Raw genomic sequence first — 57,671 nt, forward strand, 5'->3', positions numbered from 1 at the left:
GACGAGGTCACCACGCTCAACCGAGGGATGAGCAGGGCCGCCGCGACGGGGACGGACTCGATCATCGCGGACCGGACCGACCCCGAGGCACTGCGCGCGGCTCTCGGAGATCGGGAGTGGGACGCGATCATCGACACCTGGAGCGGGGCGCCGCGCGTGGTCCGCGACGCGTGCGGGCTGCTGGCCGGTCGGGCCGGTCACTACGGATACGTGTCCAGCCGATCGGTTCACGAGTGGCCGATGCCGATCGGTGCCGACGAGCACGCCCCACTGGTCGACGGAGATCCGGACGGGGACGACGCCGAGGACTACGCCGCGGCCAAACGCGGCGGCGAGCTCGCCGCCCTGAGGGCGTTCGGTGACAGAGCCCTGCTCGCCCGCGCCGGACTGGTCCTGGGTCCCTACGAGAACATAGGGCGGCTGCCCTGGTGGTTGCGCCGCATCGAGCGCGGCGGCCGGGTCCTGGCGCCCGGCGAGCCCGCCCGTCCGCTCCAGTACATCGACGCGAGGGACCTGGCGGCGTGGATGCTCGTCGCCGCGGAGCGCGGTGTCGGGGGTGCGTTCAACACGGTCAGCCGCCTCGGGCACACCACCATGGGTGAACTGCTCGCCACGGCGGTGAAGACGGTCGGATCGGACGCCGAGCTGGTCTGGACCCCACCCGAAGTGATCGAGGAAGCGGGTATCGGTCCGTGGGTCGAGTTGCCGATCTGGTTGCCGGACAACGCCGAGTTCGGCGGTCTGGTCAGCGGAGACGTCTCCGCCGCCTACAACGCCGGGCTCACCTGCCGGCCGGTCCAGGAGACGGTCGCCGACACCTGGGCCTGGCTCCAGGCGGAGGGCGACCCACCCCTTCGAGCGGACAGGCCCCAGGTCGGGCTCGATCCCGCCAAGGAGAAGCAGGCGCTCGACAGGCTCACCTGAAGATTGTGACGAGTGAGAAGCGTCCTGAATTCCGCTTCGAGTGGACCGTGCGAGCTCCCTTCGGGTAGGTCGTACGGGTTCACGTTCGGGTGGGTCGTACGGGTTCGGGCGGGCGGTATGCGGATGAAGGGGTTCGCGACGTGCTCGGGGTGCTCGTCAAACAGGATCGGCTGCCGGACGTGGGCGGATGAGCTCGATGGAGCCGCCGATCCGGCGCGTGCCGAGGCCGCCGAGCAAGGAGTTGGAGCCCACGTTGGTGACGTCGGCCTCGGCGGCCACCTCGGTCGTCCCCCGCTCGTGCAGGACGGCGAACGCCTGCGCGAGCAGGACTGTGGCGAGGCCCCGGCGACGGTAGGGGCGTCCGACGGCGATCAGGCCGAGCCTCGGGCCGCCGGGGTCATTCCAGACCCGGACCAGTCCGGCATATCGGCCGGTTGATCGCTCGATGGCCACCAGGTAGGTGGCCGGATCGAAGGCGGGGGAGTCATAGGTCTGTTTGCGAAACCCCTGTGGCTGCCATGTCCATCCGTCGGCGCCCGGAACATCCTGCCGTAACTCGTCGTCCAGCTCCCGCAGCCGGTCCTCATCCACCTGGTCGGCGGTGACGATCTCGATCCCTGGCGGAACGGTCCTGTCGATCAATCCGGTGATCGCCGGATCGGTGGGGATGGCGTAGAGGTGCTCTCGCCGATGGACCGCGAAGCCCGATTCCGCAAGGTGCCGGTGCTTCTCATCATCGGATTCATCGATCTCGGTGTAGAGATCTCGCTGGAAGTGCCGCGCGACGGCCTGGACGAGCGGCTCGTAGGCGTCTGCTCGCCAGCAATCGAGGGAGGCGACGCATCGGTCGTCCGGTCGCACGAACGCGGCGGCCCTCCCGACGGCCAGCTCGCCGTGGTGGGCCGCCCATCCGTCGGGCGTCATGGTGATGACAATGCTCATGGTCTGGACCGTAGGCATGCCGGACGAGCCCGCGCCACTGCTTTTGTCCCGCCCCATGGAGGCCGCCCATCCTGCCGCGACCGATGCGCGGGGTCCTCGCGACGGTGCGCGGCGCCCTCACAGTGCGGCGCCGATCCAGCACGAACCGGGTGTCCGCGGTGCGCACCACCAGGGCCTCGCCGATGAGGGCGTCGTCGACGTCACCGGTGATGGCGAAGCTCTCCACGCGCCCGCCGGGGAACTCGACACCGTGCCGATCGGGTGGGGCCGCTCGGTGCAGGCAGCGTGAGCCGCACCGGAGCCGGCGTACGGGCTCCTGCTGCGGGACCGGGCGAAGCCGCGGCGCGTCGAGGCTGGGCGATGGCCGACGCCGCGGCAGCGCCGAGCAGCGAGCGTCGGGTCAGGCCAGGCTCAGGGGTCGTCTCGCGTTCAATATGGAAAAAATGTAAGGTCAGCCTTCCATTAAGTCAGGTTAGCTTGACTATATGGAATGGCTGCTTTACTTTCGTGTCATGGCGAAACAGCAGGACCAAGTGACGCTCGCGGCTCGCCGCGCTGTCCTCATCGATGGCCTACCCGTGGCCGTTCTGGGCCCGGTGGCCCTGGCGCTAGGCAGTGATCCCGACCAGAGCACCGCTCAGAAGGCCTGGTGGATCGCGGCTACCGCCGTGTTCGCTCTCGCCGTGGCCTGGGTCCTGCTGCGGGCGTTCCGGCGTGCAGACGAATACCTGCGCAAGATCCAGCTGGAAAGCATGGCCATCGCCTTCGCGGCAGTCCTCGTGGCGCTGCAAGTGGCCACCGTGCTCGACGCCGCGGGCGTCATCCAGCTCCATCAGCTCACGCAGCTGATCCTTCTCGGCGGGGTGGCTACCTGGCTTGTGATCGCCGACCTGCGCACCCGCCTGCACCGATGAAAAACCGACTACGCGAACTGCGAGCAGCCCGCCGGTGGAGCCAGGCCGCCCTGGCCGACCGGTGTCAAGTCTCCCGACAGGCCATCAACGCCATCGAGACCGAGCGGTACGACCCCAGCCTGCCCCTGGCGTTTACCATCGCCGACGTTTTCGGCCTGACCATCGAGGAGATCTTCCTGCCCGACAGGGCGGACACGACGGACGACCCGGCCCGATCCTGAGCGCCTCAGGCCGGCTTCCAGCCAGTCGGCGCGAGCGAGCGGGCGGGGACGGAGGCACCGTCTCCGTCGGCATGACCGGATCGTCCACCACACAGGTTCAGATCACAACCCGTTGTTGTCGTACCAAGGCATCCTCACGATGCGGTGCCCTCACAGGTGCCTCCACAATGGAGGCATGTCCTCACGCACGCCACGCTCGCCGCGGGCCCGCGCCACCTCGACGACGACCTGCCCCTGCGGGCTGCCCGCGGCCTATGACGACTGCTGCGGCCGGTTGCATCGCGGGGAGGCCCGGGCGACCACCCCGGAGCAGCTGATGCGTTCCCGCTTCAGCGCGTTCGCCGTCCATGACGAGGCATATCTGCTCCGCAGCTGGCACCCCAGGACGAGGCCGCCCGGCATCGACTTCGACCCGGCGACGCGCTGGCTGCGCCTGGACATCCTCGGCAGCACCGGCGGCAGCCCGCTCACCGGTGAGGGCACGGTCGAGTTCCGCGCCCATTACACCGAGCGCGGACACGCGGGCGAGCTCCATGAGAACAGTCGCTTCGTGCTTCACGACCGGGCCTGGGTCTACCTCGACGGCATCGTCGGCGACCAGCCGGGCTTCCCCGCGTAGCCCCATCTCCGTGCGACGCGGCTCCGCACGGTACGGCTCCGCGCGGCACGGCTCCGCGCGATACGTCCCTGTACGACGCGGCTCCGCACGGTACGGCTCCGTGCGACGCGGCTCCGTGCGGGCCTCGGTCTCGACCGGACCGCCGCCGGGGTCGCGCGGCGGGGTGGCACCGCCGGCGACCACCGCGACGGCGGTCTAGTTAAAGATCATCCGTACCCCCTGGAGTCAGACGGAGCCAGACGCAGGTATCCGATGGCAGCAGCCCGTCGACGACGGGACCGCTGGCCAGCAGGACGCCGTGGTGCGCGGGCAGCTCGATGGGAGCTTCGGAGAAGTTGACGACGCAGGCGAAGCCGTCGCCCCGGACGAAGGCGACCGTTCCGGGGCCGGCGTCGAGCCAGGAGACGGTTTCCGGCAGCCGGGTCAGATCGGTGCGCCGCAGGACCAGGGCGGCGCGGTAGAGCGACAGCATGGAGCTGGGCTCGCCCGTCTGAGCCTCGACGGTGGTGTCCTTCCAGGCCAGAGGCTGGGGAAGCCAGGGTTCGGTCGCGGCGTCCGGCGGTGAGAAACCGAACGGGGGATGCTCGCCGTTCCACGGGAGCGGGACGCGGCAGCCGTCACGGCCGCGGTCGGTGTGGCCGGAACGCTCCCAGGTGGGATCCTGGAGCAGATCGTCGGGGATGTCCTCGACTTCGGCCAGGCCCAGCTCGTCGCCCTGGTAGACGTAGACGCCGCCCGGGAGGGCGAGGGTGAGAAGGGCCGCGGCCCGGGCCCTGCGCAGCCCGAGGTCGAGGTCCGTCGGAGCGCCGTGGCGCTTGTTGCCCATGTCGAACCCGGTCTCCTGCCTGCCGTACCGGGTGACGTGACGGATCGTGTCGTGGTTGGAGAGCACCCAGGTGGGCGGCGCGCCGACGGGGGCGTGCGCGGCGAGGGTCTGCTCGATCACCTCGCGGATCGGGCCCGGCTCCCAGGCGCAGCACAGGAACTCGAAGTTGAACGCCGAGTGCAGCTCGTCGGGGCGCAGATAGCGGGCGAACTGGGAGGGGGTGGGCAGCCACACCTCCCCGACAAAAACGCGCTCGCCCTCGTAGGCGTCGATGATGGCGCGCCAGGAGCGGTAGATGGCGTGGACCCCGTCGGTGTCCTGGTACGGCAGGTCGGCGGGGTCGGGGTCGGGGCCGACGTCGGGCAGCCCGGGTTTTTTGGTCAGGCCGTGGGCCACGTCGATGCGGAAGCCGTCCACGCCCCGGTCCAGCCAGAATCGCAGGATGTCCTCGAACTCCTCCCGGACCTGGGGGTGTTCCCAGTTCAGGTCCGGTTGCTGCGGGGCGAACATGTGCAGGTACCAGGGGCCGGGAGAACCGTCGGCCTCCGTGACGCGGGTCCAGGCGGGACCGCCGAAGTAGGACTGCCAGTCGTTGGGCGGCAGCTCGCCGTGCTCGCCCCGGCCGGGGACGAACCAGAACCGCTCGCGGGCGGCCGAACCCGGCGCCGCCGCGAGAGCCTCCCGGAACCAGGGGTGGCGGTCGGAGCAGTGGTTGGGAACCAGGTCGACGATGAGCCGCAGGCCGTTCTCGTGGGCCTCGCCGATGAGGGCCTCGGCCTCGGCGAGGGTGCCGAAGATCGGGTCGATGTCCCGGTAGTCGGCGACGTCGTAGCCCGCGTCCGCCATCGGCGACACGTACCACGGGGTGAGCCAGAGTGCGTCGACGCCCAGGTCACGCAGGTACGGCAGGCGCTCGCGGATGCCGGCGACGTCGCCGATGCCGTCGCCGTTGCCGTCGGCGAAGCTGCGCACGTAGATCTGGTAGATCGAGGCGGTGCGCCACCAGGCGGCGGGGGAATGAGGCATGGACGGGTTCTCCTGACTGGATGCTGATGGACATGCGGTGGGCGTCCCGCGCTGTGCGGGACGCCCACGGTGGTACTCGTCGCGGCTACCAGCCGCTGTTGCCCGGACCGCGTACGAACGTGTAGCCGGTCAGGTTGTTCAGGCCGCCGGAGGCTGCTCCGGTGACCGTCACGTAGTTCGCCGTGGCGTTGCCCGCGGCGTTGGCCTCGATGGCGTAGCCGCCGGCGCCGGTGACCGCGATGTGGTCAAGGGTGAGGTTGGTGATCGTCTTCTGGTAGCTGAGCAGGATCGCCTGGTAGGTGCTGTCGACGACGGTGAGGTCCTTGACCAGCACCGGGGCGGTGATGTCGGCGGTGTCGGCGTAGATCCAGAGGGCTCCCAGCTGGGAGCCCCAGTTGGGTTCGAACCCCCCGGTGCGGCTCAGCGTGTTGCGCTGCACCGAGGTGGTGCCGCTGAACGGCACGGGGGAGAAACGGGTGCTGATCGCGATGCCGGAGGAGCCGGTGACCGTGTCCGACAGCAGGTTGTCCTCGACCCGGTTGCCGGTGCCGCCGTAGATGCCGACGGTGTTGGCCAGCAGCGGCAGGGACACGGTGTTGAAGGTGAAGGCGCTGTTCGTGACGGGGGAGCCCTGGGAGAACATGGCCAGTCCGTCGTCCCCGGTGTTGCGCACGGCGCTCTGGTCGAACCGGGTGTTCCTGACGTTTGCGTGGATGTTGACGCCGTCGGCGAAGGTGTCGCGGATCCGCACACCGGCGACGTACAGGCCGTCGGTCCCGGAGTCGATCCACATGCCGACCTTGACGTGTTCCATCCAGACGTTGTGCACCAGCGATCCGGAGCCGAAGTTTCCCTCGATGCCGGTGTCGAAGTTGGCGTCGTCGCGGTAGCGCACGTCACCGGCGATGGTCAGGTCGGCGACCTGGACACCGGAACCGGTGGCGAAGAAGCCGCCCTTGCCGGCGGTGCCGCGGACGGTGGTGTACCACTGACCGGCCCCGCGCACGCTGACGCCCGCGAGGTTGACGCGCGCGTTGATGATGAACGTTCCGGCCGGGATCCACACGCCTCTGCCCTGGGCGCGTGCCGCCGCGACGGCGTTGTTGATCGCGGCGGTGTCGTCGCCGGAGTCATTGGCGACCGCGCCGTAGCCGGTGATCGACAGGTGGTCGGCGGGAGCGGCGAGCGCGGGGGCGACCTGCTCGGTGTCGACGAGGTCGATCACGTAGTAGGCGGCTGTGGAGGAGGCGTCCTTCTGCAGCTTCAGCACGGTGCCCGCGGGCTGGGTGGGGAACTGGGCGCGCACCTCGTCGAAGAAGTGGTGCGGCTTGCCGCCCGCGGGGTCGTTGCCGTAGGGATACTCGCCGTAGACCCAGCTGTAGGTCGAGGAGAGGGACAGATCCTGCAGTTTCGCGCCACCCGCGTACAGCGCGAGCGGGGCGGTGATGCCGGTTCCGGCCGCGTTGTCGGGGATGGAGTAGCGCACGACGATCGAGTTGGCGGGCTTGGTCAGGGTGAACTGGACATACTTGCCGGTGGCGTCGAGGCGTACGGCACGGCGGCCCGACGCTTCGGAGGCGACGGTGAGATAGGTGCGGTCGGGGCCGACGGGGGTGGCGTTGGTCGAGCCGTTCTCCGCCTCGTACTCGGTGTAGGGCACGGTGGCGCCGCGGGCGTTCAGCGTGAGGTCGCCGGCGACGCTCAGGCCGTCGAGGGCGACGCCGCCGGTGTCGCCGGCGTCGTACTGGTAGCCGATCAGGTTGAGACCGGCGCGCAGCGACAGCGTCTGGGAGGCCGTGAGCCAGCCGCTGCCCGCGGGCAACGTGATCTGGCCGGTCCTGAGGCCGTTGACGTAGGTGCTCAGGGTCTTCGCGCCGCCGGTGGTGTTGCTGTAGCGCAGCGACGTGACGGCGTTGCCCGCGGCGGCCACGTTGACCGTGCGGATGGCGCGGGCGCCCACGGCGGTGAAGCCGCTCGCGTACCCGGTGCCGCTGAAGCCGCCGATCGAGGTGGCGACGGCGGCGCCGCCCGACAGGAAACCGGTCTCCATCTGGTAGGGCAGACCGACGGGATCGGTGGGGGGATCGGTGGGCGGGTCGGTCGGGGTGCTCGCGCCGGTGACGGCGATGTTGTCGAGGTTGACGTTGCCCAGGTCGGTGGTGTCGAAGCGGTAGGCGATGGTGTTGGAGCCCGCCCGAAGGGTGAGGGTCTCGGCCTTGGTCCCCCAGGTGTTCCAGTCGCCGGGGGAGGGGAGGGTGGTCTGCTGGACCTTGACGCCGTTGACGTAGATCGACAGGGACATGGTCGCGCCGGTGCCGTTGGCGTAACGCGCCGTGACCGTGGCCGCGCCCGTGCCTGTGACCGTGACGGTGAAGGTGGTGGCGGCGTTGCCCTTGTTGGCGTCGGTGTAGCCGCCGACGAATCCGCCGCCGGTGTAGCCGGGGTGCTCGGTGCTTGTGGACGTGCCGCCGGACAGCGCCGCCGACTCCGCCTCGTAGGTGCCCGCGGGCGGGGCGGTCACGTCGCCCACCGTGAGGCTGTCGAGGTTGACGTTGCCCAGGTCGGTGGTGTCGAAGCGGTAGGCGACGGTGTTGGAGCCCGCTCGCAGGGTGAGGGTCTCGGCCTTGGTCCCCCAGGTGTTCCAGTCACCGGCGGCGGGGAGAGTGGTCTGGCGGATCTTGGCGCCGTTGACGTAGATCGACAGGGACATGGTCGCGCCGGTGCCGTTGGCGTAGCGCAGGGAGAGGGTACGGGAGCCGGCGGGGGTGGCGTTCACCGTGAAGGCGGTGGCCGCGTTGCCCTTGTTGGCGTCGGTGTAGCCGCCGACGAATCCACTGCCGGTGTAACCGGTGTGGTCGGTGCCGACGGCCGCGCCGCCGGACAGTGCCGCCGACTCCGCCTGGTAGGTGGTGGTGGCCGCGATCGCCGGAGGGGCGGCCACGATCATGGCGCCCACCAGGGAGAGGGCGAGGGTGAGTAAGAGCGTGCGAGCTTTTCCGCGCATGGCGAGATGGACTCCTTGACTGGGTGGGGGGTGAGCGTGGCTGGAGTCGGAGAGGGAGCGCGGCCCGGCTGGAGAAGGCGGGGACGGACTCGGTCGAAGCGGGGGGTGGTCGCCGGGCGGCTCAGCCCTTGAGCGCGCCGGCGGAGAGGCCGTTGAGGATGCCGCGCTGGAAGATCATGAAAATGATGATCATGGGGAGGCTGGCGATGGCCAGGCCCGCGAACATCTCGTTCTGGGTCACGTAGCCGGTGAAGGAGAGCCTGCTCAGGGCCACGCTGATGGTCTGCGCCTCCGGATCCCGCAGCACCAGCAGCGGCCAGAGGAAGTCCTTCCACGCCCCGACGACCGCGAAGATCGACACCACGGAGAGGACCGGACGGGAGAGCGGCAGCACGACGCTCCACAGCGTCCGGAACCGTCCCGCCCCGTCGATGCTGGCCGCGTCGATCAGCTCGCCGGGGATCTGGTCGAAGAACCTCTTGAGCACGTAGATGTTGAACGCGTTGGCCGCGCCGGGGAGCCAGAGTGCCCAGGGCGTGTTGAGCAGGTTCACATGGAAGATCGGCACGTCGACGACAGTGAGGTAGCTGGGGACCAGCAGCGCCGCGGCCGGAAGCATCAGGCTGGCCAGCATCATGCCCAGCACCAGCTTGCCCAGGATCGGGCGCAGCTTGGACAGGGCGTAGGCGGCGGCGACGTCGACGACCAGCTGGATGAGCCAGCCTCCGACGGTGTAGAAGGCGGTGTTGAGGAGGAACCTGCCGATCTCCAGCTTCGTCCAGGCCTCGGCGTAGGTCTCCGGATGCCAGGTCTGCGGGATCAGCGTGGGGGTGGGCTGGGCCAGCTCGACGGGAGTCTTCACCGCGCCGGTGACCATCCAGTAGAGCGGGAAGATGAAGATCAGTGCGAACAGCACCGCCATCGTGACCAGGATGACCCGGTAGACGAGCCTTCCCCGCCCGCGGTTGAGGTCGGCGTCGGAGATCAGCGTGCGGGTGGCGGCCGTCCGCACGCCGGGGGGTCGGCGGCGTGCCGTACGGGGGGAGACGGCGGGCGGGGTGGGAACGGGAGCCTGGCCGCGGGCCGGGCTGGGGGTGGTGACGGTCATCGGGCCCTCCTCAGTCGGCGTTGCGGGTCAGCCGCAGGTAGACGGCGGAGAACGCGGCGAGCACCACGAACAGCAGCACGCTCATCGCGGCGGCGAGCCCGAAGTCGTTGTTGACGGTGAACGCGTACCGGTAGATCAGCACCATCACGGTGATGGTCTCCTCGTTGGTGGTGCCGGTGAGCTGGTACGGCTCGATGAAGACCTGCATCGTCGCGACGATCTGCAGGAGCAGCAGAGCCAGGAGCACGAACCGCATCTGCGGCAGCGTCACGTACCGCACGCGCTGCCACACGCTCGCGCCGTCAAGCTCGGCCGCCTCGTACAGCTCGCTGGGAATGGTGGACAGCCCGGCCAGATACATGATCGTGGCGCCGCCCATGTTCGACCAGGTCGACACCAGCACCAGCGAGATCATCGCCATCCGGGGCGACTGGGTCCAGTCGGAGGTGGGCAGGTGCAGGGCTCCCAGCACGGAGTTGAACAGGCCCGAGCCGGGATCGTAGAAGTACTGCCACAGCAGGACGCTGACGATGGGCGGCAGCATCACCGGAAGGTAGACCGCGATGCGGAAGTAGCCCTTGAGGTGCCGGAACTCGTTGATCACGATGGCGACCACGAACGGCACCGCATAGCCGAACACCAGTGCCAGCCCGGTGAACTCCAGCGTGTTGCGCCAGGCGGTGAAGAACAGCGGATCGGCGAACAGGGCGCGGAAGTTGTCCAGGCCCACCCAGTACGGCGGGACAACCAGGTTGTCCTGCTGGAAACTGAGGATGACGCCCTTGACCAGCGGATACCAGGAGAACAGGGCGAAACTGGCGAGGCCGGCCGCGAGGAACAGGTAGGCCTGGAGATTGTCGCCGATCCTGCGGCGCAGTCGGTTCGGCCCGCGGTGGGCGCGGCTCGCGGTGATGACCGCCATCAGATCTCTTCTTTCTTCCGAACGTGCGTTTCCGGACCGCCGGGGACCAGCCGCCGGGAGCCCGGAAACCACCTCACTTGACCGACGACAGGATCTGGTTGACCTGCTTCTCCGCGTCGGTGAGCAGCTCGCCGATGTCGGCGTTCGGGTCGGTCAGGACCTTCTGCATCACCGGGTCGAGCGCGGCGTAGACCTGCTGAGCGTTCGGCGGCTCCAGCTTCAACGGGATCGCGGCGGTGGCGGCGGCGAAGGGGGCGAAGTTCTCCGACGGGAGGTTGGCGTACTTCTTGGTCGCGTCGAGCAGCTTCTGCTCCGACGCGCCGGTCCACACGTTGGGCTCGGGCAGGCCGACCGGCAGGCCCTTGGCCGCGGCCTTCTCGTTGTCGGGCCCGATGCGGTCGGGGTTCTTCTTGAACGTCAGCCAGGTCAGACCGGCCTTGATCTTCTCCGGGCTCAGGCCGGCCTTGAACATGTAGCCGGAGCCGCCGCCCAGCGTGCCCTGGCCGTCGGGGATGGGGCCCAGGCCGTAGTCGGCGAAGGTGCCCTTGAACTGGTTGACGATGTTGGACATGTCGCCGGTCGAGCCGACGTAGAGGCCCAGCTTGTCGGTGGCCATCAGCTTGATCAGGTCGTCGTACTCCAGGAGCTGGCGCTTGCCCATGGTGTTGTCGGTGAAGCGCATGTCCTTGAGCTGCTGGAGAACCTGCCTGCCCTTGTCGTTGTTGAAGGCGGCCTTCCAGGTGTCGCCCTCCTTGACGGCGACGTCGCCGCCGATGGAGTAGACCTCGGCGGTGAAGTGCCAGCCCCCGGTGTTGGACTTGCTGTAGTCGCCGTAACCGACGATGTCCTTGCCGAGCGCGCTGATCTTCTTGGCGTGCTCGCGGACCTCGGCCCACGTGGCCGGGGGTTTGTTCACGTCGAGCCCGGCCTGCTTGTACAGCTTCCGGTTGTAGATCAGGCCGAGAGAGTAGTTCTCGTCGGGGAGGCCGTAGATCTTGCCGCCGGTGTCGGAGAACACCTTCATCAGGCCGGGCTTGTAGTCCTTGGTCACCGGGAAGTCGGCGAGCTGGGCGCTGACGTCGGAGACCTGCCGCTTGGCGATCAGGTTCTGCGCGTCGGTGAGATAGACATAGAAGACGTCCTCAAGCTGGCCGCCGGCGAGCTTGGCGGAGAACGTCTGAGGGTCCATGAGACCCTCCTTGGCGTCGATCTTGATGTTCGGGTACTTCGCCTCGAACGCCTTGACGTCGGCCTCGAAGTGCGCCCGGTTGAACTCGTCGGTCGCCGCCGGCAGGCCGTTGACCGTGATGGTCACCGGCCCGCCGGCCACGGGCTCGCTCTCCTGGCCGCCTCCGCACGCTGCCGTGGCCATGGTCACGCCGGCGGCGAGCGCCAGCCCGAGTGCCTTGCCGAGCTTGGCTCGGTTCATCAGATGCGATCCCTTCGTGTACGAACACACCTGGATCCGGGCAGCCCGCATCGCCGGCGGAACGTGAGTGCCGCCGTCTGTTAAGGGGTGGTTGCCGACATGTCGCGTCGAGGTTTCGAGCGCCGAGGTGTAGCCAGAACGGTAAAACCATCGAGGCTAGAAGTCCATGGGTCAACGCAAAAAACTGATAAGACCGACAGAAGAGAGTGCGTGAAGCTGCAATTTGCCGACAATGGGGGTTCGGCGTGGCCGGCCAGCGGCGATTCCCCTTACCGGCACATGCCCGTCGAGCCACGCACGATCAGCTCCGGATCGAATAACACCTCGTCAACGGGCACGGCACGGCCATCGATCTGCGACATCAGCGACGCGACCGCCGCGGTGCTCATCGCCTGGATCGGCTGGCGTACGGTCGTCAGCGGCGGATCCGTCACGTTCATCAGGCTGGAGTCGTCGAATCCCACCACCGACAGATCGCCCGGAACGCTCAGTCCCTGCTTGCGCGCGGTCCGGATCGCGCCCAGCGCCAGGGCGTCGCTGGCGCAGATCAGGGCGGTGACCCCCTCTTTCAGCAGGCGCGTCGCCGCGGTGCCTCCGCCCTCCATCGAAAAGATCGTGTGGGCGACGCGTCCTCGCCATTCCCGGTCGCCCCGAGCCTGCGCATAAGCCGCGTACGCTGCGAGTTTGCGGACCGAGGGCACGTGTCCCACGGGTCCGAGAACCAGTCCGATCCGCTCGTGTCCCAGTGCCGTCAGGTGGTCCAGCGCCTGGTCAACGGCGACACGGTCGTCCACGCAGACCCGCGGCACGTCGAGGTTCTCGTCCGCCGCGTTGATCAGGACGATCGGCAGCCGGCGTTCGCGCAGCGTACGAGAGTGTTCGGGACCGGCGTCGGCGTAACTGCTGCCGATGAAGACGATGCCGCCGACCTGCTGGGCCAGCAGCATCTCGATGTACTGTGCCTCGGACACCCCATCGGCTGTGCGCGTGCACAGAACCGGCAGCAGATTACGTCTGATCAGCGCCGACACCACCAGCTCCGCGAAGGCGGGGAAGATGGGATTCTGCAGGTCAGGCAGGACCAGGCCGATGAGCGGGCCTCGCTCGTTGCGCAACTTGGTCGGGCGTTCATACCCGAACACGTCGAGGGCCGTCAGCACCGAATCCTTGGTCGCCTGGGCGATGCCGGGCTTGTCATGCAGCACACGGCTCACCGTCGCGACGCTGACTCCGGCGAACTTGGCTACATCTGAAAGTCGTCTGGACACATCGCTACGTTACAACAGTTGGCGCAAAAATGAAGATCGACTGCGCAAGAAACTGACAACAGGTAAACCTCGCCATGCCGCCTCCGTTGTCCGCCGGGATGCCGGGATGCCGGGATGCCGGGACATCGGGATGCCGGGACATCGGGGCATTGAGGCGCCGGGGTGCCGGGGTGCCGGGGCACGGAAACGTCGAGACGCCGGCGTGGTGCTTCAGCGGTGGTCGCATCCCGGACGGAGGTGTCCCGGTTTGAGGATGATCCAGGCCGCGCTCCCCACCCCCGCGGTGAACGAGAGCGCCTATACGGCGGAGATCATCCGCGTCGGCATCGGCTCGGTCGAAGACGGGACTCGTCCGTGAGGTCGCCTGACCGGATCGCGGTCATGGACGAAGGAGAGCCCGATCGGGTCGCGGTCATGGACGAAGGAGGGTCCGACCGGGTCGTGATCATGGGCGAAGGAGAGTCCGACCGGATCGCGGTCATGGGCGAAGGAGAGATCGTCGAAGCGGCATCGCCCGCCCAGGTTTTCACCGCCCCGCGGCACGAACGCGGTCTCGCCGATCCGGAATCTCGTTCACGGGTTCGGCGCCGCCGTGCCGGAGCCGTCGGCCGGCGTCCTGACGCACGACCGCGGGCCGTCCTTCTCCCTCGGCTCCGACTCTCCGAGCGGCCTCGCATCGGGCAGGCGACCCGCGCGCACCCTGATGCCCGTCATGGTCACCGAGGGTGATCGACTGGCCTGGGTCACCGTCGCGATGAGAGGCAAGGCGCGGCCGCGGATCCACACCCGACCCGCGCGGCGGCGGAGCCACCGTCGTGACGGTGCGGTGAGCGCCGCAATGGTGTGGCGGGGGCGGTGAGTTTTTCTGCGATCCACTGGATCGGCCGGGCCGGACGCGGCCGATCCCGACGGATCACGAAAACAGGCCCGAGGGGTACGGCCGAGAGCGCCACTCCGTTGCACCTTTGATTCCGGTTTGGTGACGCGCGTCCGTGCCCTCCTGGACCGAAACGAGCCCTGACAGGGACTGTCATCGTCGCCGGACGCCGACGACGACTCACGCCACATGCGGGGACACGATCCGTTTCCATTCGCGCGATCCGGAGGGCCGGAAACTTTACAGCGGCCGGAAAAGCCATAACGGCTTCAGGCCGTTGCGCCGTAACAAGTCGAGCTTCTCGGGCCGTTGACGTGGCCGTAGCACGTATGTAACCTTTGGCCAAAGCAATGCAAAATTCTTGCAATGATCTATGTAGTTTCTTTCTATTCTCCGCAACTTCTGGCAGGAGTGCGCCGTAGTCGTGCGCCTGTCTCGCCCATCCACGGAGAGGCCCAGGTGATGGCGGTTTCGGCGTTGCGCGGCCGGTCGCCGCCCTGGTGGCCGCGGTTGCAGCACTGATTGTTCCCGCTTTGACGCGATCGGCAGGCCGTCACCCGGCCGAGATCACGACAGGCGATGTCAAGGTGGCAGCCGAACCGGGCCAAGGCGCCTGAAGTCGCCGTCACAGGCAGTTACAGGAGCGGTCCCGGACGCCGCCGTTCAGCGCCGTCCGAAATTCGACGTTCACGAACATCACCGGTTCCGCCGGTCACCTTCCAGCCCGGCGCGACACGGCGACCAGAACGCTCTCAGCGGCAAACGGAGCGAGGCCTGCGATGACCCTGACCGGATACACCGGTCGGCCCGCCTGCCGGACACCCAGAGCTCGAGGCCCACACCTCGTGAGCAAGGCAGTACCCGTCGGTAATCGAGTGCATCCCGCGGCGGAGGTAGCAGCCTCCCCGCCACCCCCTGTCGTTACAGACGAGAGTTAGAAGAAACGATGAGAAAGAAGTACGTAACAGCGTTACGGCTGATCGCGGCGACGGTCGCGACCAGCATGCTCGCGCTTGCCGGGTCGATCTCCCCGGCCGCGGCGGCCGGCCCCAACCTGGCGTCGGGTAAGACGGCCACGGTCAGTGGCGTCAGTGACGTCTACGGGGCCGGCAACCTCAACGACGGCAACGCCAACACCTACTGGGAGAGCACCAACAACGCCTTCCCGCAATGGGCCCAGATCGACCTCGGAACCGCCACCAGCGTCAACCAGGTCATTCTGAAGCTGCCGCCGGCGACGGCCTGGGCGACCAGGACGCAGACCCTGTCGGTGCTGACCGGCACGACCAATCCGCCCGCGACCACCACCGTTCCGTCGGCGGGGTATGCCTTCAACCCGGCGAGCGGTAACACGGTGACGATCAACTTCACCGCGACCAGCGCCCGGTACGTGCGGATCAACGTCACCGGCAACACCGGCTGGCCGGCCGCCCAGATCTCCGAGTTCGAGGTCTACGGCACGAGCGCCCCCGTCGACTCGACGGCGCCGTCCGCGCCGTCGAACCTGGCCTACACCCAGCCGGCCAGCGGTCAGATCCGGCTGACCTGGAGCGCCTCCACCGACAACACCGCGGTGACCGGGTATGACGTCTACGCCAACGGCGCGCTGCGCGGCAGTGTGGCGGGCAACGTGCTGACCTACACCGACACCCAGCCGGGCACCGCGACCGTGGCCTACTACGTGCGGGCCAAGGACGCCGCGGGCAACGCCTCGGGCAACAGCAACACGGTGACCCGCACCGGCACGCCGGGCGGGGACACCCAGAACCCGTCCGCGCCGTCGAATCTGGCCTACACCCAGCCGGCCAGCGGTCAGATCCGGCTGACCTGGAGTGCCTCCACCGACAACACCGCGGTGACCGGGTATGACGTCTACGCCAACAACGCGCTGCGCGGCAGCGTGGGCGCCGGCGTGCTGACCTACACCGACACCCAGCCCGACAGCGCCACGGTGGCCTACTTCGTGCGGGCGAAAGATGCCGCGGGCAACGTCTCGGCCAACAGCAACACGGTGACCCGTACCGGCACCGGTACCGGCGGTAGCAACCTGGCCATCGGCAAGACGCTGGTCGCGTCGTCGTCGATCTTCACCTTCGTGCCCGCGAACGCCAACGACAACAACGCGGCGACCTACTGGGAGGGCAACGGCCAGCCCAGCACGATCACCGCGCCGCTGGGCTCGAACGCCTCCGTCAGCTCGATCGTGCTGAAGCTGAACCCCGACAGCTCGTGGGGCACCCGTACGCAGACCATCCAGGTCCTGGGCCGCGAGCAGAGCGCCACCGGCTACACCAACCTGGTGTCGGCGACGCCCTATGTCTTCAACCCCGCCTCCGGCAACACCGTGACCATCCCGGTCAGCGCCACGGTCGCCGACGTCCAGCTCAGGTTCACCACGAACACCGGCGCACCCGGTGGTCAGATCGCGGAGTTCCAGGTCATCGGCGTCCCCGCCCCGAACCCCGACCTCACGATCACCAGCCTGACGTCGGCCCCCGCGTCCCCGATCGAGACCGACTCCATCACGCTGTCGGCCGCGGTCAGGAACCTCGGGACGGCTGCCTCCGGCGCGACCAACGTCAACTTCTACCTCGGCACCACCAAGGTCGGCACCGCCACGGTCGGCGCGCTGGCGGCCGGAGCGACCGTCACCGTCTCCGCCAACATCGGCCCGCGTGACGCGGCCACCTACCCGCTGAGCGCCAAGGTCGACGAGGCCAACAGCGTCATCGAGCAGAGCGAGTCCAACAACACCTTCACGAGCCCGTCCTCGCTCGTCGTCAGGCCCGTCGACAGCTCGGACCTCGTCCCGGTGACCAGCTGGACGCCGAGCAACCCGGCGACCGGCAACGTCGTCACCTTCTCCGTGCCGATCAGGAACCAGGGCAACGTGGCCTCCGCGGGCGGCGCCCACTCCATCACCCTGACGGTCGCCAACGAGGCGGGCACCGTCCTCCGTACGCTGACCGGCTCCTACACCGGCGCGATCGCCGCCGGCGCCACCACGGCCCCGGTCAACCTGGGCACGTGGACGGCCGCCAACGGCAAGTACACCGTCAAGACCGTGCTGGCCGACGACGCCAACGAGCTGCCGGTGAAGCGGACGAACAACACCAGCACGCAGTCGTTCTTCGTCGGACGCGGCGCCAACATGCCCTACGACATGTATGAGGCCGAGGACGCCGTCGTCGGCGGCGGCGCGGCCGTCGTCGGCCCGAGCCGGGACGTCGGCACCCTGGCGGGTGAGGCGTCCGGCCGCAAGGCGGTGACGCTGAACTCCAACGGCAGCTTCGTCGAGTTCACCACCAAGGCCAGCACGAACACCCTCGTCACCCGGTTCTCCATCCCGGACGCCGCGGGCGGCGACGGAATCAACTCCTCGCTCAACATCTACGTCAACGGCACCTTCCTCAAGGCCATCGACCTGACCTCGAAGTACGCGTGGCTGTACGGCAACGAGACGGGCCCGGGCAACTCGCCGGGCGCGGGCGGGGCGCGTCACATCTACGACGAGGCCAGCGTCATGCTCGGGACGACCGTCCCGGCAGGCAGCAAGATCAAGCTGCAGAAGGACCCTGCCAACACGACGACGTACGGGATCGACTTCATCAACCTCGAGCAGGTGTCGCCGATCGCGAACCCCGACCCCGCCAAGTACGCGGTTCCCACCGGCTTCGCCCACCAGGACGTGCAGAACGCCCTGGACCGGGTCCGGATGGACACCACGGGCAACCTGGTCGGCGTCTACCTGCCGCCGGGCACCTACCAGACGGCGAGCAAGTTCCAGGTGTACGGCAAGGCCGTCAAGGTGGTCGGCGCCGGCCCCTGGTACACCCAGTTCCAGGCCCCGTCGACGCAGTCCAACACCGACATCGGCTTCCGGGCGGAGGGATCGGCGGGAGGCTCCTCGTTCTCGAACTTCGCCTACTTCGGTAACTACACCTCACGTATCGACGGTCCGGGCAAGGTCTTCGACTTCGCCAACGTCGCCGACATCGTGATCGACAACATCTGGAACGAGCACATGGTCTGCCTGTACTGGGGCCTGAACACCGACCGGGTGACGATCAAGAACTCCAGGATCCGCAACATGTTCGCCGACGGCATCAACATGACGAACGGCAGCACGGACAACCACGTCGTCAACAACGAGGCCCGCGCCACGGGCGACGACAGCTTCGCGCTGTTCTCGGCCATCGACGGCGGTGGATCCGACATGCGGGGCAACGTCTACGAGAACCTGACCTCGATCCTGACCTGGCGCGCCGCCGGTGTCGCGGTCTACGGCGGGTACGACAACGTGTTCAGGAACATCTACATCGCGGACACGCTGGTCTACTCCGGCATCACGATCAGCTCGCTCGACTTCGGCTACCCGATGAACGGCTTCGGCGCCAGCCCGCCCACGAGGTTCGAGAACATCTCGATCGTCCGTGCGGGCGGACACTTCTGGGGCTCGCAGACCTTCCCGGCGATCTGGGTCTTCTCCGCCTCGAAGGTGTTCCAGGGCATCCGCGTCAGCGACGTGGACATCGTGGACCCGACCTACAGCGGCATCATGTTCCAGACGAACTACGTGGGAGGCCAGCCGCAGTTCCCGGTGAAGGACACGATCTTCACGAACGTCTCCATCTCGGGCGCGCAGAAGAGCGGCGACGCCTTCGACGCCAAGTCCGGGTTCGGCATCTGGGTCAACGAGATGCCGGAGGCCGGTCAGGGTCCGGCGGTCGGTTCGGTGACGTTCAACAACCTGAGGCTGACCAACAACGCCACGAACATCAAGAACACGACCTCGACCTTCACCATCATCAACAACCCGTAAGAAAAACCAGAATCGATAACCCGTAAGAAAACCAGAACCAGTCGACAGCGCCGATAACGCCGATAAGTCGGTGATGTCGACGACAGGGTGCCGCCGGAGGTCCGACCTCCGGCGGCATCTCTGTGTCCGGGGCGACGTGATCCGCCGTCGCCGGTTCGGCCCCACGGCCGGAGCCGGCACTCGTCCAGACCTGGGCACCGGCTGTCTACGCGTTACGGGCGGTACGCGATGGAGATGATGATTTACTCGGGTCTGCGCAACGCGGATGGGCGGTTGCTGCGCGGTGTGTCCGAGAGGACGGGAGGGTTCCGACGTCCTGGCGCTCCCGGAGACTTCGCCGGGGGGCACCCGCCACCGTCCCACCGGCCCCCGTCCCCACTGCCCGTACGGGAGGCCGGACGTCCGCGAGGTGAGGGCACGGCCGCTGTAAGGAGATCCATATGCGTTCACTGGGCATCGACGGTGCGTGGGTGTTCGAACCCAAGGTGTTCCCGGACGACCGGGGCAGCTTTCACGAGTGGTTCCGCGGAGACGCCTTCCGCGAGGCCACGGGCCAGGATCTGAATCTCTCCCAGGCGAACCACTCGATCTCCCGTGCGGGGACGCTGCGAGGTGTTCACTTCGCCGACGTGCCCCCCAGCCAGGCCAAGTACGTGAAGTGCGTCCGGGGCGCGGTCCTCGACGTGGTCGTCGACATCCGCGTCGGCTCGCCGACCTTCGGGCGCTGGGAGCCGGTGCGCCTGGACGATGAGGACCACCGCGCCGTCTACGTCTCCGAGGGGCTCGGCCACGCCTTCATGGCCCTGACCGACGACGCGACCGTGGTGTATCTCTGCTCCGAGGGATACGCGCCTGGGCGCGAGCACGGGATCAACCCGCTCGACCCCGAGCTCGGGATCGAGTGGCCGGCCGGCGTGACGCCGCTGCTCTCGGAGAAGGACGCCGCGGCTCCGACCCTCAACGAGGCCAGGGAGCGGGGGCTGCTTCCCGACTATGAGGAGTGCCGCCGGTTCTACGCCAAGCTCCGCGCCGGAAACCCGGCGCCGAACTCCGCACCCGAGGCTTGAGGCCAGGCTTCGTGCCTGAGGCTGGGATTCGCGTCCGAGCTTTGACGCCGGGCTTCGTGCCCGAAGCCGAGCTCCGTGCCCGAGGCTTGGTGCCGGGTTCCGTACCGAGGCCCGACGCCTGTTCAATGCCCGCATCGCTCAGAACGGCCACCGCGTCCACTGCCGCAGCGTGGGGCTGATCGATTCCTCCTCGAAGTCGAGGTGTTCGAGCAGGTGCGCGCTCACCTCGTCGAGAGCGAGGACCAGCCGCTTGCGGTTGTCGGGGGTGTCCTCGCTGCCGAGCAGATCCGCGAGGGCGGCGACCTGGTCGAGGAGATCGGAGATCCGCCGGTGGTCGGCCTCCAGGCGCTTGACGATCGGTACCAGCGCGGGATTCGAGCGGCGCAGCGCCGGGAAGAGGTGGGCGTCCTCCCCGCCGTGGTGCCCGTGGACAAACCGGCAGTACTGCAGGCAGTTGACGCGTAGCTGCCACAGCGGGCTCCGGGTCTGCAGGGAGCTGATCTTGGCCTGGACCAGCACGGCCGAGCCGCCCGAACTGATCTGGCCGGCGACCTCCCGCAGGACCCGCAGGTCTCGGCGGAGCATCCCGTGGACCCATTTCAGCTCGTTCACCAGGTGCTCGCCGGGCGCGCCGGCTGAGGCTGATTTCTGCGTCATGTTGTTGACGGTAGCAGATGATTGAAACGCCTCAACGATTAAGATCTGCCGACTATCGACCTCCTGTTACGATGCCGGTATGGCAGCGGAGGACACTCGGACGGCGGCGGAGGGGCTGGACCGCATCGGCTTCCTGCTGGCCCGGCACGGCGCGATCACCGACGGCCGCATCCGCCAGGCGCTCGGCGTCGCCGGCCTCACGACGAGGCAGAGCATGACCCTCATGCACCTCGCCAAGGCGGGACGGATGAGCCAGCAGGCGCTCATCGAGGCCCTGGGCGTCGACCCCAGCGTCCTCGTCGCGGTCCTCAACGACCTCGAACGGGACGGGTTCGCGGTGCGCCACCGTGACCCGGCCGACCGGCGCCGCCACATCGTCGAGATCACCACCGACGGGAGCGAGGCGCTGACCAGAGTGGAGCGCGCACTCGCCGCCGTGGAGCGGGAGCTGTTCGCCGACCTCGACGACGACGAGATCGCTCGTCTGCGGGAGCTCCTCGCCCGGGTCAGGACCGCGCCCGACGACCCGATGTGCGCCGGGCACTGAATCCGCCGATCACGCCACGCCACGCCGCACGTTCAGGCCGGTCCGCGATTCGGCGTGCGGTGGTTGCAGGATGGAGACATGGCACAGAAAATGTCGAAGGATCAGTGGCAGGCGTTCGTCTCGGAGGGGACCCGCACCGGCAAGCTGTCCACCGTACGGGTCGACGGGAGCCCTCACATCGCACCCGTGTGGTTCCTGCTCGACGGTGACGACCTGATCTTCATGACCGGTCAGGACACCGTCAAGGGGCGCAACCTGGCGCGAGACTGCCGGGTCGCGATCTGCGTCGACGATGAGCGGCCGCCCTTCGACTTCGTCACGCTGCAGGGGCGCGCCGAACTCAGCGACGACCTGGACACGCTCCGCGTCTGGGCGACCCGGATCGCCGCGCGCTACATGGGAGCGGATCGGGCGCAGGAGTACGGCGATCGCAACGGCGTCCCCGGCGAGGTGCTGGTCAGGGTCCGCATCGAAAAGGCCGTCGCCCTCGCCGACATCGCCGACTGATCCCCTTCGCTCCGGTATGCGAACGGGGCCCCTTCTGCCTGCTCCTGGTCGACCTGGCACAGTCTCCTGTGATTCGACGTTCTCCAGAAGGGCCCACTCATGACGCACATCGAGTTCAGCACTCCCTCGACGCTGCCGGCGACCAACGGGTACAGCCATGTCGCCGCCATCGCGCCGGGCAGCCGGCTCGTCTGGACCTCGGGTCAGGTCCCGATCACTACGGAGGGCACGCCGGCCGCCGCCGGCGACTGGGAGGCCCAGACACGCCTGGTCATGCGGAACGTCGAGGCCGCGCTCAAGGCCGGGGGCGCGACCTGGAACGACGTGTTCAAGCTCACGATCTTTGTTGTCGACACCTCGGCGCTGTCCGTCGTCCGGGCCGTGCGGGACGAGTTCATCAACCTGGAGCGGCCGCCCACAAGCTCGCTCGTGCAGGTCGCGGGCCTCTTCCGGCCGGACATCCTGATCGAGATCGAGGCGGTCGCCGCGGTTCCCGCAACCTGACGACCGGCGCCCCCGTCCTTGCGGGCCAGGCTTCCGTCCTTTGTGATCATGGCTGGGGTGCCGACCGGCGAGCCGGTGCCGGACGCGCACCCGGACCCGCGAGGGCGGCACGTGGGCCCGGATTCGAACCTGCGACCTGTTCCTCTCGAACGCCGGAGCGGTCTCGCGCGAGGTGCCGAACGGTACCGAACAGCGCCGGCACCTGCGATCTGCTCTATCTCGCGGTGCTCACATCGAGGACTCCGAGGACGCTGGTTGCGGGGACCATGCCGCCACCTGCCCTGCCGCTATAGCTACGCGAGTCGAGGGAGACGTCTCGATTGTCGCCCTGGACCCAGATGTGCCCTTCGGGTACGACGACCGGCTCGAACTCCAGGTGTGAGGCCCGCTCATTGGCCACGTAGGGCTCGTCCAGCGGTTTGCCGTCAATGATCATTCGATGATCCGCGTCGCAGCAGCTGACAGCGCTCCCGGGAACGCCGATGACTCGCTTGATCATGTAACCGCCGCTTCCACCCCATGACTTCGGCGGCAGGAAGGCGATGACGTCACCCGCCTTGGGTGCGTACGTCCCGTCGGTCATCTTGCCCGTGACCACGTCGCCCGTCTTGAGCGTGGGCATCATCGCCTCGCTCGGTTCGTGGTAGGACTCGCGTCCGGTCAGCTTGGAGACGAGCGGCTCGGGCAGGCCCGAACACGCCGATGCCATTGCCACCACAAAAGGAATAATCAGAATATGTGATCTGAAAAGTGACATGAGGGTACTATTTGGCCTAAATCTCATATGGGTGGCTTACGACTCACCATGATCTCATCGTGGGTCACGTCGCCGCGACTCTCGATATCCCCTCGGGGGACCCTCTCGTCTCACCCGAAGGAACGGCGAACCGGCGATGAAGGCCGGGTCCGTCTTCGTGTGGGCCCCGAGCCGGTGATCTTCTTCATCCGTGAGGTGTCAACGAGCACGGACGGGCTTGATGCGGAGGAGTTGGTCCGCCGGGCCTGCCTGGGACGCGGCGGATGGGAATGTGATGCCGGCGTACCTCGCCGGGCTTCACGGCGTGCGGAGCCGTGAGATGCCGATGCGGGAGCGGACGAGCACGGCCGAGGGGCAGCGCCGGTGCCCGCGGGTATCCCGAACAACTCGGAGCACCAAAAAGTCCCAGATCATCGGCTGCCGCCGCGACCTGGGACTCTGTCTCCCATGTGACCAGGTCGGACCTGGCCCACCATGGAGCGTGGTGGACGATACAGGGATTGAACCTGTGACCTCTTCCGTGTCAGGGAAGCGCTCTCCCGCTGAGCTAATCGTCCTCGCTGAAAACCAGAGGTGGAGACGGGATTTGAACCCGTGTACACGGCTTTGCAGGCCGTTGCCTCGCCTCTCGGCCACTCCACCGAGTGGGGGGCACGAGCCCCTTTTCCGAGCGGAAGACGGGATTCGAACCCGCGACCCTCACCTTGGCAAGGTGATGCTCTACCACTGAGCCACTTCCGCGTGTGCCTGCCAGGATCGGCTCGGCGTCACTGAGGGAACTCTAGCGAATACCCGGCGACTCCCCAAACCGAATGCGACCGGTATGTTGTGATGTAAGGAGCCAGTATCGGGTTCACCAGTTACCAATGCTTACTATGCGAGAGAGTGACGCCATGCGCGACAACGTGGTCGTGAACATCGGTCCGGAGCCGTTGAGCTTCGAAGAGGTCGTCCAGGTAGCCCGGTACGGCGCCACCGTACGCCTCACCGACGACGCCGTGGCGGCCATGGCCGCCGCCCGCACCCGCGTGGACGAGCTCGCCGAGAGCCCCACCCCCGCCTACGGGGTGTCGACCGGGTTCGGCGCCCTCGCCACCCGGCACATCGACCCCTCGCTCCGCGCTCAGCTGCAGCGCTCCCTGGTCCGCTCGCACGCCGCGGGCTCCGGCCCCGAGGTGGAGATCGAGGTCACCCGGGCACTGATGTTGCTGCGCCTGCACACCCTGGCCACCGGCCACACCGGTGTGCGCCCGAAGACCGCCAAGGTGCTGGAGAGCCTGCTCAACGCGCGGATCACCCCGGTCGTGCACGAGTACGGAAGTCTCGGCTGCTCCGGCGACCTCGCGCCGCTCTCCCACGTGGCTCTCACGATCATGGGCGAGGGCGTCGTCCGCGACGCCGCGGGCGAGCGCGGGGACGCCGCCGAGGTGCTGAAGCAGGCGGGCATCGAGCCCGTCGAGCTGGCCGCCAAGGAAGGCCTGGCGCTCATCAACGGCACCGACGGCATGCTCGGCATGCTGATCCTGGCCATGGACGACCTCACCCGCCTGTTCAAGACCGCCGACATCGGCGCCGCCATGAGCGTGGAGGCGCTGCTCGGCACCGACCGCGTCTTCGCCGCCGAATTGCAGGCCCTGCGCCCGCACCCGGGGCAGGCCGCCAGCGCCGCCAACCTCAGGGCGATGCTCAAGGACTCCGAGATCATGGAATCCCACCGGGACGGCACCTGCACCCGGGTCCAGGACGCCTACTCGCTGCGGTGCGCCCCGCAGGTCGCCGGAGCCGCCCGCGACACCCTCGCGCACGCCGCCTCGGTCGCCATGCGCGAGCTCGCCTCCGCGATCGACAACCCGGTGGTCCTGGCCGACGGCCGGGTGGAGTCCAACGGCAACTTCCACGGCGCCCCGGTCGGCTACGTGCTCGACTTCCTCGCCATCGCGGTCGCGGACATGGCGAGCATCTCCGAGCGCCGTACCGACCGCATGCTGGACGTGACCCGCAGCCACGGCCTGCCCGCCTTCCTCGCCGACGACCCCGGTGTGGACTCCGGTCACATGATCGCCCAGTACACCCAGGCCGCGATCGTCTCCGAGCTCAAGCGCCTGGCCGTGCCCGCGAGCGTGGACTCCATCCCGAGCTCCGCCATGCAGGAGGACCACGTCTCCATGGGCTGGTCGGCCGCGCGCAAGCTGCGCCGTTCGGTGGACGGCCTCACCAGGGTCCTCGCGGTGGAGATCCTCACCGCGGCCCGGGCACTCGACCTGCGGGCGCCGCTCCGGCCCGCCCCCGCGACCGGGGCCGTGGTGGCCGCCCTACGTGAGACCGTCCCCGGCCCCGGTCCCGACCGGTTCCTGGCCCCGGAGATCGAGTCGGTGGTCCAGTTCGTCGCCGACAACGCGGTCGTCGCCGCCGCGGAGTCTGTCACCGGCCCACTGGCATAGTCACTCGCGTCACCGGGCCCGCGAGTACGGTCACCGGCCCGCGAGTAGGGTCGCCGGCGTCATCGGGCGGTGGGGGTGGTCACCGGGTAGCGGGCAGGGCGGCGATCACCTCCACCTCGATCATCAGCCCCGGCTGGAACAGCCGTGACACTTCCACGGTCGTGCTGGCCGGGGGCTCGCCGGTGATGTGTCGCTGCCGTACGGCCCCGTACTCCGCCAGCAGCGACATGTCGGTGAGGTGCGTCCGGATGTGGGTCACGTCGTCGAACGTGCAGCCCTGGTCGGCGAGGATGCGTTCCAGCAGGTCCATCACGTACTCCGACTGGCGCGTCATGTCCCCCTCGCCGACCACCTTGCCCGCGGGGTCCAGCGCCACCTGCCCGGAGACGAACAGCAAGCCGGCGGCCTTGGTGGCGTGGGAGTAGTAGCCGTTGGTCGCCGGGACCGACGTCGGATTCAGCTTCTTCACGCGGGGAACGCGGGCCGTCGCGGCGTGTCCGAAGACGGCGGTCACGTCCGCTCCGCCCAGCCCGGCCGCCGTGGCGTCCAGCAGCCTGTCCCTGGCCGCCGCGGCGAGTGTCTGCGTCTCGTGGGAGGCCAGCACCAGGTCCTTGGCCGCGAGCGCGAGGCCGTAGCGGGTCTCGGGCGGGCCGTTCTCGATCGCCGGGCGGACCCGTTCGACGAGCGCTCCCAGGAATGTGCCGCCGAGCACGTCCAGCAGCGTCCCGACGTCCACGCCGGACGCCTCGCCGTACGCGACGGTCTCGGCGAGCAGGACCTGCGCGGGTACCATGGCGCTCATCACGGCCAGCTTCATCGCCGCCCCCGAGCCCGGCCCGCCGATCTCGCGAACCTGGCCGAAAACCCCCAATATCTCCCGGCAGCGCTCCAGGTCGCCCGGCAGCCCCCCGGCCAGCACCGTCAGCGTGCCGTCCCTCGCGGGCTGAACGCTGCCCAGCACCGGCGCGTCGACCAGTCCCACCTGCGAGGGGAGCCGGTCGCGGAGCTCGGCCACCGCCTCGGGCCCGATCGTGGACATCTCCACGATCACCGCTCCCGGCCGCAGACCGGGTGCCGCGTCCGCGAGCACCCGTTTCACCGCCGCCGGGTCGCTGAGCATCGTGATGACCAGCTCCGCCTCCGCCACGGCCTCGGCGGGAGACGGCGCGGTGACGGCTCCCTCGACGGTGCGGGGAGTGCGGTTCCACACCGTCACCTTGTGCCCGGCCTCCACGAGTCGCCGGGCCATGGGGGCGCCCATGTGCCCCAGACCAAGGAAAGAAATCATGTCCTCCACGGTAGAGAACGCCGGAGGCATTCCGCCAACGACTAGATTGCATCAAAGCCATGCGAGGGAGGAATGTGTTCGACACCGACGCACTACGCCTGCTGGACGCGGTGGCCCTCGCGGGGTCGTTCACCGGAGCGGCGGCCAGGCTCAACTACACCCAGTCGGCGGTCTCCCGGCGCATCGCCTCCCTCGAACAGCAGGCGGGCGGCCCGCTGTTCGAGCGCCTGCCCCGGGGAGTACGGCTGACGCCCGCCGGTGAGGCGCTCCACCGGCACGCCCAGGTCGTCCTGAACCGGCTGGTCAGAGCCGAGGAGGAGCTGGCCGGCATCCACGGCGGCTACCGGGGACGGCTGCGCGTCGGCGCGTTCGCCACCGCCAACGTCTCGCTGGTGCCGAGCGCCCTGCGCTCCTTCCGGCAGGAGTTCCCCGAGGTCGAGCTCATCCCGATCGAGGGGCCCAGCCGCCGTCTGCTGAGCCGGATGCGTGAGGGCGGCCTGGACGTCGCGGTGATCAGCGACTATCCGTCGGGGCTGCCCTACGACGGCGAGGTGGAGACGGTCGAGCTGGTCGACGACGAGCTGCTCGTCGCGCTGCCTCGCGGTCACCGGCTGGCGGTGGGGGAGAGCGTCGACCTGCGCGAACTGCGGGAGGAGACCTGGATCGAGGCGCCCCCGCCCGCCGGGACCACCATGCTCGGCGCGGCCTGTGCCCGCGCGGGGTTCGCGCCCCGCACCACCGTCAGGATCGCCGAGTGGACGGGCAAGTTCGGGTTCGTCGCGGCGGGGCTCGGCATCACTCTGGTGCCCTCCATCGCGGCGAGGGCCGTACCGCCCGATCTTGTGCTCCGCTCCCTCGGCGACCTCGCCCCGCGCAGGATCGTTTCCGCGGCCCTGCCGGGCACACCCCTGCCCGCGGCCCGTGCGCTGGTGCGGTTCCTCGCGAAGGTGGCGGGACAATAGGGGCGTGCACAGTTCATTTGCGCATGTCACTGGATATCTGGCCACTCGGCTCCGCGACGTCACCACCGACCTGGCGGCGCTCGACGGCGAGGGCTGGTGGGCCGTCGTGGTCGACTACGAGGGCAAGGTGACGTGTGCCAGGTTCGACGATGTCCGGCCGGCGCCGCTGCCCACGCCGCGCGGCCCCTGGCGGGGCCCCCGCCCGTCGTCGTGGCGCAGCTCGCTGGACCGGGCCGCCTACGAGGACGGCGTACGCCGCATCCGCGATCACATCGAGCGGGGCGACGTCTACCAGGCCAACCTGTGCCGGGTGCTGAGCGCGCCCCTGCCCGCGAACGCGGACCCGCTGGCGCTGGCCGTACGGCTGGCGGAGGGAAACCCCGCGCCCTACGCCGCCACGGTGAGCCTGCCGGAGCTGAGCGTCGTGTCCGCCTCCCCGGAGCTCTACCTGTCCAGGGACGGCGACGTGATCGAGTCCAGGCCGATCAAGGGGACCGGGGTCACGGCGGAGGACCTGCTGGAGAAGGACTACGCGGAGAACGTGATGATCGTCGATCTGGTCCGCAACGACCTGGGCAGGGTCGCCGAGGTCGGTTCGGTGAGCGTGCCCGCGCTGTGCGAGGTGGAGGAGCATCCGGGGCTCGTGCACCTGGTCTCCACGGTCCGGGCTCGGCTCGCGCCGGAGTGCGGCTGGCCCGAGCTGTTCTCCGCGACGTTTCCCCCGGGCTCCGTGACCGGGGCTCCGAAATCCTCCGCCCTGAGGATCATCAATGAGCTCGAACCAGAGCGGCGCGGGCCGTACTGTGGAACGGTGGGCTGGGTCGACGCCGACCGGCACCGGGCGTCACTGGCCGTGGGAATCCGCACGTTCTGGCTCTCCTCCGACGAAATTCACTTCGGTACGGGCGCGGGCATAACGTGGGGTAGTGATCCGCGACGCGAGTGGGACGAGACCGAGTTGAAGGCCTCCCGGCTCATCGCGCTGGCTTCCACATCAGCTTAGAAGGAGTCGCATGAACGTACCCGTATGGGTTAACGGGGCCCTTATCCCTCCGGATCAGGCCATCGTCTCGGTCTTCGATCACGGCCTGATGGTCGGTGACGGGGTGTTCGAGACGATCAAGTGCATGAACGGCGCCTCGTTCGCCCTCACCCGCCACCTGGACCGGCTCCGGCTGTCGGCCCAGCGCATGGATCTGCCCGAGCCCGACGTGGACGCGATCGCCGACGGCATCCGCGCCTGCCTGGCCGAGGCGCCGCCGTGGCCGCTCGGCCGGATCCGCGTCACCTACACCAGCGGCCCCGGGCCGCTCGGCTCCGATCGCGGTGACCAGGGCTGCACCGCCGTGGTGATCGTCGGCGAGCAGTCGCCGTTCCCCGCGACCGCGGACGTCACCGTCGTGCCCTGGCCGCGCAACGAGCGCGGCGCGCTCGCGGGCGTCAAGAGCACCTCCTACGGCGACAACGCCAAGGCCCTGCTCTACGCCAAGACGAGGGGCGGCGCGGAGGCGATCTTCGAGAACCTTGTGGGCAACCTCTGCGAGGGCACCGGCAGCAACATCTTCATCGTGCGCGACGGCCGGCTGATCACTCCCACGCTCGCCTCCGGCTGCCTGGCCGGGGTCACCCGCGCGCTGACGCTGGAATGGTGCGGAGGCGCGGAGGAGGACGTCCCGCTGTCGGCCCTCTACGAGGCCGACGAGGCCTTCCTGACCTCCACCACCCGCGACATCCAGCCGATCCGCATGGTCGACCAGACCGTGCTGCCGGCCGCGCCCGGCCCGGTCACCACCAAGGCGATGAAGATCTTCGCCGAGCGCGGCGCCGCCGACCTCGATCCGTGACGATCCGGCTCCGGGTTCGCGAGAGCCGTACGGAACCCGGAGCCGACCGCGATCCACGGCGATGCGCTGTCGGTTTTGTCCCCTGAGGAAACGCCCTTCGCCGGGCTTCCCCCGAATTGATCGCCAAGGGCTGCGAGGCGGTGCGGATCCGTTACGGCGGAGGGACCCCGAGCGGACCGGGGGATACCGGACCGCCGGCCGCCCGGGGGAGGAGTGGTCCACCTGACGGAGCCCGGTGACCGGGTCGCCGTCAAAATGGTGCACGGACGCCTGGCGGACGGCCCTTCCATCGCCCGGGAGCTCACCGCTACGGAAGGGCGCCGCCCTCGCCGTACGCGATGAGGACTCCGGGCGGGTCGTTCAGTAGGAGGCCTGGGTCTGGGCGTTCAGCTCCTTCAGCGTGACCTTCTTGGCCGGATCGGTCAGCGGGTCGTCGATCCGGAGCACGTCCAGGCCCCTGGTGATGTCGCTGGAGTAGATGTAGCCGTTGTAGTAGTAGGCCGACCAGGAGCCGCCGAGCCCCTCGATCGGGCCGCGCTCGAAGAAGCCGATCTCGCGGGGCTGGGACTCGCCGGTGAAGTCCCAGATCGACACCCCGCCCTGATACCAGGACTGGACCATGATGTCCCTGCCGGGCACCGGGATCAGGGCCCCGTTGTGCGCGACGCAGTTCTCCTCGGGCTGCTGCTCCCGGGGAATCTTGAAATAGCCGCGCAGCTTGAGCGTGCGGTCCGGGGCGAGGTCGTACACGGCGTTCGCCCCCTTGGTCTTCGGGGTGTCGGCGTCACAGGTCGCGCTCCCGCCACCACCCAGCTCGTCACCGAAGACGACCTTGGTGGCGGAGTTGTTGAACGTCGCCGAATGCCAGATCGAGAAGTTCTCCTCGTCGCTCACGTGCTGGAGAACCTTGGGCCTGACCCGGTCGGAGATGTCCAGCAGGAACCCGTCGCCGAAGCAGGCGGCGGCGGCCAGGTCCTTCTCCGGGTAGACCGTGATGTCGTGACATCCGCCGGGGAGCTCCTCCTGGCTGATCTGCCCGGAGAGCTTCGGTTGCGACACCACCTTGGCGGTGGCCGGGGCCTTGACGGGCACCTCGACCACGGAGATGTTGTTGTGCGGGGCCGGGCAGGTCGCCGACTGCTCGGGGCCGGGGGAGGAGACGTAGAGGTAGACCTTGTCCGCGTCCTTGCCGGGGACGAGCGTGTGGGTGTGGGAGCCGCATTCCGTGCGGACCGCCGACACGAACACGGGATGGGCCTTGTCCGTGATGTCGAAGATCCGGATGCCCTCCCAGCCGGTGCCCCGCTCCTCTGCGCTGTCGCACTCCGGCCCGACGCGTGCCGCGTCGATCGACAGGAACAGCAGGTTCCCGCTCACGGAGATGTCGTTCTGCTCGCCGGGGCAGAGCACCCGGCTGACCGCCGTGGGTTTGGTGGGGTCGGAGATGTCGAACACGCTGAAGCCGTCGAAGTTGCCGACGAACGCGTGATCGCCCTGGAAGGCGAGATCGGTGCCCCAGGACTGGGGCCCGTCGAGCGGCGCCTGGGGCGGCACGTTGGCCACCTGCGTGACGTTGGCGCTGTGGGTGACGTCGTCCGAGGCCGGCGGGGATCCCGAGGGCGAGGGCTCCTGAGAGGTCGCCGCGGTCGTCGCGCCCGCCGAAGCGGCGGCGCCCGGGGGCGCGGGATTCCCGGCACATCCGGCCACCAGGAGTAACGCGGCAAGGCCGGATGCCACAGTCGATCGCACAGTGCCCCCATCGAGTCAGCTCTTTTGCCCCATTATTAAAACTATGTGGAGGTTGCGTCTGCCGGATCGGATTATTGTTGCGATCTTGATTGCGTCGAGCCTCACGGGCTGCACGACGGCCGAACCGGAGCCGCGGACCCCCCTGGTCGCGGGAACCGGAGCGCCGGTGATCATTCCGGGCGGCCCCGGTGACGCGGGCCGTACGGCGCGGCCGGGCGAGAATCTCGGCGACTCCGAGGCAAGGGTCACGGCGGCCGACGTGAGGTTCGCCGAGGGCATGATCCCGCACCACCGGCAGGCGCTGGAGATGGCCGCGCTGGTCCGTCCCAGATCGTCCTCGCCGGTCCTGCGGAGACTCGCCGAGAGGATCACCGCCGCACAGCGGCCCGAGATCGCGGCCATGACGTCCTGGCTGAGGTCGGCCGGCCGGGCTCCGACCGGGCATGACGAGGGCGGCCCCCCCGGAGGCCACGGGGACTACGGCGGTCACGCCGTCACACAGGAGCAGGAAAATCGGCTCAGAACGGCCAGGGGAACGGATTTCGACAGGCTCTTCCTGAGCCTCATGATCGTTCACCACGAGGCGGCGGTGACGATGGCCAAGCAGCAGATCGAGGACGGCACGGATCGGATCATGCTGGCGATGGCCGCGGACGTGGTCTCCGGCCAGGCCATCGAGATCACCCGGATGCGGAGGGAACTGCTCAGGCTCGAAGGCTAGACATAAGGCCGCTCGCGTATGGGGTCCGCGAGATCCACGGCGGCTCGGAGGTCAGATGCTCCGGAAACCGGACACGCGGCGGTTCACCGGCCGACATCCCGGATACGCGGTGGTTCACCGGCCGACATCCCGGATACGCGGTGGTTCACCGGCCGACATCCCGGATACGCGGTGGTTCACCGGCCGACATCCCGGATACGCGGTGGTTCACCGGCCGACATCCCGGATACGCGGTGGTTCACCGGCCGACATCCCGGATACGCGGTGGTTCACCGGCCGACATCCCGGATACGCGGTGGTTCACCGGCCGACATCCCGGATACGCGGCGGTTCGACGGCCGGCATCCCGAATACGGGATGTGTGGCGGCCGGAGACCGGGCCCACGGGTCTCGGGCCGGCGGGCGTGGGGGCCGCACATCTCGGGCCGGCGGGCATGAGGGGCCCGCAAGGAGCCGGCAGGAGGGCCGCACGGAACCAGGCGTGCCCCCGGCTGCGGTGAGGCAGCCGGGGACACACGGGGCAGCCGGGGAGGCGGCGGCTGCGGGACGGTCAGGAACTCCAGAGCATGTTGCTGAGCTCGGCGTCGAGATCCATGAAATCGGTCTCGCGACCCGCCGGGACCAGCTCGTACGTCCGGTGCAGGAACTCCGTGAGCGGAGCCAGCGGCACCTCGAACAGGGCCTGTCCGAACGGCGACGTGAGGCTGATGTGCAGGGTGCGCTCGCCGTCGGCACGCGCCGGCCACACCTGGACGTCTCCGTCACCCACGCGCCGCACGATGCCGACTGTCAGCAACTCACGGGCAAAGATCCACTCGACCGGTTCGTCGTTCCCCACGTGGAAGGCCATCCTGATCGCGTAAGGATCGTCGGCCGTGTAGCTGAGTCCGGCTAGCAGGGGGACGGTGGTACGGTCGGGGACCACAAGCCGAAGGCCCAGCTCGGCAGAGACGGTGGAGCTGTTCATCGTCAGCCAAACCTTTTCGTCGTCGGTCCCCTCTTCGGGGCTTTTGATGCTCTGACGGACTTCGTCCCGAGCTATGCACGCGGAACAAAGAAACCTGTAGGAAAGATTCCGCCTCCACGCCCTTCTGTAACACACATCACAGCGCGACATTTGGGCATCTACCTGGCTAAACATCACCAACAGGGCCGTATTTACAAGGGTTTTGCGTCTCGTTTTGGTCACCGTCGACTTCCCGTTAGGGCGTCTCGGGCGATAGAGGTCTAGCTCGGGTTGTTCGGTGCTTCTGTGGATCAGGACGATGCTATGACACCGTAGCCCCCTGCCGGATGCATCCCCAGACCTTTGCCTCACGGATCGTGCCACCTCCAAGATCATCTTGGTGGTCGGGACCGCTTCGCGAGCGGTGCCGGAGTGCGGTATGGTTTTTCACGTCGGCACCGAGAGGCCGCCGACGGGGCGGGCGATTAGCTCAGCGGGAGAGCGCTTCGTTCACACCGAAGAGGTCACTGGTTCGATCCCAGTATCGCCCACAGTAGTAAGACGCAGGTAGGAACCCGACGGACTACATGGTCCGTCGGGTTTTTCCATGCCCGGGGATGTCTCTGGAAGAACCCAGGGAAACCAAGATCATTGCAAACGCCCTCCGATGAGAGATTTTTTAACGCCGGGATGTGGGTGGGCGGAGGCCGGGTGTGGCGGGATCGGGCCCCGGTTCGCCGAGTCGGCCGGGTCGTCCTCCGGGGAAATCTCCACGCGGATCACCATGGGGCGGGCCGGCCGGATGGCCGGGACATTTCTCGCGCGTAAGTCGTCGGCGAATCGTGGTCGAGCGCGCCCGCTCGCGGATTCCAATGAGCGCCATTCCATCACTCTTGTCGGGTTGCGTAACTGAAATCCCTTTCTTACCTTGAGCGCCCTGATGGTGTTTTCAATCATCTCTCGTCGCAATCATCACTGTTGTCCTTGATTGACCTGAGTCGCGTCACCAGCGCGTCCACCGGTTCGGTCATCTCAGAGGTTTTCTGTAAACGTCGCCCTCATTTCCGGGCGGCCGCCCGCCCTCTGGCGACGGATGGCTCATCACCCGCGTGCCGCGCCCGCGGCGCCTGCACCCGCGCCCGCGGTACCCGCATCTGCGGCCCGCCGCACCCGCCGCACCCGCCGCACCCGTCCGGCCCCGAGGTGGAGGTCGCGGTCCCGTATAACCGGCCGGTCTCGGATCGCCGTGTGACCTACCAGTCGGTTGGTCGACCTCTAGACTGATCGAAAAAACTAGAATGAGGTTCGGTAGCGATGCGATTTGGACTGCTCATCAACGAGTCCAGGGGACCGGACGCGCTGGTCAAAATGCGGGATCGGGTTGCCCGCGGAGCCGACGACGGCTTCTCCTCGGCCTGGGTGTCCAACATCTTCGGCCTGGACGCGCTGACCGCGCTCGCGGTGATCGGCAGTCAGGTCCCCGGGATCGAGCTCGGCACCGGTGTCGTGCCGACCTACCCTCGTCACCCGGCGGTTCTCGCCCAGCAGGCGCTCACGGTCAACACCGCCGTGGACGGACGGCTCGCGCTCGGCATCGGCCTCTCGCACCAGATGGTGATCGAGGGCATGTACGGCTACAGCTTCGACAAGCCCGCCCGGCACATGCGCGAGTACCTGTCCGTCCTGGTGCCGCTCGTCCGCGGGGAGAAGGTGTCCTTCAAGGGCGAGACCCTCACGGCGAATCTCGGGCTGTCGACACCGGGCACGGGGGACATGCCCGTGCTCATCGCCGCCCTGGCTCCGCGCATGCTCAAGCTGGCCGGTGAGGTGGCCGACGGCACCGTGCTGTGGATGACCGGTCCCAAGACCGTGGCCGAACACGTCGTGCCCGCCATCACCGAGGCCGCTCAGGCGGCCGGGCGGCCCGCGCCCAGGATCGTGTGCACGCTGCCCATCTGCGTCACCGACGACGTCGAGGCGGCCAGGGCGGATGCCTCGGCGAAGTTCGAGATCTACGGTCAGCTGCCGTCCTACCGGGCGATGCTCGACAGGGAGGGTGTCGAGGGCCCGGGCGGGGTGGCGATCGTCGGCGACGAGGACGCCGTGTCGGCCCAGATCGAGGAGCTCGCCAGGATCGGGGTCACCGACTTCGTCGCCGCCGAGTACAGCCGCGACGGGCGGACGCGGGAGTTCCTCAAGACCCTGCTCTGAGGGCGCTGCCATCTCCCGGGACCGAGGAGCCGAGGGCGGCCCCGAGGTCCCTCCAGAGCCTGATCAGTGGCAGAGAGGGCGGCCAGGGTCCCGTCGGCCCCCGTCAGAGGCCGAAGCCGCTCAGGACCGCCCAGGCCGTACCGGCGCCGGTGAGGGCCCCGGCGACGACCTGGGCCGGGGTGTGGTGGGCGAGCCGTACCCGGGCCCAGCAGACCGTCGCCACGATCAGCGCGCCCACGCCGAGGGTCGGTACGGCGGGCAGCACCTGGGCGAGTACCAGGACGGTGCCCGCCGACACGGCCGCGTGGAAGGAGATCTTCCATCTGAGGGTGATCGGGATCGTCACCGCGAGCGCGGCCAGCATCGCGGTCACCGTGGCGACCAGCAGCCGGGGCGCGCCCAGGAAGATCAGCAGTAACAGCGCGACGAGCACCGCGGCCACCGCCACCAGCAGCGGCTTCGTCCGGCTCGCGCGGTCCACGAGGTGATGGGAGTCCAGCCGCCCCGAACGGACCCCGGCCAGGATCACCCCGGCGGGGACGCCGCCGCACAGGGCCGAGGCCACCAGCCCCCAGGCCGCCCCCGGCCAGCCGTCCGCCAGCAGCCCGACGATCGGCGGCAGCCCGATGACCAGAACCTGTGGGGCGAACAGCCCGGTGACCCATCGGGCGGCCACCGTCGTGGCCCTCGTGTCGCTCGCCGTTCCCTGAGCGGTCATGCGGCTCCCATCGCTGTCGAGGTCAGTGGGTCAACCCTGTCAGGTGGGCGGCCGGGAGTGAAGATCGTCGGGTGGGCGCTCCGGGAGCGAGCCTCGGGAAGCCGTTGACGGCGGGCGAGGCCCGGGGCGGGGGCGGCTCGGCGAACCGCTCCCGCCCCGGACCGTATGACCATGCGGCCGAAAATCCCGCGGGTCAGCCGTTGGCGTGCAGGATGCTGTTGAGCTCTGGGCCGGTGCCCTTGCGGGGGACGACCTCGACGGCGCCGGAGGTGGAGTTGCGGCGGAACAGCAGGCCGGAGGCGCCGGAGAACTCGGAGGCCTTGGCCACCCGGCCGTCGGGGAGGGTCACCTTGGTCCCGGCGGTGACGTAGAGGCCGGCCTCCACGACGCAGTCGTCGCCGAGGGAGATGCCGACGCCGCTGTTGGCGCCCAGCAGGCAGCGCTGCCCGACGGAGATGACCTGCTTGCCGCCGCCGGACAGGGTGCCCATGATCGAGGCGCCACCGCCGACGTCGGAGCCGTCGCCCACGACGACGCCCGCCGAGATGCGGCCCTCGACCATGGAGGTGCCCAGGGTCCCGGCGTTGAAGTTGACGAAGCCCTCGTGCATCACCGTCGTGCCGACGGCCAGGTGCGCGCCGAGGCGGACCCGGTCGGCCTCGGCGATCCGGACGCCGCCGGGCACCACGTAGTCGACCATCCGGGGGAACTTGTCGATGCCGTAGACGGTCACCTGGCCGCGAGCGCGCAGGCGCAGCCGCACTTCCTCGAAGCCCTCGACCGCGCAGGGGCCGTGGTTGGTCCACACGACGTTGCTCAGCAGGCCGAACAGCCCGTCCAGGTTCTGGCCGTGGGGCTGGACGAGGCGGGCCGACAGCAGGTGGAGACGGAGATAGGCGTCGTGTGCGTCAGCGGGGGCCTCCGACAGCTTGGTGATCCCGGTGTACACCGCGACCACCTCGACGCCGCGGTCGGCGTCGGGGCCGAGCAACGCGGTGACCCCGGAGCCGAGCGCCTCGACGGCCTCGGCGGCGCTCAGCCGCCTGGTGCCGGGCGAGGACGGCTCGCCCAGCTGAGGGGAGGGGAACCAGGTGTCGAGCACGGTTCCGTCGGAAGTTATGGTCGCGATGCCGGCGCCGTGGGCGCCGGAGGTCTGGGCTGCTGCGTTCACGCCACCCAAGCCTAGTCAAAGTCGGCGCAATGGCCGTACGCCGAGGGAGCGTTGGGCGTGTGCGGGGGACGCCCGCTGGTTAGCGTGGCGACATGTTGAACGGCATCGATGTGTCGAACTGGCAGGGCGTCGTCGACTGGGGGCGCCATGCCAAGGCCGGGGTCTCCTTCGCCTTCGCCAAGGCGACCGAGGGCGTCACCTTCACCGACCCGTGGTTCGGGAGGAACTGGACGGGCATGCGGGAGAGCTGGATCGTCTGCGGGGCCTACCATTTCGCGCGCCCGGCGGGCAATCCCGAGGCTCAGGTGGGGCACTTCCTTCGGGCCGTGGGGCAGGCGGGCGGGCTGCACCGCGGTGACCTGCTCGCGCTCGACCTGGAGACCAACGACCACCTGCCCGCCCCCAGGGTGGCCCGTTTCGCCCGGCGCTGGTGCGACGCGGTCATCGCGCAGGCCGGGGTGAGGCCGGTGGTCTACACGTTCCTGTCGTTCGCGCGCAACGGCAACTGCGCGGGGCTGGAGAACTACCCGCTCTGGATCGCCGCGCCCGACCACCCGCGGGGCAGGCCGGAGGTGCCGGTGCCGTGGAGCAACTGGGCGATCCACCAGCACTCCAACAAACCGGTGGATCGCAACGTCTTCCGCGGCACCAGGGCCGACCTCACCTCACTGGGTTACCGCCCGCGCCGGAGCGAGGATGCCTGAGATTTCGCGTTGCGAGCACCGGTAGCATCGAGGTTCAAACCAACCTCCGAATGTTTTTCAGGGAGTAACAGTGTCCGCCGTGCCAGAACTTCGTATCACCCTCGCCGGAGCCGAGCGTGTGGTGGCGGGGGGCACGACGTACGGCGACGCGCTCGAGGCCGACGGCCGCTCCGTGATCGCCGCCCGTGCCAACGGTGAGTTGAAGGACCTCGCGGCCGTCGTGTCCGAGGGCGATGTGATCGAGCCGGTCCCCGTGGGCAGCGCCGACGGCAGGGCCATCGTGCGCCACTCCACCGCCCATGTCATGGCCCAGGCCGTCCAGGAGATCTTCCCCGAGGCCAGGCTGGGCATCGGCCCGCCGGTCGAGAACGGCTTCTACTACGACTTCGACGTCAAGAGCCCGTTCACCCCCGACGACCTCAAGCGCGTCGAGAAGCGCATGCGCGAGATCGTCAAGCAGGGGCAGCTCTTCTCACGCCGGGCCGTCTCCGACGACGACGCGCGCGCCGAGCTCGCCGCGGAGCCGTACAAGCTGGAGCTGATCGGCCTCAAGGGCGGCGCGGGTTCGGATGACGGGGCGGACGTCGAGGTGGGCGGCGCGGAGCTGACCATCTACGACAACCTCGACCCGAAGACCGGAGAGCTGTGCTGGAAGGACCTGTGCCGCGGCCCGCACGTGCCGACCACCCGGTCCATCCCGGCGTTCAAGCTGATGCGCTCGGGCGGCGCCTACTGGCGGGGCAGCGAGAAGAACCCGCAGCTCCAGCGGATCTACGGCACCGCCTGGGAGTCGCGCGAGAGGCAGGACGAATACCTCCACCTGCTGGAGGAGGCCGAGAAGCGCGACCACCGCAAGCTGGGCGCCGAGCTCGACCTGTTCTCCTTCCCCGACGAGCTGGGCTCGGGCCTGCCGGTCTTCCACCCCAAGGGCGGTGTGATCCGCCGGGTCATGGAGGACTACTCGCGGCGCAGGCACGAGGAGGGGGGTTACTCCTTCGTCAACACCCCGCACATCACCAAGGGCCACCTCTACGAGACCTCCGGCCACCTCCACTGGTACAAGGACGGGATGTTCCCGGCCATGGAGCTGGAGGGCGCCGAGTACTACCTCAAGCCGATGAACTGCCCGATGCACAACCTGATCTTCAAGTCGCGCGGGCGTTCCTACCGTGAGCTGCCGCAGCGGTTCTTCGAGTTCGGCTCGGTCTACCGCTACGAGAAGTCCGGCGTCATCCACGGCCTCACCCGCGTGCGCGGCATGACCCAGGACGACGCCCACATCTACTGCACCCGCGAGCAGATGCAGGACGAGCTGAAGTCGCTCCTGAACTTCGTGCTCCAGCTGCTCAAGGACTACGGGCTCGACGACTTCTACCTGGAGCTGTCCACCCGCGACGACTCCGACAAGTTCATCGGCACCGCCGAGAACTGGGAGACGGCCACCGAGGCGCTCCGTCAGGCGGCCATCTCCAGCGGTCTGGAGCTCGTGCCCGACCCGGGCGGCGCGGCCTTCTACGGACCGAAGATCTCGGTGCAGGCCAAGGACGCCATCGGCCGTTCCTGGCAGCTGTCCACCATTCAGGTGGACTTCAACCTGCCCGAGCGCTTCGAGCTGGAGTATCAGGCGGCCGACGGCTCGCGCCAGCGGCCCATCATGATCCACCGGGCGCTGTTCGGCTCGATCGAGCGTTTCTTCGGCGTCCTGGTCGAGCACTACGCGGGGGCGTTCCCCCCGTGGCTCGCCCCGGTGCAGGTCGTCGGCATCCCGATCGCCGAGGCCCACGCGCCCTACCTGCACGATCTGGCCAAGAAGGCGCGCGAGCGGGGTATTCGCATCGAGGTGGACGCCTCGGACGACCGGATGCAGAAGAAGATCCGCAACGCGCAGAAGTCCAAGGTGCCGTTCATGCTCCTGGCCGGTGACGAGGACATCGCCAACGGCGCGGTCTCGTTCCGTTTCCGTAACGGTGAGCAGCGGAACGGCGTCCCGATCGAGGAAGCGATCGACGAGATCGTCAACGCGATCGAGCGGCGCGTCCAGGTCTGACCCGGCCGTCGTACGACCCGTCCCGGACGGCCCGTGTCTCCCCGGAGATCACGGGCCGTCCGGCTTCTCACTCATGATCGGGGCCTCCGGGACGCGCCGGCACGATCACGCGGGCCGTACGGGGGTCAGGACTCTTCCGAGCCGTCGGCAGGGGGCGCGGGGACGCGCTCGCCGGGCAGGCGGACGTCGTCCACGGTGACGTTGACCTCGATGACCTGCATGCCCAGCATCCGGCTGACCGTGTGGGACACATTGGTCTTGACCGCGTTGGCCACCTCCATGACCACGTGCCCGTACTCCACCACGATCGTCACGTCCACCGCGACCACCGCGATCGTGCGGTCCTGGACGACCTGGGCGCTCACGCCCTGGGTGCCGTTCCTGGTCCCGATCCCGATGCGCTCGCGGACCGACTCCATCGCGCGGGCGAAATCGCCTCCCAGGTCGGCGACTCCCGCCACCTCAAGGGTGGCGAGGGCCGCGACCTTCTCCACGACCTCGTCGGCGACCTTGATCCGGCCCTTGACCGGCGATTCGGCGGCGGCCGGCTCCGACAGCCCCGACAGATCGGAGGGCGCGGAGGGGTCCGGGGAATGCGGACCGTCGGCGGTGCCCGCCTCGGCGGGAGATTCGGTCTTCTCGGTGAGGTCCTCAACGGAGACGTCGGTCATGGGGGGTGCTCCTCGGGTGTCGATGGTCACGCTCGCTGGGATTCTGCCGGAGATTCGCCCAATTTGTCCGCCAATGCTGGGTGGATGGCATCCGAACTCTCCCGATGACCCTTCTCGCGGCTTCCAGCGGGGAGGTGCCAGACCGTACGAATCCGCTTGGCAATATGCTGATCGCCATGAGCGAAGAGCCAGAGGAGCAGCACGGGGCAGGGACGCCGGACGCGTTCGAAAGGCTCTGGACTCCTCACCGGATGGCTTACATCAAGGGAGCCAACAAGCCGACCGGCTCGGGCCCGGAGGACGGCTGCCCGTTCTGCGAGATCCCCAAGATGAGCGACGAGGACGGCCTGATCATCGCCCGGGGCGACTCGGTCTTCGCGCTGCTCAACCTCTACCCGTACAACTCGGGCCACCTGATGGTCTGCCCCTACCGGCACGTGCCGGACTACGCGGACCTGGACGTGGCGGAGACCGCCGAACTCGCCGACTTCACCAAGCGGGCGCTGGTCGCCCTGCGCAAGACGAGCGGCGCGCAGGGCTTCAACGTGGGCATGAACCTCGGCACCGTGGCGGGCGCGGGCATCGCCGCCCACCTGCACCAGCACGTGGTGCCCCGCTGGGGCGGGGACACCAACTTCATGCCCGTGGTCGGCCAGACCAGGGTGCTGCCTCAGTTGCTCCGTGAGACCAGGGAACTGCTCGCCGGATCCTGGCCCGTCCTGTAAGGCGGCGCGTCACCCTCGGGGGCGGCGCCCGCCCGGTGCGGCGTGCCGTCGTCCGGGTTCTCGATCTCGGCCTCGCCGGGCTCCGTGCCGCCGCCCAGGGCACTGATGCCCACCGACAGCGTCAGCGGCACGCCGAGCGCCAGTGCCATGGACAGCACGGCCGCGCCGGAGTCGTTGACCAGCATGCCGACCACCCCGCTGATCAGGGTGCCGATCAGGCCTGCCTTCAGCGCGGGGGAGTGTTCGAACGCGGCGGGAAGGATCCCGGCGCTGGCCGCCTCCGGCCGCAGCAGCGCGTAGATCAGGAAGGCGAACGCGGCGATCACGATCGGCATCAGGTTGGGGCTGAGCAGCGTGCTCAGCATCGCGCCGAGCTTGCGGAAGATCACATCCAGCGCCTCACCGGTGAACACCTGGCCGACGAATCGGCCCAGGTGCGTCTGGGAGGCCGGCGGACGCATGTAGTCGAGATAGGCGATGATCATCACGGTGACGCCGCCCACCAGGCAGAACGCACCCAGTTTGACGATCGAGACCCTCTGGCCCCCGATCAGCAGCGCGGTCACCGCGATACCGGGCACAAACGCGATCACACCGCCGAAGTCGCTGCCCACGCCGGGCCAGCCGCCCAGGATCATCGCCGTGCACCCCAGCACGACCACCACGGCGACCGCCGCGCGCCTGAGGTTCCGGCGGGTCAGCCGGTGCGCGATCGTGGCCGCCAGCAGCAGCACCGAGGTGGCGAAGAGCGCGAACGGGATGTTGCCCAGGCCGTAGTAGCGGGCCCCGACCACGGCGGTATAGCCCATCACGCTGTTGAGCTGCAGGGTCGTCCCGGTCAGCAGGTCACCGCCGAGCACCGCCGCCGTCACCCCCGTCACGACGGCCAGCGGCCCGAGCGGCCTGCGCCGCCAGGGACCCGCCAGCGCCACCGCGGCCAGCAGGAGCGCGAACCCCACGATCCCGCCGACCAGGGCGAGCATCGGCGCCCCCGTGTGGTGCCAGGAGGTGAGGTTGACCAGATATGTCGCCACGGGCACGGACGCGAGCGCCACCGCGGCCACGCGGACCCCGGGCAGGCCGCGCCTGCGGCGCAGCAGCAGGAACGCGACGACGTAGAAGGCGACCTGGAGCACGGCGACGGTGGTGAAGAAGATCCCGCCCATCTCCCTGATCTTCTGACCGGCCACGTCGGCGTTCTTCAGCTCGACCCGCGCCGCCTCGACGCCGCCGGTACGGCTCTCGCCCGCCTGCCAGGGCACCCCGACGACGGTCGCCGGCACCGGGATGCCGGTCATCGAGAGCATCGTGGCGGTGATGTCCGGCAGGATCGTGATGTCCTCGCGGTGGGTGGAGGCCGCGCCCAGGAAGCGGCCGGAGACGTCTCCCTGGCGCATGACGGCCACCCGCAGGTGCGGTGTGCTCCCATGGTCGGACAGGCCCGCCAGCAGCACGCTGGCGTCCTTGGGGAGCACACTCAGCAGCGCCCCCGCCTTGGCGTCGGCCAGCCGCAGCGCCGTCGTCCGCTGCGCGGGAGCGAGCTGCTCCTCGGCCGCGGGGAGCCGTCCGCCGGCCACGTAGGGTCTGATCAGATCGTCCACGTCCATGGCGATGACCCGGCATTTGGTGAGGTCCTCGGCGCGGACCTGCCCGGGGGAGGAGGCGTAGACGTCCACCTTGCCCGCGCGGTCGGCCAGCGCCAGCGCCGCCCCCGGGCCGATCGCCGCCGTGCACTGCCCGGCGGCGTGAACGGCCTCGCCGAGCGTCCCGGCGTTCTTCTGCCCGGCGACCTCGTGCAGATATCGGTAGTCGGGGATGACCGCGCCGGCCTGGCCGGGGTCGGGCACCGGCGGGAGCCCGCAGCCGTAGCCGACCGCCGACCTCGTCCCCGCCGACACCGTCAGCCACCCGTCGTAGGGACACGTCACCCGGCCCACCGTGCGGACGGACAGCGAGCCCGCGGCGCCCTGCCCGGCCAGCCGCCACAGGTTCGGGGTGACCTCGGCGCTGAGGTCACTCCATTGCAGACCGGGAACCCCGATCAGCACCACCCGTCCGTCCGCCTGCGTGGCAGCCTGTGCGGCCCCTGGCCACAGCACGCTCAAGACCAACGCAAACGCGACAAGCGTCCGCCTCACGAGTGACCTCCCCATACTTTTGACCAAATGCTGGCACCGTAGGGGAGAACCGGGCCACGGGTCCAGCCGACTCGTGGATCGACGTCAGGCCAGGGCGGGGTTGGCGGGCGCGCTCTCGTTGCCCAGACGATCCAGGGCGGTGACGAGGTAGGCGCCGCCCGCCGCGGCGGCGAAGGTCTGGCGGGCGCCTCCCACCGCGGGAACGACCGCGACCAGGTTGCGGGCATCGGCGGTGGCGCACTTTCCAGGCTTGCCCGAGGGGACCCGGTAGACCGCGTAGGAACGGGCGTTCGCGGAGGTCTTCCAGGTGAGAGCCTTGCCCTGGAGTCTCACCTCGGCGGGCGTGGCGGGGGCCTGACCGCCGAGCCCCTTTATCAGGGGCAGCAGTGCCGGGCGGGAGTAAGCGCTCTTGACGATCCGGTCGAGCGCGCCGAGCGGATTGGTGAGGAGCTGTTTGGCGCTGAAGTAGACGTCGCCCTTGACCTCCCCGTACTTGCGGTTCGCCGTGAGATGCGAGGCCAGCTCGCCGGGGTTGGTCCAGGCGCCGCCGGTGCCGACCTGGTAGAGGGCCTGGCCGATGTAGAGATCCACCCCCGTGCCCTTGACCTCCTTCGCCCACCACGGCATCAGCGTGTTGTAGTCGGCGACCTTGAACCCGCGCGGCCAGTAGAGCTGCGGTATGACGTAGTCGACCGTGCCCTGGCGGATCCAGTGGCGGGAGTCGGCGTAGATGGAGTCGTAGGCGGACATCCCGGCGGTGGCGGAGCCGGTGGGGTCGTCGGACTTGTTGCGCCAGATCCCGAACGGGCTGATGCCGAACTTCACGTACTTCTTGGTCTCGTGCACGGTCTTGTCGACCTGGGCGATCAGCTTGTCGACGTTCGAGCGGCGCCAGGCGGCCAGCTTCGTGCCCTTGCCGTACTTCTTGAAGGCGGCGCCGTCGGCGAACGTCGCCCCGCTGACCGGATAGGGATAGAAGTAGTCGTCGAAGTGGACCCCGTCCACGTCGTAGCGGCTCACCACGTCCTTGACGATCGAGGTGACGTGGTCGCGGACCTGTGGCAGGCCGGGGTTGTAGTAGGCCTGGCCCCCGTACCTGACGATCCAGTCGGGGTGGATCCGGGCCGGGTGGTTCACCGGAAGCCTGCCCAGGTCGGTGCCGTAGGAGGCGCGGTAGGGGTTGAACCAGGCGTGGAACTCCAGCCCACGCTTGTGCGCCTCGGCGACCAGGAAGGGCAGCGGGTCCCAGCCGGGGTGCTTGCCGGCCTTACCGGTCAGATACTCCGACCAGGGCTCCACCGCCGAGGCGTAGAGGGCGTCGGAGGCCGGACGGACCTGCACGAACACCGCGTTGAACCGGCGCTTGACCGCGCTGTCGAGAATCCTGACGTATTCCGCCTGCTGCCGGGCGACCGGCAGGCCGGTCCGCGAGGGCCAGTCGATGTTCTTGGTGGTGGCGATCCAGATCCCGCGCAGCTGCCGCTTGGGATACCTCGCGTCGACCGGGCACGCCGCCGTGGCGGAGACCTCGCCCGCCGCGCCGACGGTGGGTGCCGCGGCGGCTGTGGCGGCCGCGGCACCCACCGGCTCGGCGTTCGGGCCGAAGGTGTAGGCGGCGCCGGTGGTGACGACGGCAAGCGTGGCAGCGGCAAGCAAAGGGCGTCCTGTTCGCATAGTTCATCAGTTTGGCACCAGGACCGAGATGCTTTGACCGGAAAAACGAAATGAGTTTGTGATACTACCGTGACTTGAGTACATTTTTGGGAGGCGTGCGCCGGATGGTGCGCGCCTCCCAATGCCTTTCCGCGAGCGAAGCGCCCCGAACGGCGCACGCCTCCCCGAGTCCTTTCCGTGAGCGAATCGTGTCTGCCCGATTTCTCTCCGCGAGCGATGCGTCCAAGGACTCGCCCAAGGACTCCGTGGACGGCACGCGCCCTCAGGGACTCTCAGCGGACGGTGGCACGCCTCCGCCGGTCAGCCGGCGACTTTGTCCACCAGGTGGGACGGGAGCGGTTCGTACCGCAGGAAGACGCGCTGGAACGTCCCGGTGCCGTGCGACATCGACCTCAGGTCGATGGAGTAACGGGTGATCTCCAGTTCGGGCACCTCCGCCCGGACCAGCGTGCGCCCGATGCCGACCGGTTCGGTGCCGAGGACCCGGCCCCTGCGGGAGGACAGGTCGGACATCACCGAGCCGACGTGGTCGTCGGCCACCAGCACGGACACCTCGTCCACCGGTTCGAGCAGCAGCATCGGCACCTTGGCCGCCGCCTCCTTGAGCGCGAGCGCCCCGGCGATCTGGAAGGCCATGTCGGAGGAGTCGACCGAGTGGGCCTTGCCGTCGTACAGCGTCACCCGGACGTCCACCATGGGATATCCGGCCAGCACCCCGCGCTGCATCTGGGTGCGCACCCCCTTCTCCACCGAGGGGATGAACTGGCGCGGCACCACACCGCCGACGATCTTGTCCACGAACTCGAAGCCGCCGCCCGAGGGCAGAGGCTCGATCTCCAGGTGGCAGACGGCGAACTGACCGTGACCGCCGGTCTGCTTGACGTTGCGGCCCAGGGCCTGGCAACTGCCGCCGAAGGTCTCCCTGAGCGGCACCCGGAGGTCGATCTTCTCCACCTCCACGCTGTGCCGCTTGCTCAGCCGTTCGAGCAGCACGTCGGCGTGGGCCTCGCCCATGCACCACAGCACGAGCTGCCGGGTCTCGGCGTTGTTCTCCAGCCGGAGCGTCGGGTCCTCGGCCACCAGCCGCTGCAGCGCCTGGCCGAGTTTGTCGTCGTCGGCCTTGGACTTGGCCTGGATCGCCACCGGCAGCAGCGGTTCGGGCATCGTCCACGAGGTCATCAGCAGCGGCCGCTCCTTGTCCGACAGGGTGTCGCCGGTCTCCGCCCGCGACAGCTTGGCCACCGCGACGATGTCACCGGCCACGCATTTGGCGGCCGTCCGCTGAAGCTTGCCCAGGGGCGAGGAGAGCGCGCCGATGCGCTCGTCCACGTCGTGGTCCTCGTGACCGCGATCGGCCAGGCCGTGCCCCGAGACGTGCACGGTCATGTCCGGGCGCAGCGTCCCGGAGAACACCCGGACCAGGCTGATCCGGCCCACGTAGGGGTCGCTGGTGGTTTTGACGATCTCAGCCACGAGCGGCCCGTCGGGATCGCAGGCGATGGCCGGGACCGGGGTGCCGTCAAGGGAGGTGATCTCCGGCATCGGGTGCTCGAGCGGGGAGGGGAATCCCTGGGTGATGAGTTCCAGCACCTCCAGCGCGCCCACGCCGGTCCCGGCGGCGAGCACCGGATAGAAGCCCCCGCGCGCGACGGCCTTCTCCAGGTCGTCGATGAGGACCTTGGTGTCGATGTCCTCGCCGGAGAGGTAACGGTCCATCAGGGACTCGTCCTCGCTCTCCTGGATGATGCTCTCGATCAGGGTGTCGCGATACTCCTGGAGCTGGTTCTCATACGTGGGGCCCGGGGAGTTCTCGGTCCTGGTGCCGGTCGCGTAGTTGTAGAACTTCTGGCTCAGCAGCCCGATCAGGCCGTTCACCCGGCCGTTGGTCACCACGGGGAGATACAGCGGCGCCACGCCGTCGCCGAAGGCGTCCTGGCAGGCGATGAGGACCTCCTCGAAGTTCGCCCTCTGGTGGTCGATCTTGGTGATCACGACCGTACGGGGCATCCCGACCGTCGCGCACTCCTCCCACAGCATCTTGGTCAGGCCGTCCACGCCCTCCGACGCCGAGACCACGAACAGCGCGGCGTCGGCCGCGCGCAGCCCGGCGCGCAGGTCGCCGACAAAATCGGCGTAGCCGGGAGTGTCCAACAGGTTGATCTTGACGTCGTTGTAGATCATCGGAGCCACGGTCAGGTTCACCGACCGTTGCTGACGCACCTCGACCTCGTCGAAGTCGCTGACCGTCGTGCCGTCCTCGACCCGGCCGGTCCGCTGGATGGTCCGCGTCGCGGCCAGCAGCGCCTCGACGAGAGTTGTCTTTCCGGCTCCGGAAGGGCCGACCAGCACGACATTACGCACCATGTCCGGCCGATCGACCGCAGGTGCCCTCCCCGCGGCTCCTGCTGTTCCGCCGGTTGCTCTCTCCGCCACATCGCCTCCCGCGTCATTGCCGAAGGAGCGCGGCCAGTGGGGCCACACCCCTGGATCCGCTGTCGCGTCCATACCCCGCATGAACGCAGTGTGTTCACCAAATACCCATGTGGCGAATATCACAAGAGGGCTGGGCGCATCCTCTTGCGAACCCATGACTTGCCCGCTAGACGCTTCGGCCCGGTTTCCGCGTCCTCGTCGGGCCTCTCCGGCCCCGTCTTGCCTCCCGGTTCGCCTTCCTTTGCGCGGGGCTCGCCGCTTTCCGCCGCACGGGGCTCGCCACCCCCTGACCTCGATACGCGCGCGCAGGACATGTGGCCTACGATCAGAGCGCGATGCTGAAACTTCTGCGCCCCGTCGTCACCCGAATCTTGACCCCCCTGGGCAGGGCACTCGCCCGCAGGGGGATCAGCCCCAACGTGGTCACCACGGTCGGTACGGTCGGCACGGTCGCCTCTGCGCTGTTCTTCTACCCCCGCGGCCAGCTGTTCCTCGGCACGGTGGTGATCACGGTCTTCGTGCTGGCGGACCTCCTCGACGGGGTCATGGCCAGGATGACCGGCTCAGGAAGCCTCTGGGGGGCCTTCCTCGACTCCACCCTCGACCGGGTGGGCGACGCCGGGATCTTCGCGGGACTGGTGTTCTGGTTCATCGTGAGCGATCAGCGGGTGCTGGCGGGAGTCGCCCTGTTCTGCCTCGCCGCAGGGGCGGTGGTGTCCTACATCAAGGCCAGGGCCGAGGGGCTGGGCATGACGTGCGACGTCGGCATCGCCGAACGGCCCGAGCGCCTGGTCGTGGGACTGGTCTCCGCCGGTCTCAGCGGCCTTGGCCTGCCGTACATCCTGGCTGTGGGACTCTGGCTGCTCGCGGCCGCCAGCGCGATCACGATCGGCCAGCGCCTTCTCCGTGTCTACCGGCAGGCCGTCTCCGCCTCACCCCCCACCCTCCGCTGATCGGGAGAGCGATGACCGACAAGCCGTCCCCGCAGGATCGTCTCGTCGCGGCCGGGTTCGGTGCGGGCTGGGCCGTCGTGCCCCGCCTCCCCGAACGTCTCACGGGCTGGGCCTTCCGCGTGGCCGCCGACCGGCTGTGGAAGCGCCGTGGCAAGTCGGTGCTCCGGCTGGAGTCCAACCTCGCCAGGGTCAAGGGCTCATCGCCGGACGATCCGGCGATCCGAATGCTCAGCCGAGAGGGCATGCGCTCCTATTTCCGCTACTTCCACGAGGTGTTCCGGCTCCCCTCGATGTCCACCGACGAGATCGTCTCCCGCATGCACGTCATCGGCGACGCACAGATCTACGACAACCTGGACAAGGGTCGCGGCGTGGTCCTCGCCCTGCCGCACATGGGCAACTGGGACCAGGCGGGCGCCTGGTTCGCCGGGACGGGCCATCCGTTCACCACCGTCGCCGAGCGCCTCAAACCCGAGTCGCTGTTTCACCGCTACACCGCCTTCCGCGAAGGGCTGGGCATGGAGGTGCTGCCCCTCACCGGCGGTGACGGCCATGTCTTCGCCACCCTGGCCGCGCGTCTGCGTGCCGGCCGTACGGTCGCCCTGCCCGCCGAGCGGGATCTGACCGCCAACGGGGTCGAGGTCCAGTTCTTCGGCTCGCCCACGCGCATGCCCGCCGGCCCCGGCCTGCTCGCCGTGCACACCGGGGCCGCCCTGATCCCGGCGATCCTCTATTTCGAGGGCAGGGACTGGGGACTCCAGTTCCACGAGGAGATCGCGGTCCCCGAGGAGGGCACGAGAAAGGAGAAGGTGGCCGTCGTCATGCAGAGTCTGGCCACCGTCTTCGAGAAGGGCATCACCGAGCACCCCGAGGACTGGCACATGCTCCAGCGGCTCTGGCTGGAAGATCTGGAGCCGGGAGCGGTGGGGGAGCAGTGAGTCGCTACCGAGCCCGACGCGGTGAGCGGAGTGGAGAGCGCGGCGGAGCAGGCTTTCCGCGAAGTGAACGAGGAGCGGTGAGGGAGCAGTGAGTCGCTACCGAGCCCGACGCGGTGAGCGGAGTGGAGAGCGCGGCGGAGCAAGCTTTCCGCGAAGTGAACGAGGAGCGGTGAGGGAGCAGTGAGAATCGGCATTGTCTGCCCGTACACATGGGATGTGCCGGGCGGCGTTCAGGCGCATATCCGCGACCTTGCCGAGGCGCTCATAGAGGATGGTCACCACGTCTCGGTGATCTCCCCGGCCGCGGAGAACGCGTCGCTGCCTCCCTACGTGACCTCGGCGGGACGGGCGGTCCCCGTGCCCTTCAACGGATCGGTGGCCAGGCTGTCGTTCGGATTCCTGTCGGCCAACCGGGTGCGCCGCTGGGTGCGCGAGGGCGGGTTCGACGTGCTCCACGTGCACGAGCCCGCCATTCCCTCGCTGGGCCTGCTCGCCTGCTGGGTGGCGCGGGGGCCGATCGTGGCCACCTTCCACGCCTCCTACGAGAACTCCCGCTCGCTCTCGGTCACGGCGTCGGTCCTCATGAGCGCCCTGGAGAAGATCACGGGCCGGATCGCCGTGTCCGACGCGGCCAGGAAGACGCTGGTCGAGTTCATGGGCGGCGACGCCGTGCTCATTCCCAACGGGGTGACGGTCAGCCGCTACGCCGAGGGCGAGCCCCTGCCCGGCTGGGACGGGGGCGAGGTGATCGGCTTCCTCGGCCGGATGGACGAGCCGCGTAAGGGCCTGCCCGTGCTGCTGGAGGCGTTCACCCTGCTGGCCGCCGAGAGGCCGGGGCTGCGCCTGCTCATCGCCGGACCCGGCGACGCCAAGGAGGTACTGGAGAAGGTCCCGGCCGTCTTCCACGACAGGGTCGGTCTGCTCGGCATGGTCAGCGAGGAGGACAAGGTGCGCGCCTATCACACGGTGGACGTCTTCTGCGCGCCCAACCTGGGAGGGGAGAGTTTCGGCATCGTGCTCACCGAGGCGATGTCGGCCGGCGCCGCGATCCTGGCCAGTGACATCCCGGCCTTCCGCAAGGTGCTCGGCGAGGGCCAGGCGGGGGCGCTGTTCACGACCGGCGACGCCTCCTCGCTCGCTCGCGAGGCCGCCGCGTTGCTCGACGACCCCGTGCGCCGGGCCAAACTGTCGGACGAGGCACGCCAGGCGGTCTGGAAATACGACTGGTCCACGGTCGCGCGCGATGTCCTCCGCGTCTACGAGACGGTGGCGGCGAGCACGGCCGGAGTCGAGGAGGACGACACCCCGTGACGACCACGTTGATCCTGGTGGTGGGCGTGATCGTGGTGCTCACGGCCGTCTACATCTCCTGGCGGGCGGGCCGGCTGGACCGGCTGCACATCCGGTTGGAGCTGGCCCGCGAGTCCCTGGACGCCGCCCTGGTACGGCGGACCGCCGTCTGCCTGGAGCTGGCCGGCTCCAGGCTCCTGGACCCGGCGACGAGCCTGGTGCTGGCCGCGGCGGCGCATGAGGCCCGCACCGCGGGGCCGGAGGAGCGCGAGCACGCGGAGAGCGACCTGTCGCGCACGCTGCGGGCCGTGGTCGACCAGGAGCGTTTCCACGATCGGCTGGCCGACACCCGCACGGGTCCCGACCTGCTGGAGGAGCTCGGCACCGCGGTGGCGAAGGTGCTCTACTCTCGCCGTTTCTACAACAACGCGGTGGGTGTGGCCCGCACCGCTCAGCGTCGCTGGCTGGCCCGCACGCTGCGACTGGCCGGTCACACCGCGTATCCGGATTTTTTTGAAATCGACGATGCGCCCCCACAGGCCTTGGCTGCGGAGTAATGCCTTTATAAAGCACGGCACCTGACAAGTCGGACACGGGTAGGCTCTTGGCATTTCGTGACCGACTTGAGGAGATGTAGTCGTGCGGGTGCACCGGATGATCGCCATCACGCTGGCGGGAGTGACGGTTCTGGCGCCGGCCGCTGCCTGCTCTTCCGCCGAATCGCCCGCCGCGGGTCAGGCCGCGCAGGCGGCCACGGCTCCCCCCGCGACCCCCACCCCCGAGCCGACCCACCCGTTCACCGGGCTCCCGGGTGCGGCCCGCAAGCCCGTGCTGGTGGCGAAGATCGAGAACACCTCGTCGGGCAAGCCGCAGCTCGGCCTCAAGAAAGCCGACATCGTCTACATCGAGCAGGTCGAGGCGGGCCTGACCCGGCTGATGGCGGTCTTCTCCTCGAACCCCCCGGCCAAGATCGGCCCGGTCCGCAGCGCCCGGATCTCCGACCTGCACCTCATGCCGCAGTTCGGAAAGCCCGCCTTCGCCTACTCGGGCGCGCAGACCAAGATGCTGCCCTTCATCGCGGAGGCGTCACTGATCGACGTCTCCGACAGCCGGGTGCCGGGCGCCTACTTCCGCCAGCCGGGGCGTTACGCGCCCTACAACCTGTTCGCCAACACCAAGCAACTGCTGGCGGCGGCGCCCAAGGCGACCAAGGAGAAGGACATCGGCTTCACCTTCGGAGACGCCCCCGAGGGCGGTGTGCCCAAGAAGACGTTCAGCGTGAAGTATCCCGGCGCCCGCTTCACCTTCGGCTGGTCGGAGACCGCGGGCAAGTGGCTGATCTGGCAGGACGGGCAGAAGGACATGGCGGCCGAGGGAGGCCAGCTCGGCGCGCCCACGATCGTCGTGCAGTACGTCAAGACCGAGCGCTCGGAGTTTCACGACCTGAACGACAGTTACACGCCCCTGATGCACACCACCGGCAAGGGCAAGGCGGTCGTGCTCCGCGACGGACAGGCGTTCAAGGCCGAGTGGTCGCGTGACTCGGAGAAGGACGGCACCGTCTTCACCACCGCGGCGGGGGAGCCGATGAACTTCGCCCCCGGCCAGGTCTGGGTGGTCCTGGCCGCGCCCAAGCCGGTCATTCCCTGACGGCGCAAGCCGTACAACTTGTCCAAGAAGATCGTTCAAGCGGGACAAGACGGTGTAGGGGGACGAGCTGATCAGCGCCTACCATGGAGGTGTGGTGGCCGTCCCCCACGGGCGGCCCGTGATCCGCAACCAGCCGTCGTGAGGTAAAGACCGTGTCCAGCAGCACGCCCGAAGTCACCGAGACCACCGTCACCGGCACCGCCCGGGTCAAGCGCGGCATGGCAGAGATGCTCAAGGGCGGCGTCATCATGGACGTCGTCAACGCCGAGCAGGCCAAGATCGCCGAGGACGCCGGTGCCGTCGCGGTCATGGCCCTCGAGCGCGTTCCCGCCGATATCCGCGCCCAGGGCGGCGTCTCCCGGATGAGCGACCCCGACATGATCGACGGCATCATCGCCGCCGTCTCGATCCCCGTCATGGCCAAGGCCCGCATCGGCCACTTCGTCGAGGCGCAGGTGCTCCAGTCGCTCGGTGTCGACTACGTCGACGAGTCCGAGGTGCTGACCCCGGCCGACTTCGCCAACCACATCGACAAGTGGCAGTTCACGGTGCCCTTCGTCTGCGGCGCGACCAGCCTGGGCGAGGCGCTGCGCCGCATCACCGAGGGCGCGGCGATGATCCGCTCCAAGGGTGAGGCCGGCACCGGTGACGTCTCCAACGCCACCACCCACATGCGCAAGATCAGGGGCGAGCTCAAGCGCCTCTCCTCGCTGCCCGAGGACGAGCTGTACGTCGCGGCCAAGGAGCTGCAGGCGCCGTACGAGCTGGTCGCCGAGGTGGCCAGGACCGGCAAGCTGCCCGTCGTGCTGTTCACCGCGGGCGGCATCGCCACCCCGGCCGACGCCGCGATGATGATGCAGCTCGGCGCCGAGGGTGTGTTCGTCGGCTCGGGCATCTTCAAGGCCGGCAACCCGGCCCAGCGTGCCGCCGCGATCGTCAAGGCAACCACGTTCCACGACGACCCCGACGTCATCGCGAAGGTCTCCCGCGGCCTCGGCGAGGCCATGGTCGGCATCAACGTCAGCGACATCCCGGTTCCGCACCGCCTGGCCGACCGCGGCTGGTAGGGAGTTTCGGGGAAGGCGGCATCCGTGAAGGATGTCGCCTTTTTCATGACCGGAGAAGTTCACTCTCCTGTCATGATGATCGGCAAGGCTGACGGGCATTCGTGCCTGATCACTCTGGGAGGCCCCCCATGTCCCGGCTCACCCGACGGTCATTCCTTGTCACCGGCATCGCGGCGGGCGCGGTGGCCGGTGTTCCCGCCATGGCGAACGCCGATCCCGGCCCCGCCGCCTCGGAGAGCGCCGCCTCCCTGGCCTCCCGTGGCCTGAGCGCCAACCCCTTCACGCTCGGCGTCGCCTCCGGAGATCCCGACGCGAGCGGCTTTGTCATCTGGACCCGCCTGGCACCCCAGCCTCTCGCCGAGGACGGCCTGGGCGGGATGCCCGGCCGGCGCTTCTCCGTTGACTGGCAGGTTTACAGCGACGAGGCAGGCCGCCGCGTCGTGCGGCGGGGCGTGGCCGCGGCGACCCCGGAGTGGGGTCACAGCGTCCACGTCGAGCTGGACGGGCTCTCCTCGGACCGGGACTACTGGTACCGCTTCAAGGTCGGCCACTACGTCTCGCCGATGGGCCGCGCCAGGACCGCCCCGCACGCGTCCTCCTACGGTTCGGGCCTGGCGATGGCCTTCGTCTCCTGCGCCCAGTACGAACACGGCTACTTCACCGCCTACGGGCGCCTGGCCGAGGAGCAGCCCGACCTGATCCTGCACCTGGGCGACTACCAGTACGAGTACCGGCGTGACACCTACACCATCCCCGGCGGCAACATCCGCCACCACGAGGGTCCCGAGACCGAGAGCCTGGCGAACTACCGTCAGCGGCACGCCCAGTACAAGACCGACCCCGACCTGCAGGCCGCGCACGCCGCCGCGCCCTGGCTGGTCGTCTGGGACGACCACGAGCTGGACAACAACTGGGCCGACGAGGTGCCGGAGAAGCCGGAGGTCCCCCAGCCGGACTTCCTCACCCGGCGCGAGGCGGCCTTCCGCGCGTACTACGAGAACATGCCGCTGCGGCGCGGATCCATCCCGCGGGGCATCGACATGCAGCTCTACCGGCGGATCCAGTGGGGGCAGCTGGCCAACTTCCACATGCTCGACACCCGGCAGTACCGCAGCGACCAGGGCTGCGGCGACGGTTACGACGACTGCCCGGAGGCGGTCGACCCCGCCCGTTCGATCACCGGTGCGGCGCAGGAGCGCTGGCTGCTGGACGGCTTCCGCCGCTCGCGGGCGCGGTGGGACATCCTCGGTCAGCAGGTCTTCTTCGCCCAGCGCGACAACAACGCCGGACCGGCCAAGATCACCAGCCAGGACGCGTGGGACGGTTACGTCGCCTCCAGGCAGCGGATCACCCAGGGCTGGGTCGACGCCAAGGTGCGCAACCCCGTCGTGCTCACCGGTGACGTGCACGCCCACTGGGCGAGTGACCTCAAGCTCGACTACGACGACCCCACCACGCGCACGGTCGGTTCGGAGCTGGTCGCCTCCTCCATCACCACCGGTGGCGACGGCGCCGACTCCGACCCGAAGACCCAGCCGTTCCTGACCATCAACCCGCACCTGAAGTTCTACAACAACCAGCGCGGCTACGTGATCACCCGGATCGGGCGCGACCAGCTCACCGCGGACTTCAAGGTGCTGCCGCAGGTCACGCAGGCGGGCGCGGAGGCGTACACCAAGGCGACCTTCGTGATCGAGGACCGGGTTCCGGGCGTCCAGCAGACCTATCTGCGCCCGCTCGACCCGTCGGCCGCCAGGACTCCCGGGGTCGACCGGATCCAGGAGGTCGTGGACCTGGAGACCAAGCGTCCCTGATCGTCGCCGGTCGCGGGGCGGCGCACCCGGAGGGGCGCCGCCCCTTTCGCGGCCGGGAGGCCCGTCCCGGCGCGGTCCGGTCCTGCCGGCGATGATCGGGTTTGGGGCGATCCACGGAGTGGTCATACGCTAGGAGGGCATTCCAGGCCCGTTGAAAGGACCATAGGTGACCATCGCCCCGACGATCGGCGTGTTCGCTCTGCAGGGAGACGTGCGCGAGCACGTGCGCGCGCTGGAGGCGGTGGGCGCGAAGGCGGTGGCCGTACGGCGTCCCGCCGAGCTTGAGGCGGTCGACGGGCTGATCATCCCCGGCGGGGAGTCCACCACGATGTGGAAGCTCGCCGAGACGTTCGAGCTGCTCGAGCCGCTCCGGATGCGGATCAAAAGCGGTATGCCCGCCTACGGTTCCTGCGCCGGCATGATCATGCTGGCCGATCGGATCGAGGGCGGGATCGAGGGGCAGCAGACGATCGGCGGCATCGACATGGTGGTCCGCCGCAACGCCTTCGGACGTCAGGTCGACTCCTTCGAGGCCGACATCGACTTCGCCGGGCGCGGCGAGATGCGCGCGATCTTCATTCGCGCTCCATGGGTGGAATCCATGGGTTCCGATGTCGAAGTGCTGGCACGGGCCGAACCTGGGGATAGGATCGTCGCGGTCCGCCAAGGACCGCTGCTCGCCACGTCCTTCCACCCGGAACTTACCGGGGATGTCGGTGTGCATTCATATTTTGCTGAGATGGTGAGGGAGTTCTAGGCGATGTCCGGCCACTCCAAATGGGCGACGACGAAGCACAAGAAAGCCGCGCTTGACTCCAAGCGGGGCAAGCTGTTCGCCAAGCTCATCAAGAACATCGAAGTCGCGGCCCGGACCGGCGGCCCCGATGTGGACGGTAATCCGACGCTTTTCGACGCCATCACCAAGGCGCGCAAGAGCTCGGTCCCGATCGACAACATCGAGCGTGCCCGCAAGCGCGGCGGCGGCCTGGAGGCCGGCGGCGCCGACTGGCAGACCATCATGTACGAGGGTTACGCCCCCGGTGGTGTCGCGGTGCTGATCGAGTGCCTCACCGACAACCGCAACCGGGCGGCCACCGGGGTTCGCGTCGCCCTGAGCCGCAACGGCGGCTCGCTGGCCGACCCCGGCTCGGTCTCCTACATGTTCAACCGCAAGGGCGTTGTGCTCGTCCCCAGGGCGGGCCTGTCCGAGGACGACGTGCTGACCGCGGTCCTCGACGCGGGAGCCGAGGAGGTCAACGACCTGGGCGACCAGTTCGAGGTCGTCTCCGAGGCCACCGACCTGGTCCCGGTCCGCAAGGCCCTGCAGGACGCCGGGATCGACTACGACTCGGCCGAGTCGAGCTTCATGCCGACGATGAGCGTCCCGCTCGACGAGGACGGCGCGCGCAAGGTCTTCAGGCTGATCGACGCGCTGGAGGACGACGACGACGTCCAGAACGTCTGGGCGAACTTCGACGTCTCCGACGAGATCCTGGAGAAGCTCGACGCGTAACCGTCCGGAGTGCCCGCCTCTCCGCAGGGAAGGCGGGCATTTCGCGGTTCCTGGGTAGCCTCGGGCCCTCTGTGAGGTTTGTCCTTTAGGTCAAGGGCATATCAGGCGGACCATGGGGAACCCTGACCTGATCTTTACGTTGGCGGGCATCGCCGCCCTGCTCGCGGCCGTGCTGCCCCGGCTGCTCAACCGACTGCCCTTCTCGCTGCCGCTGGCCTGCCTCATCGGCGGGTTCCTGCTCTACCTCCTGCCCCTCGACCTGCCCGGGCCCGATCCGGTGGCCCACCGGGCACTGGTCGAGCACGCCACCGAGATCTGCGTGCTCATCTCGCTGATGGGCGCCGGACTGGCGATCAACCGCCCCTTCGGGCGGCGAAACTGGTCCTCCACCTGGCGTCTCCTGGGATGGACGCTCCCGCTGACCGTGGCGGGGGTGACCGCGGCCGCCTACGGCCTGCTGGGATGGCCCCTGGCCGCGGCGCTGCTCCTGGGCGCGGTGCTCGCCCCGACCGACCCGGTGCTCGCCTCCGACGTGCAGGTCGGCGAGCCTGTCGACTCGGAGAAGGCCGACGACGAGGTCCGGTTCACCCTCACCTCCGAGGCCGGCCTGAACGACGGCCTGGCCTTTCCCCTGGTGTACGCCGCGATCGCCCTGGCAGCCGCCGGGGGCGCCGGATGGATCGGCGAGTGGGCGCTGGTGGACCTGCTCTACCGGTGCGGGGCGGGTGTGGTGTGCGGCCTGCTGATCGGAAAGCTGCTGGGCCGGTTGTTCTTCCGCGCTCAGGTGTCCGATCTGCGGCTGGCCGAGCACCGCGACGGCTTCGTGGCGCTGGGCGCGACGTTCCTGGTGTACGGCCTGACCGAGCTGGTGCACGGATACGGCTTCATCGCGGTGTTCGTGACCGCGTGCACCATCAGGGCCGCCGAGCGCACCCATGGATACAACGGGGTTCTCCACGGTTTCATCGAGCAGATCGAACGGCTGTTCACCGCCTGGCTGATCGTGCTGCTCGGCGGGTTCGTGGCGGCCGGAGGCCTGGCCTCGCTCACCTGGGAGGGCGC

47 protein-coding genes, 4 tRNA genes and 1 pseudogene (2 of these 52 only partly in view) are annotated in these 57,671 nt (G+C 68.9%); 31 read left to right on the top strand and 21 right to left on the bottom strand.

Annotated elements, in window-relative coordinates; all coding sequences use genetic code 11:
• On the top strand, window positions 1–924 hold the 3' portion of the coding sequence (locus tag DKM19_RS13960) for an NAD-dependent epimerase/dehydratase family protein (RefSeq protein ID WP_110696064.1). It extends 72 nt beyond the left edge of the window; only the last 924 of its 996 coding nucleotides appear in the window; its start codon lies off the left edge, out of view; it ends in the stop codon at window positions 922–924.
• A 156-nt stretch (window positions 925–1,080) separates the two neighbouring features.
• Here the strand turns inward: DKM19_RS13960 and DKM19_RS13965 are convergent, their stop codons facing one another.
• Entirely contained in the window at window positions 1,081–1,866 is a 786-nt protein-coding gene (locus DKM19_RS13965; protein WP_162641482.1) for a GNAT family N-acetyltransferase, read from the bottom strand.
• Here DKM19_RS13965 and DKM19_RS49425 point away from each other — a divergent pair.
• From DKM19_RS49425 to DKM19_RS13985, 4 genes are all read left to right on the top strand, one after another.
• Window positions 1,859–2,155, top strand: a complete 297-nt coding sequence (locus DKM19_RS49425) for a hypothetical protein (RefSeq protein ID WP_162641483.1) — start codon at window positions 1,859–1,861, stop codon at window positions 2,153–2,155. The genes DKM19_RS13965 and DKM19_RS49425 overlap by 8 nt on opposite strands.
• A 196-nt stretch (window positions 2,156–2,351) precedes the next feature.
• Window positions 2,352–2,780, top strand: a complete 429-nt coding sequence (locus DKM19_RS13975; RefSeq protein WP_204358791.1) for a hypothetical protein — start codon at window positions 2,352–2,354, stop codon at window positions 2,778–2,780.
• Window positions 2,777–3,001: a helix-turn-helix transcriptional regulator gene (locus DKM19_RS13980; RefSeq protein WP_110696067.1), complete on the top strand. Its 225-nt coding sequence runs from the start codon at window positions 2,777–2,779 to the stop codon at window positions 2,999–3,001. The genes DKM19_RS13975 and DKM19_RS13980 overlap by 4 nt, the downstream gene beginning before the upstream one ends.
• Before the next feature lie 175 nt (window positions 3,002–3,176).
• Complete coding sequence (locus tag DKM19_RS13985) at window positions 3,177–3,620, top strand: YchJ family protein (protein ID WP_110696068.1); 444 nt, start codon at window positions 3,177–3,179, stop codon at window positions 3,618–3,620.
• Window positions 3,621–3,819: 199 nt separating this feature from the next.
• On the opposite strand, the gene DKM19_RS13990 is transcribed toward DKM19_RS13985, so the two are convergent.
• From DKM19_RS13990 to DKM19_RS14015, 6 genes are all read right to left on the bottom strand, one after another.
• Complete coding sequence (locus DKM19_RS13990; RefSeq protein WP_110696069.1) at window positions 3,820–5,472, bottom strand: glycoside hydrolase family 13 protein; 1,653 nt, start codon at window positions 5,470–5,472, stop codon at window positions 3,820–3,822.
• 85 nt (window positions 5,473–5,557) lie between these two features.
• The gene (locus tag DKM19_RS13995) at window positions 5,558–8,476 is read right to left on the bottom strand and encodes a CBM35 domain-containing protein (protein WP_110696070.1); all 2,919 of its coding nucleotides are present in this window, start codon (window positions 8,474–8,476) and stop codon (window positions 5,558–5,560) included.
• 121 nt (window positions 8,477–8,597) lie between these two features.
• Entirely contained in the window at window positions 8,598–9,584 is a 987-nt protein-coding gene (locus tag DKM19_RS14000; protein ID WP_110696071.1) for a carbohydrate ABC transporter permease, read from the bottom strand.
• Window positions 9,585–9,594: 10 nt separating this feature from the next.
• Window positions 9,595–10,506 carry a carbohydrate ABC transporter permease gene (locus tag DKM19_RS14005; protein WP_110696072.1) on the bottom strand — a complete coding sequence of 304 codons (912 nt, stop codon included), beginning with the start codon at window positions 10,504–10,506 and terminating at the stop codon, window positions 9,595–9,597.
• 73 nt (window positions 10,507–10,579) lie between these two features.
• Window positions 10,580–11,935, bottom strand: coding sequence for an ABC transporter substrate-binding protein (locus DKM19_RS14010; RefSeq protein WP_110696073.1), 1,356 nt, complete (start codon window positions 11,933–11,935; stop codon window positions 10,580–10,582).
• Between the two features lie 269 nt (window positions 11,936–12,204).
• Complete coding sequence (locus DKM19_RS14015; protein ID WP_110696074.1) at window positions 12,205–13,203, bottom strand: LacI family DNA-binding transcriptional regulator; 999 nt, start codon at window positions 13,201–13,203, stop codon at window positions 12,205–12,207.
• Window positions 13,204–13,759: 556 nt separating this feature from the next.
• On the opposite strand from DKM19_RS14015, the pseudogene DKM19_RS52935 reads away from it, so the two are divergent.
• The 3 genes and pseudogenes from DKM19_RS52935 to rfbC all read left to right on the top strand — a co-directional run.
• A pseudogene (locus tag DKM19_RS52935) lies at window positions 13,760–14,062 on the top strand (hypothetical protein); the annotation flags it as partial.
• Window positions 14,063–15,026: 964 nt separating this feature from the next.
• Window positions 15,027–18,902 carry a CARDB domain-containing protein gene (locus DKM19_RS14030; protein ID WP_204358792.1) on the top strand — a complete coding sequence of 1,292 codons (3,876 nt, stop codon included), beginning with the start codon at window positions 15,027–15,029 and terminating at the stop codon, window positions 18,900–18,902.
• 440 nt (window positions 18,903–19,342) lie between these two features.
• Complete coding sequence (rfbC, locus tag DKM19_RS14035) at window positions 19,343–19,969, top strand: dTDP-4-dehydrorhamnose 3,5-epimerase (RefSeq protein ID WP_110696077.1); 627 nt, start codon at window positions 19,343–19,345, stop codon at window positions 19,967–19,969.
• 138 nt (window positions 19,970–20,107) lie between these two features.
• On the opposite strand, the gene DKM19_RS14040 is transcribed toward rfbC, so the two are convergent.
• On the bottom strand, window positions 20,108–20,626 hold the full coding sequence (locus tag DKM19_RS14040) for a hemerythrin domain-containing protein (protein WP_110696078.1): 519 nt from the start codon (window positions 20,624–20,626) through the stop codon (window positions 20,108–20,110).
• Window positions 20,627–20,705: 79 nt separating this feature from the next.
• Between DKM19_RS14040 and DKM19_RS14045 the strand changes: the two genes are divergently transcribed.
• The 3 genes from DKM19_RS14045 to DKM19_RS14055 all read left to right on the top strand — a co-directional run bounded on the left by DKM19_RS14045 (window position 20,706) and on the right by DKM19_RS14055 (window position 22,184).
• Window positions 20,706–21,173, top strand: coding sequence for a MarR family winged helix-turn-helix transcriptional regulator (locus tag DKM19_RS14045; protein WP_110696079.1), 468 nt, complete (start codon window positions 20,706–20,708; stop codon window positions 21,171–21,173).
• A gap of 78 nt (window positions 21,174–21,251) precedes the next feature.
• Window positions 21,252–21,680 carry a PPOX class F420-dependent oxidoreductase gene (locus DKM19_RS14050; RefSeq protein WP_110696080.1) on the top strand — a complete coding sequence of 143 codons (429 nt, stop codon included), beginning with the start codon at window positions 21,252–21,254 and terminating at the stop codon, window positions 21,678–21,680.
• 99 nt (window positions 21,681–21,779) lie between these two features.
• Complete coding sequence (locus DKM19_RS14055; protein ID WP_110696081.1) at window positions 21,780–22,184, top strand: RidA family protein; 405 nt, start codon at window positions 21,780–21,782, stop codon at window positions 22,182–22,184.
• 214 nt (window positions 22,185–22,398) lie between these two features.
• On the opposite strand, the gene lepB is transcribed toward DKM19_RS14055, so the two are convergent.
• From lepB to DKM19_RS14075, 4 genes are all read right to left on the bottom strand, one after another.
• Window positions 22,399–22,893 carry a signal peptidase I gene (lepB, locus tag DKM19_RS14060; protein WP_162641484.1) on the bottom strand — a complete coding sequence of 165 codons (495 nt, stop codon included), beginning with the start codon at window positions 22,891–22,893 and terminating at the stop codon, window positions 22,399–22,401.
• A gap of 530 nt (window positions 22,894–23,423) precedes the next feature.
• Window positions 23,424–23,498, bottom strand: a tRNA-Val gene (locus tag DKM19_RS14065).
• Window positions 23,499–23,512: 14 nt separating this feature from the next.
• Window positions 23,513–23,583 (bottom strand) — tRNA-Cys (locus tag DKM19_RS14070).
• A gap of 27 nt (window positions 23,584–23,610) precedes the next feature.
• Window positions 23,611–23,682, bottom strand: a tRNA-Gly gene (locus DKM19_RS14075).
• A 152-nt stretch (window positions 23,683–23,834) separates the two neighbouring features.
• Between DKM19_RS14075 and hutH the strand changes: the two genes are divergently transcribed.
• Window positions 23,835–25,382, top strand: coding sequence for a histidine ammonia-lyase (gene hutH, locus DKM19_RS14080; RefSeq protein WP_110705706.1), 1,548 nt, complete (start codon window positions 23,835–23,837; stop codon window positions 25,380–25,382).
• 79 nt (window positions 25,383–25,461) lie between these two features.
• On the opposite strand, the gene DKM19_RS14085 is transcribed toward hutH, so the two are convergent.
• Window positions 25,462–26,670, bottom strand: coding sequence for an NAD(P)-binding domain-containing protein (locus tag DKM19_RS14085; protein ID WP_110705707.1), 1,209 nt, complete (start codon window positions 26,668–26,670; stop codon window positions 25,462–25,464).
• A 74-nt stretch (window positions 26,671–26,744) separates the two neighbouring features.
• On the opposite strand from DKM19_RS14085, the gene DKM19_RS14090 reads away from it, so the two are divergent.
• Genes DKM19_RS14090 through DKM19_RS14100 form a run of 3 tightly spaced genes read left to right on the top strand, consistent with a single transcriptional unit; the run spans window position 26,745 to window position 29,476 of the window.
• On the top strand, window positions 26,745–27,632 hold the full coding sequence (locus DKM19_RS14090; RefSeq protein ID WP_110696083.1) for a LysR family transcriptional regulator: 888 nt from the start codon (window positions 26,745–26,747) through the stop codon (window positions 27,630–27,632).
• A 4-nt stretch (window positions 27,633–27,636) separates the two neighbouring features.
• A complete protein-coding gene (locus DKM19_RS14095; RefSeq protein ID WP_110696084.1) occupies window positions 27,637–28,635 on the top strand; it encodes a chorismate-binding protein in 999 nt (332 codons plus the stop codon).
• A gap of 10 nt (window positions 28,636–28,645) precedes the next feature.
• Entirely contained in the window at window positions 28,646–29,476 is an 831-nt protein-coding gene (locus tag DKM19_RS14100) for an aminotransferase class IV (RefSeq protein ID WP_110696085.1), read from the top strand.
• A 360-nt stretch (window positions 29,477–29,836) separates the two neighbouring features.
• On the opposite strand, the gene DKM19_RS14105 is transcribed toward DKM19_RS14100, so the two are convergent.
• The gene (locus DKM19_RS14105; RefSeq protein ID WP_204358793.1) at window positions 29,837–31,213 is read right to left on the bottom strand and encodes an LVIVD repeat-containing protein; all 1,377 of its coding nucleotides are present in this window, start codon (window positions 31,211–31,213) and stop codon (window positions 29,837–29,839) included.
• Between the two features lie 97 nt (window positions 31,214–31,310).
• Here DKM19_RS14105 and DKM19_RS14110 point away from each other — a divergent pair, with 97 nt between their 5' ends.
• On the top strand, window positions 31,311–31,946 hold the full coding sequence (locus DKM19_RS14110; protein WP_239514248.1) for a DUF305 domain-containing protein: 636 nt from the start codon (window positions 31,311–31,313) through the stop codon (window positions 31,944–31,946).
• Between the two features lie 550 nt (window positions 31,947–32,496).
• Here DKM19_RS14110 and DKM19_RS14115 read toward each other — a convergent pair.
• Window positions 32,497–32,913: an SsgA family sporulation/cell division regulator gene (locus DKM19_RS14115; RefSeq protein ID WP_089210725.1), complete on the bottom strand. Its 417-nt coding sequence runs from the start codon at window positions 32,911–32,913 to the stop codon at window positions 32,497–32,499.
• Between the two features lie 458 nt (window positions 32,914–33,371).
• On the opposite strand from DKM19_RS14115, the gene DKM19_RS14120 reads away from it, so the two are divergent.
• Both DKM19_RS14120 and DKM19_RS14125 read left to right on the top strand, forming a co-directional pair.
• A tRNA-Val gene (locus DKM19_RS14120) sits at window positions 33,372–33,443 on the top strand.
• A 763-nt stretch (window positions 33,444–34,206) separates the two neighbouring features.
• Window positions 34,207–35,103, top strand: coding sequence for an LLM class F420-dependent oxidoreductase (locus tag DKM19_RS14125; RefSeq protein WP_110696087.1), 897 nt, complete (start codon window positions 34,207–34,209; stop codon window positions 35,101–35,103).
• A gap of 103 nt (window positions 35,104–35,206) precedes the next feature.
• Here DKM19_RS14125 and DKM19_RS14130 read toward each other — a convergent pair whose 3' ends face one another.
• Both DKM19_RS14130 and dapD read right to left on the bottom strand, forming a co-directional pair.
• Window positions 35,207–35,821, bottom strand: a complete 615-nt coding sequence (locus tag DKM19_RS14130; RefSeq protein WP_110696088.1) for a hypothetical protein — start codon at window positions 35,819–35,821, stop codon at window positions 35,207–35,209.
• Window positions 35,822–36,014: 193 nt separating this feature from the next.
• Complete coding sequence (gene dapD / locus DKM19_RS14135; protein WP_204358794.1) at window positions 36,015–36,992, bottom strand: 2,3,4,5-tetrahydropyridine-2,6-dicarboxylate N-succinyltransferase; 978 nt, start codon at window positions 36,990–36,992, stop codon at window positions 36,015–36,017.
• 92 nt (window positions 36,993–37,084) lie between these two features.
• Between dapD and DKM19_RS14140 the strand changes: the two genes are divergently transcribed.
• Both DKM19_RS14140 and thrS read left to right on the top strand, forming a co-directional pair.
• Window positions 37,085–37,696 (top strand): glycoside hydrolase family 25 protein, encoded by a 612-nt coding sequence (locus DKM19_RS14140; protein ID WP_110696090.1) that lies wholly within the window; start codon window positions 37,085–37,087, stop codon window positions 37,694–37,696.
• Window positions 37,697–37,766: 70 nt separating this feature from the next.
• Window positions 37,767–39,743 (top strand): threonine--tRNA ligase, encoded by a 1,977-nt coding sequence (thrS, locus tag DKM19_RS14145; protein ID WP_110696091.1) that lies wholly within the window; start codon window positions 37,767–37,769, stop codon window positions 39,741–39,743.
• 125 nt (window positions 39,744–39,868) lie between these two features.
• On the opposite strand, the gene DKM19_RS14150 is transcribed toward thrS, so the two are convergent.
• Window positions 39,869–40,414 (bottom strand): Asp23/Gls24 family envelope stress response protein, encoded by a 546-nt coding sequence (locus tag DKM19_RS14150; RefSeq protein ID WP_110696092.1) that lies wholly within the window; start codon window positions 40,412–40,414, stop codon window positions 39,869–39,871.
• Window positions 40,415–40,590: 176 nt separating this feature from the next.
• Here DKM19_RS14150 and DKM19_RS14155 point away from each other — a divergent pair, with 176 nt between their 5' ends.
• On the top strand, window positions 40,591–41,139 hold the full coding sequence (locus tag DKM19_RS14155; protein ID WP_239514249.1) for an HIT domain-containing protein: 549 nt from the start codon (window positions 40,591–40,593) through the stop codon (window positions 41,137–41,139).
• Here DKM19_RS14155 and DKM19_RS14160 read toward each other — a convergent pair.
• The 3 genes from DKM19_RS14160 to DKM19_RS14170 form a co-directional block, all read right to left on the bottom strand.
• Window positions 41,085–43,238 (bottom strand): hypothetical protein, encoded by a 2,154-nt coding sequence (locus tag DKM19_RS14160; protein ID WP_239514250.1) that lies wholly within the window; start codon window positions 43,236–43,238, stop codon window positions 41,085–41,087. The two genes, DKM19_RS14155 and DKM19_RS14160, sit on opposite strands and share 55 nt — an antisense overlap.
• A 123-nt stretch (window positions 43,239–43,361) precedes the next feature.
• A complete protein-coding gene (locus DKM19_RS14165; RefSeq protein WP_239514251.1) occupies window positions 43,362–44,933 on the bottom strand; it encodes a glycoside hydrolase family 10 protein in 1,572 nt (523 codons plus the stop codon).
• 318 nt (window positions 44,934–45,251) lie between these two features.
• The gene (locus DKM19_RS14170; RefSeq protein ID WP_110705709.1) at window positions 45,252–47,384 is read right to left on the bottom strand and encodes an elongation factor G-like protein EF-G2; all 2,133 of its coding nucleotides are present in this window, start codon (window positions 47,382–47,384) and stop codon (window positions 45,252–45,254) included.
• Between the two features lie 335 nt (window positions 47,385–47,719).
• Between DKM19_RS14170 and pgsA the strand changes: the two genes are divergently transcribed.
• The 10 genes from pgsA to DKM19_RS14220 form a co-directional block, all read left to right on the top strand.
• Window positions 47,720–48,337 carry a phosphatidylinositol phosphate synthase gene (pgsA, locus tag DKM19_RS14175; protein ID WP_110705710.1) on the top strand — a complete coding sequence of 206 codons (618 nt, stop codon included), beginning with the start codon at window positions 47,720–47,722 and terminating at the stop codon, window positions 48,335–48,337.
• 11 nt (window positions 48,338–48,348) lie between these two features.
• Window positions 48,349–49,275, top strand: a complete 927-nt coding sequence (locus DKM19_RS14180; protein WP_110696096.1) for a phosphatidylinositol mannoside acyltransferase — start codon at window positions 48,349–48,351, stop codon at window positions 49,273–49,275.
• 180 nt (window positions 49,276–49,455) lie between these two features.
• Entirely contained in the window at window positions 49,456–50,586 is a 1,131-nt protein-coding gene (locus DKM19_RS14185) for a glycosyltransferase family 4 protein (RefSeq protein WP_110696097.1), read from the top strand.
• A complete protein-coding gene (locus tag DKM19_RS14190; RefSeq protein ID WP_110696098.1) occupies window positions 50,583–51,122 on the top strand; it encodes a hypothetical protein in 540 nt (179 codons plus the stop codon). Before DKM19_RS14185 ends, DKM19_RS14190 begins: the two co-directional genes overlap by 4 nt.
• An 82-nt stretch (window positions 51,123–51,204) precedes the next feature.
• Complete coding sequence (locus tag DKM19_RS14195) at window positions 51,205–52,215, top strand: DUF3048 domain-containing protein (RefSeq protein ID WP_110696099.1); 1,011 nt, start codon at window positions 51,205–51,207, stop codon at window positions 52,213–52,215.
• A 152-nt stretch (window positions 52,216–52,367) separates the two neighbouring features.
• Window positions 52,368–53,282: a pyridoxal 5'-phosphate synthase lyase subunit PdxS gene (gene pdxS / locus DKM19_RS14200; protein ID WP_110696100.1), complete on the top strand. Its 915-nt coding sequence runs from the start codon at window positions 52,368–52,370 to the stop codon at window positions 53,280–53,282.
• A 128-nt stretch (window positions 53,283–53,410) separates the two neighbouring features.
• Window positions 53,411–55,096 carry an alkaline phosphatase gene (locus DKM19_RS14205; RefSeq protein WP_110696101.1) on the top strand — a complete coding sequence of 562 codons (1,686 nt, stop codon included), beginning with the start codon at window positions 53,411–53,413 and terminating at the stop codon, window positions 55,094–55,096.
• Window positions 55,097–55,262: 166 nt separating this feature from the next.
• Complete coding sequence (pdxT, locus tag DKM19_RS14210) at window positions 55,263–55,853, top strand: pyridoxal 5'-phosphate synthase glutaminase subunit PdxT (protein ID WP_089210711.1); 591 nt, start codon at window positions 55,263–55,265, stop codon at window positions 55,851–55,853.
• A 3-nt stretch (window positions 55,854–55,856) separates the two neighbouring features.
• A complete protein-coding gene (locus tag DKM19_RS14215; RefSeq protein WP_110696102.1) occupies window positions 55,857–56,609 on the top strand; it encodes a YebC/PmpR family DNA-binding transcriptional regulator in 753 nt (250 codons plus the stop codon).
• 112 nt (window positions 56,610–56,721) lie between these two features.
• Window positions 56,722–57,671, top strand: the 5' portion of a protein-coding gene (locus DKM19_RS14220; RefSeq protein WP_110696103.1) for a sodium:proton antiporter. The gene runs 337 nt beyond the window's last position; the window shows 950 of its 1,287 coding nt (coding positions 1–950); it begins with the start codon at window positions 56,722–56,724; its stop codon lies beyond the right edge, outside the window.

The sequence above is a fragment of the Streptosporangium sp. 'caverna' genome, assembly GCF_003203775.1.
Lineage (GTDB): Bacteria > Actinomycetota > Actinomycetes > Streptosporangiales > Streptosporangiaceae > Streptosporangium > Streptosporangium subroseum.

What these genes read in the sequence shown, in the direction of transcription:
- DKM19_RS13995 (WP_110696070.1), bottom strand. Translation starts at nt 8,476, where the DNA reads ATGCGCGGAAAAGCTCGCACGCTCTTACTCACCCTCGCCCTCTCCCTG.
- DKM19_RS13985 (WP_110696068.1), top strand. Translation starts at nt 3,177, where the DNA reads ATGTCCTCACGCACGCCACGCTCGCCGCGGGCCCGCGCCACCTCGACG.
- DKM19_RS14205 (WP_110696101.1), top strand. Translation starts at nt 53,411, where the DNA reads ATGTCCCGGCTCACCCGACGGTCATTCCTTGTCACCGGCATCGCGGCG.
- DKM19_RS49425 (WP_162641483.1), top strand. Translation starts at nt 1,859, where the DNA reads ATGCTCATGGTCTGGACCGTAGGCATGCCGGACGAGCCCGCGCCACTG.
- DKM19_RS13975 (WP_204358791.1), top strand. Translation starts at nt 2,352, where the DNA reads ATGGAATGGCTGCTTTACTTTCGTGTCATGGCGAAACAGCAGGACCAA.
- DKM19_RS14040 (WP_110696078.1), bottom strand. Translation starts at nt 20,626, where the DNA reads ATGACGCAGAAATCAGCCTCAGCCGGCGCGCCCGGCGAGCACCTGGTG.
- pgsA (WP_110705710.1), top strand. Translation starts at nt 47,720, where the DNA reads ATGCTGAAACTTCTGCGCCCCGTCGTCACCCGAATCTTGACCCCCCTG.
- rfbC (WP_110696077.1), top strand. Translation starts at nt 19,343, where the DNA reads ATGCGTTCACTGGGCATCGACGGTGCGTGGGTGTTCGAACCCAAGGTG.
- DKM19_RS14085 (WP_110705707.1), bottom strand. Translation starts at nt 26,670, where the DNA reads ATGATTTCTTTCCTTGGTCTGGGGCACATGGGCGCCCCCATGGCCCGG.
- DKM19_RS14000 (WP_110696071.1), bottom strand. Translation starts at nt 9,584, where the DNA reads ATGACCGTCACCACCCCCAGCCCGGCCCGCGGCCAGGCTCCCGTTCCC.
- DKM19_RS14010 (WP_110696073.1), bottom strand. Translation starts at nt 11,935, where the DNA reads ATGAACCGAGCCAAGCTCGGCAAGGCACTCGGGCTGGCGCTCGCCGCC.
- lepB (WP_162641484.1), bottom strand. Translation starts at nt 22,893, where the DNA reads ATGGCATCGGCGTGTTCGGGCCTGCCCGAGCCGCTCGTCTCCAAGCTG.
- DKM19_RS14050 (WP_110696080.1), top strand. Translation starts at nt 21,252, where the DNA reads ATGGCACAGAAAATGTCGAAGGATCAGTGGCAGGCGTTCGTCTCGGAG.
- DKM19_RS14155 (WP_239514249.1), top strand. Translation starts at nt 40,591, where the DNA reads ATGAGCGAAGAGCCAGAGGAGCAGCACGGGGCAGGGACGCCGGACGCG.
- DKM19_RS14125 (WP_110696087.1), top strand. Translation starts at nt 34,207, where the DNA reads ATGCGATTTGGACTGCTCATCAACGAGTCCAGGGGACCGGACGCGCTG.
- DKM19_RS14150 (WP_110696092.1), bottom strand. Translation starts at nt 40,414, where the DNA reads ATGACCGACGTCTCCGTTGAGGACCTCACCGAGAAGACCGAATCTCCC.
- DKM19_RS14030 (WP_204358792.1), top strand. Translation starts at nt 15,027, where the DNA reads ATGAGAAAGAAGTACGTAACAGCGTTACGGCTGATCGCGGCGACGGTC.
- DKM19_RS14055 (WP_110696081.1), top strand. Translation starts at nt 21,780, where the DNA reads ATGACGCACATCGAGTTCAGCACTCCCTCGACGCTGCCGGCGACCAAC.
- DKM19_RS14115 (WP_089210725.1), bottom strand. Translation starts at nt 32,913, where the DNA reads ATGAACAGCTCCACCGTCTCTGCCGAGCTGGGCCTTCGGCTTGTGGTC.
- DKM19_RS14045 (WP_110696079.1), top strand. Translation starts at nt 20,706, where the DNA reads ATGGCAGCGGAGGACACTCGGACGGCGGCGGAGGGGCTGGACCGCATC.
- DKM19_RS14100 (WP_110696085.1), top strand. Translation starts at nt 28,646, where the DNA reads ATGAACGTACCCGTATGGGTTAACGGGGCCCTTATCCCTCCGGATCAG.
- DKM19_RS14215 (WP_110696102.1), top strand. Translation starts at nt 55,857, where the DNA reads ATGTCCGGCCACTCCAAATGGGCGACGACGAAGCACAAGAAAGCCGCG.
- hutH (WP_110705706.1), top strand. Translation starts at nt 23,835, where the DNA reads ATGCGCGACAACGTGGTCGTGAACATCGGTCCGGAGCCGTTGAGCTTC.
- DKM19_RS14130 (WP_110696088.1), bottom strand. Translation starts at nt 35,821, where the DNA reads ATGACCGCTCAGGGAACGGCGAGCGACACGAGGGCCACGACGGTGGCC.
- DKM19_RS13980 (WP_110696067.1), top strand. Translation starts at nt 2,777, where the DNA reads ATGAAAAACCGACTACGCGAACTGCGAGCAGCCCGCCGGTGGAGCCAG.
- DKM19_RS14005 (WP_110696072.1), bottom strand. Translation starts at nt 10,506, where the DNA reads ATGGCGGTCATCACCGCGAGCCGCGCCCACCGCGGGCCGAACCGACTG.
- DKM19_RS13990 (WP_110696069.1), bottom strand. Translation starts at nt 5,472, where the DNA reads ATGCCTCATTCCCCCGCCGCCTGGTGGCGCACCGCCTCGATCTACCAG.
- DKM19_RS14180 (WP_110696096.1), top strand. Translation starts at nt 48,349, where the DNA reads ATGACCGACAAGCCGTCCCCGCAGGATCGTCTCGTCGCGGCCGGGTTC.
- DKM19_RS13965 (WP_162641482.1), bottom strand. Translation starts at nt 1,866, where the DNA reads ATGAGCATTGTCATCACCATGACGCCCGACGGATGGGCGGCCCACCAC.
- DKM19_RS14140 (WP_110696090.1), top strand. Translation starts at nt 37,085, where the DNA reads ATGTTGAACGGCATCGATGTGTCGAACTGGCAGGGCGTCGTCGACTGG.